This is a genomic window from Rhodoblastus sphagnicola, assembly GCF_002937075.1.
GTDB classification, from domain to species: Bacteria; Pseudomonadota; Alphaproteobacteria; order Rhizobiales; family Beijerinckiaceae; genus Rhodoblastus; species Rhodoblastus sphagnicola.
In genome coordinates this window covers 1-52,498 of record NZ_NHSJ01000065.1, presented here as the reverse complement: position 1 = coordinate 52,498, position 52,498 = coordinate 1, and the positions used below count along the sequence as shown (strand labels likewise).

56 protein-coding genes, 1 other RNA gene and 3 riboswitches are annotated in these 52,498 nt (G+C 65.9%); of the genes, 37 read left to right on the top strand and 20 right to left on the bottom strand.

Going from position 1 to position 52,498, the window contains the following annotated elements:
* Positions 1-1,033, top strand: a 1,033-nt coding sequence (locus CCR94_RS10470) for an SGNH/GDSL hydrolase family protein (protein WP_146089947.1), incomplete at its 5' end; no start/stop codon positions are given.
* On the opposite strand, the gene CCR94_RS10465 is transcribed toward CCR94_RS10470, so the two are convergent.
* Positions 1,034-2,014, bottom strand: a complete 981-nt coding sequence (locus CCR94_RS10465) for a MaoC/PaaZ C-terminal domain-containing protein (protein ID WP_104507805.1) — start codon at positions 2,012-2,014, stop codon at positions 1,034-1,036. It abuts the gene before it with no gap.
* A gap of 205 nt (positions 2,015-2,219) precedes the next feature.
* Here CCR94_RS10465 and CCR94_RS10460 point away from each other — a divergent pair, with 205 nt between their 5' ends.
* The 3 genes from CCR94_RS10460 to CCR94_RS10450 are packed head-to-tail and all read left to right on the top strand — an operon-like array spanning position 2,220 to position 4,814.
* The gene (locus tag CCR94_RS10460) at positions 2,220-3,257 is read left to right on the top strand and encodes a glycosyltransferase family 4 protein (protein WP_104507804.1); all 1,038 of its coding nucleotides are present in this window, start codon (positions 2,220-2,222) and stop codon (positions 3,255-3,257) included.
* A gap of 18 nt (positions 3,258-3,275) precedes the next feature.
* Positions 3,276-4,229 (top strand): glutathione S-transferase family protein, encoded by a 954-nt coding sequence (locus CCR94_RS10455; protein ID WP_104507803.1) that lies wholly within the window; start codon positions 3,276-3,278, stop codon positions 4,227-4,229.
* A complete protein-coding gene (locus CCR94_RS10450; protein WP_104507802.1) occupies positions 4,230-4,814 on the top strand; it encodes an alpha/beta hydrolase in 585 nt (194 codons plus the stop codon).
* Positions 4,815-4,908: 94 nt separating this feature from the next.
* On the opposite strand, the gene CCR94_RS10445 is transcribed toward CCR94_RS10450, so the two are convergent.
* Positions 4,909-5,787: a transporter substrate-binding domain-containing protein gene (locus CCR94_RS10445; RefSeq protein WP_244594025.1), complete on the bottom strand. Its 879-nt coding sequence runs from the start codon at positions 5,785-5,787 to the stop codon at positions 4,909-4,911.
* 47 nt (positions 5,788-5,834) lie between these two features.
* Between CCR94_RS10445 and CCR94_RS10440 the strand changes: the two genes are divergently transcribed.
* The 3 genes from CCR94_RS10440 to CCR94_RS10430 all read left to right on the top strand — a co-directional run bounded on the left by CCR94_RS10440 (position 5,835) and on the right by CCR94_RS10430 (position 9,500).
* On the top strand, positions 5,835-7,736 hold the full coding sequence (locus tag CCR94_RS10440; RefSeq protein WP_158254704.1) for a glycosyltransferase family 2 protein: 1,902 nt from the start codon (positions 5,835-5,837) through the stop codon (positions 7,734-7,736).
* Between the two features lie 145 nt (positions 7,737-7,881).
* On the top strand, positions 7,882-8,808 hold the full coding sequence (locus CCR94_RS10435) for a polyprenyl synthetase family protein (RefSeq protein ID WP_104507800.1): 927 nt from the start codon (positions 7,882-7,884) through the stop codon (positions 8,806-8,808).
* Entirely contained in the window at positions 8,805-9,500 is a 696-nt protein-coding gene (locus CCR94_RS10430) for a DUF1345 domain-containing protein (protein ID WP_244594024.1), read from the top strand. The genes CCR94_RS10435 and CCR94_RS10430 overlap by 4 nt, the downstream gene beginning before the upstream one ends.
* A 121-nt stretch (positions 9,501-9,621) precedes the next feature.
* On the opposite strand, the gene ispG is transcribed toward CCR94_RS10430, so the two are convergent.
* Positions 9,622-10,920, bottom strand: coding sequence for a flavodoxin-dependent (E)-4-hydroxy-3-methylbut-2-enyl-diphosphate synthase (gene ispG / locus CCR94_RS10425; RefSeq protein ID WP_104507799.1), 1,299 nt, complete (start codon positions 10,918-10,920; stop codon positions 9,622-9,624).
* Between the two features lie 203 nt (positions 10,921-11,123).
* On the opposite strand from ispG, the gene CCR94_RS10420 reads away from it, so the two are divergent.
* Together CCR94_RS10420 and CCR94_RS10415 are read left to right on the top strand one after the other, a co-directional pair.
* Positions 11,124-11,909: a 3-hydroxybutyrate dehydrogenase gene (locus tag CCR94_RS10420; RefSeq protein WP_104507798.1), complete on the top strand. Its 786-nt coding sequence runs from the start codon at positions 11,124-11,126 to the stop codon at positions 11,907-11,909.
* The gene (locus tag CCR94_RS10415; protein ID WP_104507797.1) at positions 11,906-12,925 is read left to right on the top strand and encodes a patatin-like phospholipase family protein; all 1,020 of its coding nucleotides are present in this window, start codon (positions 11,906-11,908) and stop codon (positions 12,923-12,925) included. The genes CCR94_RS10420 and CCR94_RS10415 overlap by 4 nt, the downstream gene beginning before the upstream one ends.
* Before the next feature lie 75 nt (positions 12,926-13,000).
* On the opposite strand, the gene CCR94_RS25050 is transcribed toward CCR94_RS10415, so the two are convergent.
* Entirely contained in the window at positions 13,001-13,156 is a 156-nt protein-coding gene (locus CCR94_RS25050) for a hypothetical protein (RefSeq protein ID WP_158254703.1), read from the bottom strand.
* Positions 13,157-13,312: 156 nt separating this feature from the next.
* Between CCR94_RS25050 and CCR94_RS10410 the strand changes: the two genes are divergently transcribed.
* Entirely contained in the window at positions 13,313-14,065 is a 753-nt protein-coding gene (locus CCR94_RS10410) for a 3-deoxy-manno-octulosonate cytidylyltransferase (RefSeq protein WP_104507796.1), read from the top strand.
* Positions 14,062-14,904, top strand: a complete 843-nt coding sequence (locus tag CCR94_RS10405) for a prephenate dehydratase (RefSeq protein WP_104507795.1) — start codon at positions 14,062-14,064, stop codon at positions 14,902-14,904. Before CCR94_RS10410 ends, CCR94_RS10405 begins: the two co-directional genes overlap by 4 nt.
* 148 nt (positions 14,905-15,052) lie before the next feature.
* Here the strand turns inward: CCR94_RS10405 and queC are convergent, their stop codons facing one another.
* Complete coding sequence (gene queC / locus CCR94_RS10400) at positions 15,053-15,745, bottom strand: 7-cyano-7-deazaguanine synthase QueC (protein WP_104507794.1); 693 nt, start codon at positions 15,743-15,745, stop codon at positions 15,053-15,055.
* An 87-nt stretch (positions 15,746-15,832) separates the two neighbouring features.
* On the opposite strand from queC, the gene CCR94_RS10395 reads away from it, so the two are divergent.
* The gene (locus CCR94_RS10395; protein ID WP_104507793.1) at positions 15,833-16,960 is read left to right on the top strand and encodes an aminodeoxychorismate synthase component I; all 1,128 of its coding nucleotides are present in this window, start codon (positions 15,833-15,835) and stop codon (positions 16,958-16,960) included.
* Entirely contained in the window at positions 16,921-17,568 is a 648-nt protein-coding gene (locus tag CCR94_RS10390; protein WP_104507792.1) for an aminotransferase class IV, read from the top strand. Before CCR94_RS10395 ends, CCR94_RS10390 begins: the two co-directional genes overlap by 40 nt.
* A gap of 6 nt (positions 17,569-17,574) precedes the next feature.
* Here CCR94_RS10390 and nudC read toward each other — a convergent pair whose 3' ends face one another.
* Entirely contained in the window at positions 17,575-18,534 is a 960-nt protein-coding gene (gene nudC, locus CCR94_RS10385; RefSeq protein ID WP_244594023.1) for an NAD(+) diphosphatase, read from the bottom strand.
* Positions 18,531-18,941: an HIT domain-containing protein gene (locus CCR94_RS10380; protein ID WP_206605814.1), complete on the bottom strand. Its 411-nt coding sequence runs from the start codon at positions 18,939-18,941 to the stop codon at positions 18,531-18,533. Before CCR94_RS10380 ends, nudC begins: the two co-directional genes overlap by 4 nt.
* 94 nt (positions 18,942-19,035) lie before the next feature.
* On the opposite strand from CCR94_RS10380, the gene ffs reads away from it, so the two are divergent.
* From ffs to recR, 4 genes are all read left to right on the top strand, one after another.
* An RNA gene (gene ffs / locus CCR94_RS10375) (signal recognition particle sRNA small type) lies at positions 19,036-19,132 on the top strand.
* Positions 19,133-19,185: 53 nt separating this feature from the next.
* Complete coding sequence (locus tag CCR94_RS10370) at positions 19,186-21,036, top strand: DNA polymerase III subunit gamma/tau (protein WP_104507790.1); 1,851 nt, start codon at positions 19,186-19,188, stop codon at positions 21,034-21,036.
* On the top strand, positions 21,033-21,356 hold the full coding sequence (locus CCR94_RS10365) for a YbaB/EbfC family nucleoid-associated protein (RefSeq protein ID WP_104507789.1): 324 nt from the start codon (positions 21,033-21,035) through the stop codon (positions 21,354-21,356). The genes CCR94_RS10370 and CCR94_RS10365 overlap by 4 nt, the downstream gene beginning before the upstream one ends.
* A 166-nt stretch (positions 21,357-21,522) precedes the next feature.
* Positions 21,523-22,125, top strand: coding sequence for a recombination mediator RecR (gene recR / locus CCR94_RS10360; protein ID WP_104507788.1), 603 nt, complete (start codon positions 21,523-21,525; stop codon positions 22,123-22,125).
* 11 nt (positions 22,126-22,136) lie between these two features.
* Here recR and CCR94_RS10355 read toward each other — a convergent pair whose 3' ends face one another.
* Positions 22,137-23,243, bottom strand: coding sequence for a DNA recombination protein RmuC (locus CCR94_RS10355; RefSeq protein WP_104507787.1), 1,107 nt, complete (start codon positions 23,241-23,243; stop codon positions 22,137-22,139).
* A gap of 119 nt (positions 23,244-23,362) precedes the next feature.
* On the opposite strand from CCR94_RS10355, the gene def reads away from it, so the two are divergent.
* From def to dnaQ, 4 genes are read left to right on the top strand one after another with little or no spacing between them, the layout of a single operon-like run.
* Complete coding sequence (gene def / locus CCR94_RS10350; protein ID WP_104507786.1) at positions 23,363-23,914, top strand: peptide deformylase; 552 nt, start codon at positions 23,363-23,365, stop codon at positions 23,912-23,914.
* A gap of 6 nt (positions 23,915-23,920) precedes the next feature.
* Positions 23,921-24,850 carry a methionyl-tRNA formyltransferase gene (gene fmt / locus CCR94_RS10345; RefSeq protein ID WP_104507785.1) on the top strand — a complete coding sequence of 310 codons (930 nt, stop codon included), beginning with the start codon at positions 23,921-23,923 and terminating at the stop codon, positions 24,848-24,850.
* Positions 24,850-25,587, top strand: a complete 738-nt coding sequence (truA, locus tag CCR94_RS10340) for a tRNA pseudouridine(38-40) synthase TruA (protein WP_104507784.1) — start codon at positions 24,850-24,852, stop codon at positions 25,585-25,587. The genes fmt and truA overlap by 1 nt, the downstream gene beginning before the upstream one ends.
* A gap of 51 nt (positions 25,588-25,638) precedes the next feature.
* Complete coding sequence (gene dnaQ / locus CCR94_RS10335; RefSeq protein ID WP_104507783.1) at positions 25,639-26,322, top strand: DNA polymerase III subunit epsilon; 684 nt, start codon at positions 25,639-25,641, stop codon at positions 26,320-26,322.
* Between the two features lie 49 nt (positions 26,323-26,371).
* Here the strand turns inward: dnaQ and CCR94_RS10330 are convergent, their stop codons facing one another.
* Positions 26,372-26,758 (bottom strand): hypothetical protein, encoded by a 387-nt coding sequence (locus CCR94_RS10330; RefSeq protein WP_104507782.1) that lies wholly within the window; start codon positions 26,756-26,758, stop codon positions 26,372-26,374.
* A gap of 17 nt (positions 26,759-26,775) precedes the next feature.
* Here CCR94_RS10330 and CCR94_RS10325 point away from each other — a divergent pair, with 17 nt between their 5' ends.
* From CCR94_RS10325 to tcuB, 3 genes are read left to right on the top strand one after another with little or no spacing between them, the layout of a single operon-like run.
* Entirely contained in the window at positions 26,776-26,985 is a 210-nt protein-coding gene (locus CCR94_RS10325) for a hypothetical protein (protein WP_104507781.1), read from the top strand.
* 27 nt (positions 26,986-27,012) lie between these two features.
* The gene (gene tcuA / locus CCR94_RS10320; protein WP_210302282.1) at positions 27,013-28,305 is read left to right on the top strand and encodes an FAD-dependent tricarballylate dehydrogenase TcuA; all 1,293 of its coding nucleotides are present in this window, start codon (positions 27,013-27,015) and stop codon (positions 28,303-28,305) included.
* Positions 28,292-29,380, top strand: coding sequence for a tricarballylate utilization 4Fe-4S protein TcuB (gene tcuB, locus CCR94_RS10315; RefSeq protein ID WP_104507779.1), 1,089 nt, complete (start codon positions 28,292-28,294; stop codon positions 29,378-29,380). Before tcuA ends, tcuB begins: the two co-directional genes overlap by 14 nt.
* A gap of 72 nt (positions 29,381-29,452) precedes the next feature.
* Here the strand turns inward: tcuB and cobO are convergent, their stop codons facing one another.
* Complete coding sequence (gene cobO, locus CCR94_RS10310; protein ID WP_104507778.1) at positions 29,453-30,064, bottom strand: cob(I)yrinic acid a,c-diamide adenosyltransferase; 612 nt, start codon at positions 30,062-30,064, stop codon at positions 29,453-29,455.
* Between the two features lie 37 nt (positions 30,065-30,101).
* Positions 30,102-30,285, top strand: a riboswitch (cobalamin riboswitch).
* 77 nt (positions 30,286-30,362) lie between these two features.
* On the opposite strand from cobO, the gene cobW reads away from it, so the two are divergent.
* From cobW to cobJ, 5 genes are read left to right on the top strand one after another with little or no spacing between them, the layout of a single operon-like run.
* Positions 30,363-31,385 (top strand): cobalamin biosynthesis protein CobW, encoded by a 1,023-nt coding sequence (gene cobW / locus CCR94_RS10305; protein ID WP_104507777.1) that lies wholly within the window; start codon positions 30,363-30,365, stop codon positions 31,383-31,385.
* Positions 31,386-31,387: 2 nt separating this feature from the next.
* Entirely contained in the window at positions 31,388-34,783 is a 3,396-nt protein-coding gene (gene cobN / locus CCR94_RS10300; RefSeq protein ID WP_104507776.1) for a cobaltochelatase subunit CobN, read from the top strand.
* Entirely contained in the window at positions 34,773-35,402 is a 630-nt protein-coding gene (locus tag CCR94_RS10295; protein WP_104507775.1) for a precorrin-8X methylmutase, read from the top strand. Before cobN ends, CCR94_RS10295 begins: the two co-directional genes overlap by 11 nt.
* Positions 35,403-35,404: 2 nt before the next feature.
* Entirely contained in the window at positions 35,405-36,130 is a 726-nt protein-coding gene (locus tag CCR94_RS10290; protein ID WP_244594022.1) for a precorrin-2 C(20)-methyltransferase, read from the top strand.
* Positions 36,127-36,888, top strand: coding sequence for a precorrin-3B C(17)-methyltransferase (gene cobJ / locus CCR94_RS10285; RefSeq protein WP_104507773.1), 762 nt, complete (start codon positions 36,127-36,129; stop codon positions 36,886-36,888). The genes CCR94_RS10290 and cobJ overlap by 4 nt, the downstream gene beginning before the upstream one ends.
* On the opposite strand, the gene CCR94_RS10280 is transcribed toward cobJ, so the two are convergent.
* The gene (locus tag CCR94_RS10280; protein ID WP_104507772.1) at positions 36,870-37,616 is read right to left on the bottom strand and encodes a cobalt-precorrin-6A reductase; all 747 of its coding nucleotides are present in this window, start codon (positions 37,614-37,616) and stop codon (positions 36,870-36,872) included. The genes cobJ and CCR94_RS10280 overlap by 19 nt on opposite strands.
* A 26-nt stretch (positions 37,617-37,642) precedes the next feature.
* Here CCR94_RS10280 and cbiE point away from each other — a divergent pair, with 26 nt between their 5' ends.
* Genes cbiE through CCR94_RS10250 form a run of 6 tightly spaced genes read left to right on the top strand, consistent with a single transcriptional unit; the run spans position 37,643 to position 43,196 of the window.
* Complete coding sequence (gene cbiE / locus CCR94_RS10275; RefSeq protein ID WP_104507808.1) at positions 37,643-38,848, top strand: precorrin-6y C5,15-methyltransferase (decarboxylating) subunit CbiE; 1,206 nt, start codon at positions 37,643-37,645, stop codon at positions 38,846-38,848.
* On the top strand, positions 38,845-39,222 hold the full coding sequence (locus tag CCR94_RS10270; protein WP_104507771.1) for a cobalamin biosynthesis protein: 378 nt from the start codon (positions 38,845-38,847) through the stop codon (positions 39,220-39,222). The genes cbiE and CCR94_RS10270 overlap by 4 nt, the downstream gene beginning before the upstream one ends.
* Positions 39,222-39,992 carry a precorrin-4 C(11)-methyltransferase gene (gene cobM, locus CCR94_RS10265; protein ID WP_104507770.1) on the top strand — a complete coding sequence of 257 codons (771 nt, stop codon included), beginning with the start codon at positions 39,222-39,224 and terminating at the stop codon, positions 39,990-39,992. The genes CCR94_RS10270 and cobM overlap by 1 nt, the downstream gene beginning before the upstream one ends.
* The gene (gene cobA, locus CCR94_RS10260; RefSeq protein WP_104507769.1) at positions 39,989-40,798 is read left to right on the top strand and encodes a uroporphyrinogen-III C-methyltransferase; all 810 of its coding nucleotides are present in this window, start codon (positions 39,989-39,991) and stop codon (positions 40,796-40,798) included. The genes cobM and cobA overlap by 4 nt, the downstream gene beginning before the upstream one ends.
* Complete coding sequence (locus CCR94_RS10255) at positions 40,795-42,111, top strand: cobyrinic acid a,c-diamide synthase CobB (RefSeq protein ID WP_104507768.1); 1,317 nt, start codon at positions 40,795-40,797, stop codon at positions 42,109-42,111. The genes cobA and CCR94_RS10255 overlap by 4 nt, the downstream gene beginning before the upstream one ends.
* 8 nt (positions 42,112-42,119) lie before the next feature.
* Positions 42,120-43,196, top strand: coding sequence for a cobalt-precorrin-5B (C(1))-methyltransferase (locus tag CCR94_RS10250; RefSeq protein WP_104507767.1), 1,077 nt, complete (start codon positions 42,120-42,122; stop codon positions 43,194-43,196).
* Here the strand turns inward: CCR94_RS10250 and CCR94_RS10245 are convergent.
* The 5 genes from CCR94_RS10245 to bluB all read right to left on the bottom strand — a co-directional run bounded on the left by CCR94_RS10245 (position 43,183) and on the right by bluB (position 46,753).
* A complete protein-coding gene (locus CCR94_RS10245; protein ID WP_104507766.1) occupies positions 43,183-44,016 on the bottom strand; it encodes an energy-coupling factor ABC transporter ATP-binding protein in 834 nt (277 codons plus the stop codon). The genes CCR94_RS10250 and CCR94_RS10245 overlap by 14 nt on opposite strands.
* On the bottom strand, positions 44,013-44,741 hold the full coding sequence (gene cbiQ / locus CCR94_RS10240) for a cobalt ECF transporter T component CbiQ (protein WP_104507765.1): 729 nt from the start codon (positions 44,739-44,741) through the stop codon (positions 44,013-44,015). Before cbiQ ends, CCR94_RS10245 begins: the two co-directional genes overlap by 4 nt.
* Positions 44,725-45,015 (bottom strand): energy-coupling factor ABC transporter substrate-binding protein, encoded by a 291-nt coding sequence (locus tag CCR94_RS10235; RefSeq protein ID WP_104507764.1) that lies wholly within the window; start codon positions 45,013-45,015, stop codon positions 44,725-44,727. The genes cbiQ and CCR94_RS10235 overlap by 17 nt, the downstream gene beginning before the upstream one ends.
* Positions 45,015-45,683 carry an energy-coupling factor ABC transporter permease gene (locus CCR94_RS10230; RefSeq protein WP_104507763.1) on the bottom strand — a complete coding sequence of 223 codons (669 nt, stop codon included), beginning with the start codon at positions 45,681-45,683 and terminating at the stop codon, positions 45,015-45,017. The genes CCR94_RS10235 and CCR94_RS10230 overlap by 1 nt, the downstream gene beginning before the upstream one ends.
* 44 nt (positions 45,684-45,727) lie before the next feature.
* Positions 45,728-45,955: riboswitch (cobalamin riboswitch) on the bottom strand.
* A 51-nt stretch (positions 45,956-46,006) separates the two neighbouring features.
* Positions 46,007-46,753: a 5,6-dimethylbenzimidazole synthase gene (bluB, locus tag CCR94_RS10225; protein ID WP_104507807.1), complete on the bottom strand. Its 747-nt coding sequence runs from the start codon at positions 46,751-46,753 to the stop codon at positions 46,007-46,009.
* A 44-nt stretch (positions 46,754-46,797) separates the two neighbouring features.
* Positions 46,798-46,997: riboswitch (cobalamin riboswitch) on the bottom strand.
* A gap of 504 nt (positions 46,998-47,501) precedes the next feature.
* Here bluB and CCR94_RS10220 point away from each other — a divergent pair.
* Positions 47,502-47,876 (top strand): response regulator, encoded by a 375-nt coding sequence (locus CCR94_RS10220; protein ID WP_104507762.1) that lies wholly within the window; start codon positions 47,502-47,504, stop codon positions 47,874-47,876.
* A 2-nt stretch (positions 47,877-47,878) separates the two neighbouring features.
* Positions 47,879-49,165: a methyl-accepting chemotaxis protein gene (locus CCR94_RS10215; protein WP_104507761.1), complete on the top strand. Its 1,287-nt coding sequence runs from the start codon at positions 47,879-47,881 to the stop codon at positions 49,163-49,165.
* 15 nt (positions 49,166-49,180) lie between these two features.
* Here CCR94_RS10215 and CCR94_RS10210 read toward each other — a convergent pair whose 3' ends face one another.
* From CCR94_RS10210 to CCR94_RS10195, 4 genes are all read right to left on the bottom strand, one after another.
* Positions 49,181-50,377: a methyl-accepting chemotaxis protein gene (locus tag CCR94_RS10210; RefSeq protein WP_104507760.1), complete on the bottom strand. Its 1,197-nt coding sequence runs from the start codon at positions 50,375-50,377 to the stop codon at positions 49,181-49,183.
* A gap of 2 nt (positions 50,378-50,379) precedes the next feature.
* Positions 50,380-50,754 (bottom strand): response regulator, encoded by a 375-nt coding sequence (locus tag CCR94_RS10205; RefSeq protein ID WP_104507759.1) that lies wholly within the window; start codon positions 50,752-50,754, stop codon positions 50,380-50,382.
* A 166-nt stretch (positions 50,755-50,920) separates the two neighbouring features.
* Positions 50,921-51,175, bottom strand: a complete 255-nt coding sequence (locus tag CCR94_RS10200; RefSeq protein WP_104507758.1) for a hypothetical protein — start codon at positions 51,173-51,175, stop codon at positions 50,921-50,923.
* Positions 51,175-52,498, bottom strand: a 1,324-nt coding sequence (locus CCR94_RS10195; RefSeq protein WP_146089946.1) for a chemotaxis protein CheA, incomplete at its 5' end; no start/stop codon positions are given. The genes CCR94_RS10200 and CCR94_RS10195, both read right to left, overlap by 1 nt.

Sequence of the window (52,498 nt, the reverse complement as noted above, 5' to 3'; positions counted from 1 at the left end):
GCCTAGGATCAAGCCGGTCCCGCGCGTGCGCGTCCAGTCTGCCGCGCCGAAACGCGAAGCGCGGCCGGCGCGCGAGCGGCGCGACGCCAAAGCGGTCGCGCATCCGGCGCAGCCGACGCCCGCGGCGGAAGCGGCGCCGCCCAGTTTCCTCATCGCGGTCATCGGCGATTCCGAAGCCACGCGTCTCGCGGAAGGTCTCGACGACGCCTTCGCCGACGATCCGCGCGTCGGCATCGTCGATAAGAGCAAGGAAGACAGCGGCCTGGTGCGCGACGACTTCTACGATTGGCGCAAGCAGGTGAAAGCAATTCTCGACGGTCCCGAGCATTTCGACCTTGTGGTGATGCAGATCGGCGTCAACGACAACCAGAAACTGCGTCAGGATCCGGACCATCAACTCGATCCGCTGTCGAAGCCGTTCAACGAGGCCTATGCCCAACGCGTGGACGAGATCGCCGCCGCTTTCCGCGACAAGAACGTGCCGCTGGTCTGGGTCGGCCTGCCGATCATGCGCAGCCCCGGCCTCTCCAGCGCGGCGCTCGTCTTCAACGACATCGCCAGGCAGCATGCGACGGCCGCCGGGGCGCGCTATGTCGATTTGTGGGAGGCGTTTTCTGACGTCAATTCGGCCTACAAGGCCTCCGGTCCCGACATCAACGGCGCCATCGTGAGGCTGCGCGGCCCCGACGGGGTGCATTTCAATCTCGCGGGCGCGCGCAAGGCCGCGCATTTCGTCGAGCCGGAAGTCAAGAAGGTGCTGGAGGCCAAGTTGCAACCCCCGGAAGCGGCGCCGCCGCAGCCGGAAAACCCGGCCTCCGTTCAGCCGCCGGCCGCGCCCGAATCGGAAGCCCCCGCGCCACGCCCGGAAAAACCGCTGGCGGGCAAGGTCACGCCGCTCAACGATCCCGTCCTTTCGCCCGGCGGCGCGCTGGCCGAGGCGCCGAGGGCGGCGGCGATCAAGCCCGATGTCGCGCCCCAGCCGGGACGCGCGGACGATTTCTCCTGGCCGAAACAGGCCGCCGCGCCCAAATGATCAGGAGGCGAGCGGCGTGATCACCACGCCGGTGAACGCCATCACCAGTTCGCCGCGCTGGTTGACGGCGCGATTGAGGTTTTGCACCAGCCCCAGGCCCGGCTTGGAGGTCGGGCGTTTGGCGATGATCTGGGTGGAGAAGCGGATGCGGTCTCCGACCAGCACGGGCTTGCGCCAGACCATGTCGGCAAATCCCGGCGAAGCCCGGCTCGGCACTTCTCCGCCCGCCGCCTCCCGGCGCAGGCCGATGAAGTGCCGCATCCAGCAGCAGGCGGTTTGGAGGCCCGCCGCCGACATGGCGCCGAGCACATGTTTCTTGCCTTCGGCCTCGTCGAGATGGAAGGGAAACGGATCGAAGTCCTGCGCATAGGCGCGGATATAGCTGGCCGAGAACAGCCGCTCGCCGAGATCGGCATAGGCGCCGATTTTCGCGCGGCCGTAATGGTCCGGCAGGGCGGCGAAACGATCGTCCACGCGGATCGGCGGCTCCGGCGTCGCCGGGCGCGGCGGCGCGGCGGCGGGCGGCTTTGTCAGCGGCTCGCGGCGCGAAAACAGGGTGGAGCTGGTCTGCCGCATCACCTCGACGCCGTCCTGGTTGCGCAGGATCGTCTCGAACTTGACGATTCCGGCGTCCAGCCGCGAGCGCAGGTCGGTTTTTTCGAGCGTCCGGGTTTGCGCGTGCAGCGCGTCGCCGGGCCGCACGGGGGCGAGCCAGCGGTTGTCCTCGATGCCGATCCCGGCGAGGCAGGCGCTGGCGCCCAGCCAGTCGTCCGCCATCATCCGCATCAGGGCGGAGCAGGTGTGCCAGCCCGAGGCCGCGAGACCGCCGAGCAGGGTGTGCCTGGCCAGTTCGGCGTCCATGTGGAAGGTCTGGGCGTCATATTCCGCGGCGAAGGCGATGATGGCCTCCTCCGAAAAACCGTAGGCGCCATAGGTTCGGGTTTCGCCGGGCGTGAAATCCTCGAAATGGATCAGGCTCATTCAGGCTTCCTTCCGCAAGCGCGCATCCTGCACGGGCGAATCGGGATTGACAATGGCGCGGCCGCAAACGGAGGTTGCGGCAATTTGACCTTCCCATAGCAGTTCGAAAGCGTTTTATTATTTCGGTCACATGCCCCTGTTATGGCGCTGTCATGAACCGCCGCCTTCGCCTCCTGAGACGCCCGTTCGCGCGGGCCATGGTCACATGAAAATTTGCATCGTCAGCGACGCCTGGAAACCTCAAGTCAATGGCGTGGCCATCACCCTCGCCAATCTGATCGCCGCCGGAGAGAAACTCGGCGTCGAATTCGCCGTGATCGGCCCCGATCGCTTCTCGACCATAGCCGCGCCCTCCTATCCGGAAATCCGGCTGGCGCTGGCCGGTCCGGGCGCCGTGGGCGAACATATTCGCGCGGAGCGGCCGGACCATATCCACATCGCCACCGAGGGGCCGCTCGGCGTCGCCGCCGCCTATTGGTGCCCGCGCAATGGGGAAATTTTCACAACCTCCTACCACACCCGCTTTCCCGAATATGTCGAGGCGCGCTGGCCGATTCCGGCCTCGTGGTCCTATGCGGCGCTGCGAAAATTCCATTCCGGCGGCGCCGGCCTGATGGTGGCGACGCAAACCCTTTCGGACGAACTGGTGTCGCGCGGTTTTTCGCGCCCGATGCTCTGGCCGCGCGGGGTGGATGAAACCCTGTTCTCCCCCAAGACCGAGCTTCCCGTGGAATTGGCCGGCCTGCCGCGCCCGTTTTTCCTTTATTGCGGGCGCCTCGCGCCGGAAAAGAACATTGAGGCGTTTCTCGGACTCGATCTTCCCGGTTCGAAAATCGTGGTCGGCGACGGGCCGTCGCGCGCGGATCTCGAAGCCAAGTTCCCACGGGCCGTGTTCGTGGGCGTCAAGACGCGCGGGGAGTTGGCTCCCTATTATTCGGCCGCCGACGTGTTCGTCTTCCCCAGCCGCACCGACACATTCGGCAATGTCATGCTGGAGGCGCTGGCCTGCGGCGCGCCGGTGGCGGCCTTTCCCGTCACCGGTCCCGTCGATATTGTCACCGACCCGAAAATCGGCGTGCTCGACGAGGATTTGCGCGCGGCCTGTCTGGCGGCGCTCAAACTGTCGCGCGCGGATTGCCGCGCCCACGCCTTGCGCTACACTTGGCCCGAAAGCGCCAAAATGTTTCTCGACAATGTTGCGCGCGCGAGGGCGTCCGCGATATCGCGTAAGGTGCCCGCCTGAAGGCGCGGGAGAGCGTTCATGCTCGTCGATGGCAAATGGTCGGAAAATTGGCGGCCGGCGCAGGCCACCGACGCCAAGGGCGGTTTTCTGCGTCAAACCTCGGCGTTCCGCGCCTGGGTGACGCCCGACGGCGCGCCCGGTCCGACCGGCGAGGGCGGTTTTCGGGCCGAGGCGGGGCGCTACCATCTTTATGCGGCGCTGGTCTGCCCCTGGGCCTCGCGCGCCCTGATCGCGCGAAAACTTAAAGGCCTCGAAGCGGCCGTCAGCCTGTCGATCGTCGAGCCCGCCCTGACCGACCAGGGCTGGCGTTTCGGCGATTATCCCGGCGCCACCGACGACCCGGTCAATGGCGCGATCTGGCTGCATGAGATTTACACCAAGGCCGATCCGCATTTCACCGGACGCGCCACCGTGCCGGTTCTCTGGGACAAGCAGCGTCAGACCATCGTCAATAATGAATCGGCCGATATTCTCCGAATGTTCAATTCCGGCTTCGGCGCTCTCGCCGACGACGCGCTGGACCTCTATCCCGAAGATTTGCGTGAAAAGATCGACGCGCTGAACGACGACATCTATCCGCGTCTCAACAATGGCGTCTATCGCGCCGGCTTCGCCACCACCCAGGAAGCCTATCAAGAGGCCTTCCAGCAGGTTTTCGCGACGCTCGACGCGCTGGAGTTGCGCCTTGAAGGCCCGTTTCTGTTCGGCGCGCGGCTGGTGGAGACCGACATCCGCCTGTTCGTCACCCTGATTCGTTTCGACGCGGCCTATCACGGCCTGTTCAAATGCAACCGGCGCCGCCTCGCCGACTACCCCCGCCTGAGCGGTTGGCTGAATCGGGTGCTGGATGTGCCCGGCGTGCGAAAAACCGTCAGTATCGACCATATCAAGCGCGGCTATTATTCGATCAAGGCGCTCAATCCCAACGGGATCGTTCCGCTCGGTCCCGATCTGTCCGCTCTGGGGTTTTAAATGGCGCGCCCGCTGATCATCCTGCTGCATGGCGTCCACGCCGACGGCGCCAACCTGCTCCCGTTAAAAGATTTCCTGCTGGCGGAACTGGCCGGCGTCGATGTGGTCGCGCCCGACGCGCCCTTCCCGACGCCGCTGGGTTTTCAGTGGTTCAGCCTCGATGGCGTCACCCCGGAAAACCGGCCGGGCCGGATCGTCGCGGCGCGCGCGGCGTTCGACGCTCTGCTGAAACCCCTGATCGCCGGGCGTAAAACCGCCCTGTTCGGATTCTCGCAGGGCGGGATGATGGCGCTCGACCTGCTCGTCACCGGACGCTGGCCGGTCGCGGCCGTCGCCGGATTTTCCACGCGGCTGGCTTCGCCGCCGCCGTTCACGCCCGTCCGGGCGCCGGCGCTGCTGGTTCATGGCGACGATGATTCGGTGATCCCGGCGTCGGAGGGGGTCGAAGCGGGGGCGGCGCTGCGCGCGCTCGGTCTGAGCGTGGAAACCCACGTCCTGCCTGGCGTCGATCATTGCATCACGCCGGAGGGCATGCGGCTGGCGGCGGAATTTTTCAGGGCGAACCTGCCCGCGCCGCTCGCCTAGAGTATCCCCGCTTCACTTGAAGCGGGGATACTCTAGATTCTTTTTAAAACGCATATCCTTTTCGCAAAACCGGCGTCCACTTTTGCGGGATATGCTAATAAATCCCGACCGGAAAATATTTCAGATAGAATTCCGTGAGTTTCCCGGATTCGTCCAGCTTTTGCAGCGCCCAGTTGAGCCGGCGTCGCGTCTCCCGGTCGTCGGGCCGCACGCCGATGCCGACGCCTTCGCCGAAATAGGCCGGCTCCAGCCAATCGCCGCCGACAAAGGCGCAGCCCGGCGTCTCGTTCATCCACAGGCTGAGCGAAATGGCGTCGCCAAAACCGGCGTCCACCTGTTTTTCCAACACCGCGCGCATCATTTTCTCGCGGGAGTCGAAGGGGACCACAACCGCGCGCGGGAAAAACTTGCGCAAAAACGCCTCATGCGCGCCGCCCGCCTCGACGCCGATCTTCTTGTCGGCGAGGCCTTCGGGTCGCGCGTCGAGCGAATCCCCCGCCGGGGCGGCGAAGCGCGCCGGGGTGAAATAATAGGGCTCGGTGAAGATCGCCCGGTTTCCGGCGGCGGCCGGCTTGATCGAGGCGATCAGGGCGTCGCCCTCTTTTGCCGCCAGCGCGTCGAGCAGATTGTCCCAGCGGCGCGGCTGAATGGTGCAGGTGGCCTGCAATTGCTCGCAGATCGCCTTGGCGACCTCGATGTTGAAGCCGGCGAGCGCGCCCTGGGGATCGACGAATTCGAATGGCGGGTAGTCGTCGCTGGTGAGAAAACGCAGGTTTTGCTTGTCCTGCGCGGGCGGCGCCTGGACGCGGCGATGCGGGTCGGAAAAGGCCGGCAGGAACACATCCTGCGCGCGCGCGGATCCGAAAATACAACCTGACGCTAGAAAAACATTAAATATCAGCGCGATGGCCGTCATGAGCTTGGCGCGGCGCTGCAACTTCTGGATAAATGCGTCTTCGGACTGAATCGCCATCTCGGCCTCGGAGATTCGGATCCCCCTCATATAACAGGCACAGGCCCTTGCAGGCGCCCGCAACGACAAAAAATGCGCTGCCCGCCGAGATCGCCTTTCTCGCCGAGGCTGGCGTGGATCAGGGGGTATTGATATGGGCGGCGCGGCGGGCGCGCTGCCAGGGCGTCGGCGCCGATGAACTCTTGATCGCCGAAGGCCTGATCGAGGAGGACGCCTATTACCGCGCCTTGGCGCGGCGGCTGAACTGCCCCTGCCTGGAAGGCGCGGCGGCGCTCGCGCCCGGTTTCGACTATCGCGCCGCGCTGCGCGCCAGCGTCGCGCGCGCCGACCCGGACCGCGAAAGCTTCGACTGGATCCTGTCGCCGCGTGGAAAACAGGTGCGCGACCTGCTGGCGCTGTCTGGCGGGGCGCCCCGCCGCATCGCGGTCTGCGCGCCGAAGACTTTCTCCGCGCTGGTGCGCGCGGCCGGCCGGCGCGCGCTCGCCGACGACGCCGCCTTCGCCCTGTCGCGCGCGGCGCCGCGCCTGTCGGCCTGCGCGCCGCAATTGCGCTGGAGCAATTTCGTGTTCATTCTCGCCAGTCTCGGCCTGCTCGCGGGCGTGATGGCCGCCTGGCGGGACGTCTTCGACATCGCCACGCTGATCCTGGCGTCGCTGTTCTATGGCGGCATCTACGTGCGGCTCTGCGCCACCGCCGCCTCAATGCCGACCGACGCGGCGCCCGCGCCGCGCCTGAGCGACGCCGACTTGCCCACCTATACGATCATCGCGCCGTTGCACCGCGAGGCCGCTGTCGCCGCGCAATGCGTCAACGCCTTGCGCGCGCTGGATTATCCCGCCGCCAAGCTCGACATCAAGCTGGTGGTCGAGGAGGACGATTCCGAAACCTATATCGCCCTGAGTCGCGCCGGGCTCGCCCCGTACATGGAGGTGGTGGTCGCGCCAGGCGGGCAGCCAAGAACAAAGCCGCGGGCGCTGAATGTCGCGCTGCCGCTGGCGCGTGGCGAACTCCTGGCCATTTTCGACGCCGAGGACCGGCCCGAGCCCCTGCAATTGCGGATCGCGGCGGAACGATTCGCGGTTTCGCCGGCGAATGTCGCGTGCCTGCAAGCGCGCATCGCCATCGACAACGGCCATGAGAACTGGCTCGCCTATTTTTTCGCCATTTCCTACGCGGCCCTGTTCGATGTCATCAATCCCGGCCTGGGCGAACTCGGTCTGCCCATGCCGCTCGGGGGCACGTCAAACCATTTCCGCACCGCGCTGTTGCGGCGGATGGTGGGTTGGGACGCCTGGAACGTCACCGAGGACGCCGATCTCGGCCTGCGGTTCGCCCGCTTCGGCTACGAGGTTCACGCCATCGACGCCGCGACCTACGAGGACGCGCCGGTGACCTTGTCGGCCTGGCTCGGGCAGAGGTCGCGCTGGATGAAGGGCTGGATGCAGACGCTTGCCGTCTTCCTGCGCACGCCGCGCGCGCAGATTCGCAAGATGGGTTCGTTCCAGGCCTTCGCGGCGATCTGCGCCATGGCGAGCCTGCTCGCGGGGCCGTTGTTCGGGCCGTTTTACGGTCTGCGTCTCGGCCATGACCTATGGTTCGGCGATCTGCTCGATCCAAAGGACTGGCGCGCCGTGATCGTTTCGGGCTTCAGCCTGTCGGTGGTGTTTTTCGGCTTGCTGGCCTTCGTGCTGCCCAATGTCATGGGCATGCGGCGGCGGGGACTGAAAGCCTCGGCGCTTCTGATCCTGTCGCCGGTCTACATGCTCCTCGTGTCCCTCGCCGCCTGGAGGGCGCTGTGGGAGTGGACGCGCCAGCCGTTCGTCTGGACCAAGACGGAGCATGCGCCGCGTCCGGGCGCCGCGCGATCCCATTTTTCCGTCAACCGCCCCCAGGCGCCGCAAACCGCGCAGCCATATTCGGCCTTCGCGGGTCTTGCGGATAGCGAATGAGGACTGGCCTTTTTCGCGGCTCGTCGCGCAAGCTCGGTCGCGCGCACAAAATCGCTCTGGATTAACGACGCCTCCTTTCCATGCTTGACCCGACCAAAACCTTGGGGCAAGCCAAGGCATTGGATAGGACAAGGTTGGAACGGTCATGTCGGGAGAGGTTTTGCGCGACGAATTTTCAACGCGGCTGGTCGCGGTCGCCGAAGCTGCGGAAAAGATGCTCGACCGCCTGCTGTCGCCGCACCTGCTGCCCGGCGAGAAGGACCGTCCGCCCCGGCTGCTGGAGGCGGTTCGTTACGGCGCGCTCGGCGGCGGCAAGAGGTTGCGCCCGTTCCTGCTGGTCGAGACCGCGCGCATGCTGGGCGTCGAGGGCGACGGCGTTTTGCGCGCGGCTTGCGCGCTTGAGATGATTCATTGTTATTCGCTGGTGCATGACGACCTTCCGGCCATGGACAATGACGATTTGCGCCGGGGCCGCCCCACGGTTCACAAGGCGTTTGACGAAGCCTGCGCCATTCTCGCCGGCGACGCCCTGCTGACCTATGCCTTCGACGTGATCGCCGACGCCCCGACCCATCCCGACCCGGCGGTGCGCGCCGATCTCACGCTGATGCTGGCCCGCGCGGCGGGCCTTGGCGGCATGGTCGGCGGGCAGGCGCTCGATCTGGAGGCGGAATCGCGCAAAACGCCGCACAGCCGCGAATTCGTGATGCTGATGCAATCGATGAAAACCGGCGCGTTGCTGCTCAACGCGGTTGAGGCCGGCGCGCGCATCGGCGGCGCCAATCCCGCGCAGACGGCGGCGCTCAGCCATTACGGCGCCTTGTTGGGCGCGGCCTTCCAGGTCGCCGACGACATTCTGGACGCCGAGGGCGACACGGCGGCTCTGGGCAAGCGCGCGGGAAAAGACGCCGACCGCAACAAGGCCACGCTCGTCGCCGTGCTCGGTCTCGACGGGGCGCGCCAGCGCCGCGACGCCCTTGCGCGCGAGGCGATCGACGCTCTGAGCGGCTTTGGCGACAGAGCGACGATTTTGGCCGAGGCTGCGCGCTTCACCGCCTTGAGAAAGTCGTGACCGCCGAGGCTGTTCGCCGCTGGCCCAAGCCGCTGCGCGTCCTGCGCGCGCGTCCGCGTCTGTTTTCCTGCGGCCTGATCGGCGCCGCCGTCGGGCTTTTCATGCCGGAGGAATGGCGCGCGATCACGCGCGGCCTGATCGGCTGGAATGTCGCGGTCTGGTCCTATCTGGTCGCCGCCGGTCTGATGATCTTCAAATCCGAGCACAAGGACATTCACCGCCGCGCCACCTTCGAGGATGACGGGCGCTATATGGTGCTGACCCTGGCTGCGGTCGCGGCCACCGCGTCGTTCGGCGCGATTTTCGCGCAACTCGGCTCGCTCAAGGATGTGACCTATCCCGTCAAGGGCTTGCACATCGGCTTGGCGCTCGCGACCATCGTCGGGTCCTGGCTGTTCGTTCATCTGACCTTCGCGCTGCATTACGCGCACGAGTTTTTCCGCACCGGCAAGCCCGACGAGGCCGGCAAATGGACCGGCGGCGTCGCTTTCCCCGGCGTGGACCGGCCGGACTACCCGGATTTTCTCTATTTTTCCTATGTGATCGGCGTGGCCTGCGCCACGGCGGATGTGAACATCACCGGCCGGCCCATGCGACGGCTGGCGACCGTCCACTGTATACTGTCGTTTTTCTACAACAATGCGGTGCTGGCGATGAGCATCAACATCGGGGCAGGGTTTATTGGGGGGTGAGATCGCCCAGCAACAACCGACGCCATACCCCGGCGGCGGATGAACCACCATAATCTCGCCGCATCGGTCCCATCGGTCAAGGCGATGAGTATCTGGACATGACTTCGTTCCGGCGCGGGGTTTACTGCGCCGCGGCTTCCGAGACCTTGCCGCCGAACCGCTGCGCGACGTAATCGGTGACGAGCTTTTCAAACTCCCGCGCGATGCCTTCGCCGCGCAGCGTCTTCACCTTCTTGCCGTCGATGAACACCGGGGCGGCCGGGGTCTCGCCCGTGCCCGGCAGGGAAATGCCGATGTCGGCGTGCTTGGATTCGCCGGGGCCGTTGACGATGCAGCCCATCACCGCGACGTTCAAGGTCTCCACGCCCGGATAGACTTTTTTCCATTCCGGCATGCGTTCGCGGATCATGGTCTGGATGTCGCGCGCCAGTTCCTGGAACACGGTTGACGTCGTGCGGCCGCAACCGGGGCAGGCGGCGACCAGCGGCACGAAGGTTCTAAAACCCATGGTCTGCAAGATTTCCTGCGCCACCTGCACTTCCAGCGTGCGGTCGCCGCCGGGCTGCGGCGTCAGCGAGACGCGGATGGTGTCGCCGATGCCCTGTTGCAGCAAAATCCCCAGCGCGGCGGAGGAGGCGACAATGCCCTTGGAGCCCATGCCGGCCTCGGTCAGGCCGAGATGCAGGGCGTAATCGGAGCGCGCGGCCACCATGCGATAGACCGAAACCAGATCCTGCACGTTCGAAACTTTTGCCGACAGGATGATGCGGTCGCGCTTCAGGCCGATTTCCTCGGCGCGCGCGGCCGACAGCAGCGCGGAGCGGGTCATGGCCTCGCGCATCACCGCGCGGGCGTCCACCGGTTTGGCGGCCTTGGAATTCTCGTCCATCAACTCGGTGAGCATGTCCTGGTCGAGCGAACCCCAATTGGCGCCGATGCGGACGGCCTTGTCGTGCTTGATCGCCAGTTCGACGATCGAGGCGAACTGCGTGTCCTTCTTTTCCTTAAAACCGACATTGCCGGGATTGATGCGATATTTGGCCAAAGCCTCGGCGCAGGCGGGATAGTCGGTGAGCAGCTTGTGGCCGATATAGTGGAAGTCCCCGACCAGCGGGACGTTGACGCCCATCTTTTCCAGCTTTTCGCGGATTTTTGGGACGGCCGCCGCCGCTTCGTCGCGATCGACCGTGATGCGGACCAGTTCGGAGCCGGCCTGGGCCAGCGCCGCGACCTGCTGCACCGTCGAGTCGACATCGGCGGTGTCGGTGTTGGTCATGCTCTGCACGACAACGGGCGCGCCGCCGCCGACCGTCACGGCGCCGGCGCCCTCGCCGACGCGCACGGCCACGCTGGCGCGGCGGGGTGTCGGCTCGGCGGCGATTTCGGTTTCGCAAAGCGGCGGAAAACGATGTTCGGTCATATCGGCGCGGTCCTGTCGGCGGTGTCGGCGCTTCTATAACAGACGTTGGTCAATCAAGGGAATAGAACAGTGAACCGGAAGGTTCCCGTTGGACATCGAAAACGCGCGCTGGCGCCGGCGCAAGCCGCTTAGCCCAAGGACTGGGCTGAAATGTGCGGCGCACAAACTATATTGTGCCAGTCGAATTCAAAAGGGAGAGTCTCATGTCGCTCGCAGGCAAGACCGCCGTCGTCACCGGCTCCACTTCGGGCATTGGCCTCGCCATCGCCCGCGCCTTCGCCAAGGAAGGCTGCAATGTCGTGATCAACGGTTTTGGCGACGCCGCCGCGATCGAGACCGAGCGGACCAAGATCGAAAAGGAATTCAAGGTCAAGGCGGCTTACGAGGGCGCCGACATGTCCAAGCCGGCGGAAATCGCCGCGCTGATCCACAATGCCGAAAAGACGTTTGGCTCCGTCGATATTCTCGTCAACAACGCCGGCATCCAGTTCGTGTCCCCCGTCGAGGATTTTCCCACCGAGAAATGGGACCAGATCATCGCCATCAACCTGTCCTCGGCCTTCCACACCATCCACGCCGCCGTGCCCGGCATGAAGGCGCGCAAATGGGGCCGCATCATCAACACGGCCTCCGCCCATTCGCTGATCGCCTCGCCGTTCAAGTCGGCCTATGTCTCGGCCAAGCACGGCATCGCCGGCCTGACCAAAACCGTGGCGCTGGAGCTGGCCACCTTTGGCGTGACGGTGAACTGCATTTCGCCGGGCTATGTCTGGACGCCGCTGGTGGAAAAGCAGATTCCCGACACGATGAAGGCGCGCAATCTCACCAAGGAGCAGGTGATCAACGACGTCCTGCTGACGGCGCAGCCGACCAAGCAATTCGTCACCGTCGATCAGGTCGCGGCGCTCGCCGTCTTTCTCGCCTCCGACTCGGCGTCGCAGATCACCGGCGCCAACATTTCCATGGACGGCGGCTGGACCGCGGCGTGACGGCGACCGGCGCCCGCAAAACCATCAATCTGGCGCTGCAGGGCGGCGGCGCCCATGGCGCCTTCACCTGGGGCGTGCTCGACGCCCTGCTCGACGATGGCCGCTTCGACGTCTGCGCGCTCAGCGGAACCAGCGCCGGGGCGATGAGCGCCGTTAATTTCGCCGAAGGGTTGCGCAAAGGCGGCGCCGAGGGCGCGCGAAAACAACTGGCCGATTTCTGGAAAGCGGTCAGCCTGGACGGCGCGCTGCCCGAAGCCGGGCGGATGGTGTTCGACGGCATGATGGCGTTCTGGTCGGCGACGCCGGCCGCCGTCATGTTCCAGAGGGCGGCCAGTCTGTTCGCGCCGGCGGAACTCAATCCGATGGACATCAATCCGCTGCGCCACGTGGTGAAGAACGCGGTGAACTTCGAGGATTTGCGGGCCAGCGCCGGCCCAAGGCTGTTCATCGCCGCCACCTGTGTCGAAACCGGCAAGGTCAGGGTGTTTCATCGCGAGGAGTTGACGCTTGACATGGTGATGGCCTCGGCCTGCCTGCCCACCGTGTTTCGCGCCGTGGAGATCGAGGGCAAGCCATACTGGGACGGCGGCTATATGGGCAATCCCGTGCTGTTCCCCTTTTTCACGGAGACCGCGTGCGCCGATATCGTGCTGGTGCAGCTCAATCCGATCATGCGCAAGGGAACGCCCGACACCGCCGCCGAAATCATGAACCGCATTGATGAGGTCACCTTCAATGCGCCGCTGTTGCAGGAAATGCGCGCCATCGATTTCGTCCGGCGCCTGATCGCGCAGGGCCGGCTCGTCGGAACCCATTACAAGGCGATCCGCCTCCATGTGATCGAGGCGCAGGACGAACTCAACGCCTTCGGCGCCGCCAGCAAAATGTCGGCCGATTACGATTTCTTCTTGAAATTGCACGACATCGGCGTGAGGGCGGCGAAAAGATTCGTCGCCTCGCATTTCGACGACATCGGCGTCAGGCCGACGGTCGATATTCAGGAAGCGCTTGGCTGAAAAAGCAGAAACCGCGCCGGTGGGGCGCGGTCCAGGTCTGCGTGCAGGGGCGGCCCCCCGTGCGTCAATCTCGAATTATTTTTGCGCGGGCGTGGCGACGGCGACGACGTAGCCGCCGACTTTCGGCTTGGTCGGGGAGAACATCAGATCTCCGCCAAGGTTGATGGTCATTTCCAGCACAAACGCGCAAGCCAGAGCAAATCCGGCCTTCACCAGATTATGATAAGTCATGTGACCTCCCTAGCGGGCGCCTTATGGCGCCCCTTATTTTATTAAGGTTCCTTTCATACCACGACAGCGCCATTTGAGCCAAGATGGCGCCCGCGATTTTGGCGCCGGCGATTTCCAGCCTTTACAAGCGGCCGAAAATCCGCTGAAACGGGAGAAATGTCCTACGACGCCTTGCAAAAAACCCTGGTTGTCATTCCCGCGCGACTGGCCTCGACCCGCCTTCCCAACAAGCCGCTCGCGGATGTTTGTGGCGAGCCGATGATTGTTCAGGTCTTCCGCCGCGCGCTGGAGGCGGGCGTGGGGCCGGTGCTGGTCGCGACCGATGGCGAGGAAATCGCCGGCGCCGTGCGCGCCGCCGGGGGCGAGGCCGTGATCACCGATCCCGACCTGCCCTCCGGCTCCGACCGGATCGCCGCCGCCTTGCGGCTTTACGATCCAGCGAAACGTTTCGACATCATCGTCAATCTTCAGGGCGATCTTCCGACCATCGACCCGGCCAGCGTGCGCGCGTCGCTCGCGCCTCTGGCCGATCCAGGCGTGGACATCGCCACGCTGGCGGCGCGGATTTTTCGCGTGGAGGAGCGGACCGACTCCAATGTCGTGAAGGTTGTCGGTTCGCCCTTGAGCGCCACGCGTCAGCGCGCGCTTTACTTCACCCGCGCCACCGCGCCCTGGGGCGAGGGCGACCTCTACCACCACATCGGCCTCTACGCCTACCGCCGCGCCGCGCTCGAAAAATTCGTGGCGCTGGCGCCCTCCGCGTTGGAAAAGCGCGAAAAACTGGAACAATTGCGCGCGTTGGAGGCGGGCATGCGGATCGACGTGGAGATCGTCGAAACCGTGCCGCTCGGCGTCGATTCCCCGCACGATCTGGAGCGGGCGCGCGCGATCCTCAAGGATTTATCGTGAGCAACAAGATCATCGCCTATCAGGGCGAACCCGGCGCCAATTCCCACATGGCCTGCGCCGATGTCTATCCTGGCTGGGAAACCCTGCCTTGCGCCAGTTTCGAGGATGCGTTGGCCGCCATCGGCGAGGGCCGCGCCGAACTCGGCATGATCCCGATCGAGAACTCGCTGGCGGGCCGGGTGGCGGACATCCACCATTTCCTGCCGGGATCGGGCCTGCACATCATCGGCGAATATTTCCTGCCGATCCATTTTGACCTGCTCGGGGTCAAAGGCGCCAAGATCGAGGATTTGCGCAGCGTTTACAGCCATATCCACGCGCTCGGCCAGTGCCGCAAGATCATCAGGAAATATAATCTCAAGGCGGTCACCACCGGCGATACCGCCGGTTCGGCGCGTGAAGTGGCGGAATGGGGCGACAAGAGCCGCGCCTCGCTGGCGCCGCAGATGGCGGCCGAAATTTACGGGCTGGACGTGCTGGCGCGTCTGGTCGAGGACGAGGCCCACAACACCACGCGCTTCGTCATCCTGTCGCGCGAGCCGCATCGGCCGCCGGTGGGCGCGGGGCCGACGCTGACCACCTTCGTGTTCCGGGTGAGAAACGTCCCGGCGGCGCTCTACAAGGCGCTCGGCGCCTTCGCCACCAACACCATCAACATGACCAAGCTGGAAAGCTACATGGTCAACGGCGAATTCGCCGCCACCCAGTTTCTGGTCGATGTCGAAGGCCATCCCGAGGACGAGAATCTGGCGCGCGCCCTGGAGGAATTGCAGTTCTTCAGCGAAGAGGTGCGGATTCTCGGGGCCTATCTCGCGCATCCGTTCCGCCAGAGGGACTGACCGTTGGCGCCGGGAAGAGCTCCAGCGAATTCGCCTGTAGCAAATCGAAAGTCGGCTGGGCGTTGAAGCGAGGCGACATGACCGTTCTTCCTGGTTTGGGAACGTTCATTCACGTCTCAAGCTTCATCAGGACTTTAATCCAGTTTCGCTAAAATGCGCCGGATTTCCATTTTTCATAGCCCTGCGCCCGCAACACGCAGGCTGGGCAATGCCCGCAGCCATGGCCCCAAGGATGTTTCTCGCCGCGTTCGCCGAGATAGCAGGTGTGGCTGTCATCGATCAGCGTTCTGACAAGAGCATCTCCGCCGAGCGTTTGCGCCAGCGCCCATGTCCGCGCCTTGTCGATCCACATCAGCGGCGTGTCCAGCACGAACCGGCTCTCCATGCCGATGTTCAGCGCGACCTGCATGGCCTTGACGGCGTCGTCGCGGCAGTCGGGATAGCCGGAAAAATCGGTTTCGCACATGCCCGCGACGATATGGGTCAGACCGCGCCGATAGGCGAGCGCCGCCGCGAAGGCGAGAAAAATCAGGTTGCGGCCCGGCACAAACGTATTGGGCAGGTTTTTCTCGGTGAGTTCGATTTCCTTGTCGCTGGTCAGCGCCGTGTCGGAAATGGCGCCGAGCGCGCGCAGGTCGAGAATATGATCCGGACCCAGTCGCTCGGCCCAAAGCGGTTTGATCGCAATCAAGGCGTCGCGCACGACGTGGCGCTGCTCCAACTCGATGCGGTGGCGCTGGCCATAGTCGAAGGCGATGGTTTCCACGCGTTCGAAACGCTCCAGCGCCCAGGCCAGGCAGGTGGTGGAATCCTGTCCGCCGGAAAACAGCACGAGGGCCATGACATTTCTCCTTCGTCCTTGGCTACACCCGCGCCGCGCCGTTTCGCCAGACTTTTTTTGCGAGGGTTTACGGGTTAAGGCATCGGCATGGCCAACGCGCGCGAACAGTTCTGCCTGATCGATGACCGCTCTCACGGCAGTCTCTATTTCGTCGCGCCGCGCCGGATCGTCGCGGCCTTCGCGGCGGAAGAGGTCGCGCCTGCGCTTGCCGCTTTGCAGCAGGCCTCGCGCGAAAATCTTTGGGCGGCGGGCTATGTCGCTTATGAATGCGGCGCGGCGCTGGAGCCGCGCCTGAAACCGCTGCTGGGCGCGGCGAAAACGCCGCTGCTGAAATTCGGCCTGTTCGACGCGCCCTCGGCGCCGCCCGCCGCCCCGGTTGCGCCGCAAGCGCCGGCGATCGCGGACTTGCGCCCGCTCTGGTCTTTTGAGGATTATCGCCGGCGTTTTGAGGCCTGCCGCGACTATATCGCCGCCGGCGACGTCTATCAGGTCAATCTCGCCTTTCCGCTCGCGGGACGTTTCGCCGGCGACCCCGTAAAACTCTACGAATCGCTGCGGCGGCGCCAGCCGGTCGAGATCGGCGGCATTGTCGCGCTCGGCGGCGAAACCATTCTGTCGCTGTCGCCGGAAAAGTTCTTTTCCATCGCGGGACGGCGCATTGTCACCCGGCCGATGAAGGGTACGGCGCCGCGCGGCAAAACCCCGGACGACGACCGCATCCTGGCGGCGCAACTGGCCGTCGATGAAAAAAACCGCGCGGAAAACCTGATGATCGTCGATCTCCTGCGCAATGATCTCAGCAGGCTGTCAGAGGTCGGCTCCGTCACCGTCACCGATCTGTTTTCGGTCGAGGCTTTTCCGACGTTGCACCAGATGACCTCCGGCGTCGAGGCGCTGTTGCGGCCAGGTCTGAGCTTTGGCGAGATTTTCACCGGCCTGTTTCCCTGCGGTTCGGTGACGGGCGCGCCCAAAATCCGCGCCATGGAGATCATCGCCGAACAGGAGGGTTTGTGCCGGGGCGTCTATTGCGGCGCCGTCGGCGTGATCGCGCCGGGCGGCGACATGCGCTTCAATGTCGCGATACGCACGCTGACGCTGGGCGAGGACGGCGGTCTGATCTGCCCGGTCGGTTCGGCCATTGTCGCGGATTCGCGCGCGCGGGAGGAATATGACGAATGTCTGCTGAAAGCCCGCTTCCTGACGACTTCGGCCTGATCGAGACGTTGTTGTGGACCCGCGCTGGCGGGTATTGGCTCGGCGAAGGCCATCGCGCCCGCATGGAGGCTTCCGCCCGCGATCTCGGCTTCGGCTTCTCGCCTGAAACTTACGAGCAGGCTTTGGCCAAGGCCTGCGCCGCCCCAGCGGCCGAACGCCTGCGCGTGCGCCTCGAACTGCGCCGCGACGGCCGGATCGGCGTCGTCGCCGCGCCATTCCCGGAGCCTGACACAAAAATCTGGCGCGTGGCGGTGGCGGAAACGCGGCTCGATTCGGGCGACGCGCTGCTGCGGCACAAGACGACGCGGCGCGCGATCTACGAGAACGCGCTGAAAACCGCGCAGGCCGCCGACGCCAGCATCGATGAAGTGATCTTCCTCAACGAACGCGACGAGGTCTGCGAGGGCGCCCGCACCAACCTGTTCCTGCCGCGCGAGGACGTCCTGCTCACGCCGCCGCTGTCCTGCGGGCTGCTGGCCGGCGTTTTGCGCGCCGATTTTTTGGCGCGCGGCGCCGCGTGCGAAAAAATCCTGCGTCTCGACGATCTCGGCGCCGGCTTCCTGCTCGGCAACGCCCTGCGCGGTCTGTTGCGCGCAAGTCTGCGTTGACGCGGTTCAGCCTTCCGCGAGCCAGTGGTCCAGCAACCGGCGGGCGATGGCGATGGGATGAGGCGCGTGAAAATTCTCGCCGTGATCGCCCGCGATCATGGCGCGCGCCTCCTCGCGCGAAAACCACCGGCAATCCTCCAGCTCCTGGGCATCCATGACGATGTCGCGCGAAAGCGCCTCGGCGCGGCAGCCGATCATCAGCGTGCTGGGGAAGGGCCAAGGCTGCGAGGCGAGGATCTTTACAGCGCCGAGGCGCACGCCGGATTCCTCAAGAATCTCGCGTCGCGCCGCCTCCTCGATGGTTTCGCCCGCCTCGACGAAACCGGCGAGGCAGGAATACATGCCGGGCGGAAATTGTTTCTGTCGGCCCATCAGGCAGGATTCGCCATGGGTCGCCAGCACGATCGCCACCGGGTCCGTGCGGGGAAAGTTTTGCGCGCCGCAGTTGGGACAGTCGCGGCGCCAACCGGCCTGCGCGACATGGGTTTTCGCGCCGCAACGCGGGCAGAAGCGATGGCTCGCATGCCAGTGCAGCACGGCCTTGGCCTGGGCGAGAATGGCGATCTCGTCTTTCGGCAGCGCGCTGTCGACGGCGAGCGCGCGCAAGTCGCGGATGTGAAGATCCGGTCGGCCCGCGATCTTCGGCTGGCTCTGATCGATGAAGCCATCGGCCGCCGTCGCCTCAACCACGAGAACGGAGTCCGGCAGTTGCGCCGCATAGATCGGCCCGGTCTCGTCGCGACCGAGCAAAACCTCTTCGACCGCGGCCAGGGTCTTGACGTCGTCAAGCGTATGCAGCGCCTCAAACCCCTCGCCCCGCGGGCGCAACACGGGCATGGCGCCGACGAAAGCCACGGCGCGCCCGCCCAACTCACCGAGCGCCGCCAGCGCGGACGGGTCGTCGCGCTTCTCGGACAGTCGGTCGAGCGGATTGCCGGCGAAGCCGATTTGATCGAACGGGTTCACGAAACGTCCGGCGTCAGGGCGCGGCGAAATCTGTCGAGCATGGGCTGCGGGTCGTCATAGGGTTTTGCGACGCCCGCGCCCCAGACCGGACCGGGCCAGGCGGCGTCGGTCTCAAACCGCGCGACCACATGAAAATGCAATTGCGACACGATATTGCCGAGCGCGCCAAGATTGATTTTTTTCGCGCCCGTCAGATGTTTCAAGCGATCCACCGCCAGCGCCGCCTCCTCGAACAGGGCGCGGCGCTCGAAAGGCGTCAGATCGGTGATCTCGACCAGTCCGGCGCGGCGTGGGACGAGAACGAGCCAGGGAAACCGGCTGTCGTTCATGAGCAGGACACGGCTCAGCGCCATATCGCCGAGCGGGATCGTATCTGCTTCCAGACGCGGGTCGATGGCGAAGGTCATGGCGATTCCTCTGATTGCGACAGCTTGCCGCCTTGGACGGCGCGATGCAAGCGCCCCCCTTGCGCAAAGCGCGTTCATGGTCCAAATAGGCGGCGGGAGGTTGGCGGTGGACGTTCCACTCGCCAACCGGGTCAGGTCCGGAAGGAAGCAGCCCTAACGAGACCGGGCGGGTCTCTGTCCAGCCTCCCACTTCTTCTTTTGCGCGCCTGAACAACCGCTGGCGCCGTACATCGGCGGTTTGGAGATGGACGAGTCCGCGCAAGACCCAGAAAACGAGATCGGCCTGTTTCCGGCGCCGCCGGAAAGGCAGCCGGCGGGCGCCTATCGTGTGCTCGCGCGAAAATATCGCCCGTCGCGTTTCGAGGACCTCATCGGCCAGGAGCCGATGGTGCGCACGCTCAAAAACGCCTTCGATCTCGACCGCATCCATCAGGCCTACATGCTCACCGGCGTGCGCGGCGTCGGCAAGACGACGACCGCCCGCATTCTCGCCCGCGCCTTCAACTACCAGCTTCCTGCGCGCGACGGGCGCCCGGCGGTGGATCGGCCGACCATCCACATGAATGAGCTTGGCGTCCATTGCCAGGCGATCATGGACTCCCGCCATGTCGATGTGATCGAGATGGACGCGGCCTCGCACACGTCGATCGACGACATCCGCGAAATCGTGGACAGTTCGCGCTATCAGCCGGCGATGGCGCGCTACAAGGTCTATATCATCGACGAAGTGCACATGCTGTCGAAGAGCGCCTTCAACGGTTTGCTCAAGACGCTCGAAGAACCCCCGCCGCACGTAAAATTCCTGTTCGCGACCACGGAAATCGACAAGGTGCCGGTGACCGTGCGCTCGCGCTGCATGCGGTTCGACCTGCGCCGCGTGGAAACCGAGGTGATGCTGCGACACCTTGACGCGATCTGCGGCAAGGAAAAGGTCGAGATCAATCAGGACGCCCTGCTGCTGATTTCACGCGCGTCGGAGGGTTCGGTGCGCGACGCTTTGTCGCTGCTGGATCAGGCCATCGCCCATGGCGCCGGCGCCCCGATCGAGGCGGAAACGCTGCGGGCCATGCTCGGCCTCGCCGACCGCAGCCGCACCATCGCTCTGTTCGAGTCGCTCATGCGCGGCGACATCGCCGATGCGCTCGACAATCTGAAGGACCAATACGATCTCGGCGCCGATCCCGCGAAAATCCTGACCGATCTGGCGGAATTCATCCATTTCGTCACCTGCATGAAGATTTCCGCCAAGACCGCGCAAATCGCCTCCGGCCAGTTCGAGCGCGAGAAGGGCGCGGAACTCGCCCAAAAGCTGGCCATGTCCGTGCTGTCGCGCTCCTGGCAGATCCTGCTCAAGGGCATCGAGGAGGTGAAGGATTCGCCGCGTCCGCTCGCGGCGGCCGACATGGTGCTGGTGCGCCTCGCCTATGCCGCCGACCTGCCTTCGCCCGAGGACGTATTGAGGCGACTGGCTTCCTCCGACCCGGCCCCGAACGGCGGGCCGACGCGCGCGCCATCCGGTCCGTCGGGCGGGGCGACGGCCCTTCGGCAAAACGCGCCTCGGCTGGCGTCCGCGCAAGCCGCGCCGGCGCCCCGAGTTGCGCCGCAATCTTCGACCGTGGCTCAAGCGGCGCCGGCCGTCGTGCTGCAAAATTTTCTCGAACTTGTTGCGCTCGCGAGCGAAAAACGCGACATCCAGACCAAGACGGCGCTGGAGCGCGACGTGCGACTGGTGCGGTTCGAGCAGGGCCGGCTGGAATTCGCGCTCGCGTCCGGCGCTTCCCCCGCCCTGACGGCGCAGCTTTCCCGCAAATTGCAGGACTGGACCGGGCAGCGCTGGCTTGTCGCGCTGTCTAGCGCGCAGGGCGCGCCGACCTTGAAAGAGCAGGCCGATGCGCGCGAGAACGAAAAGCGCATCGGGGTGCAGGCGCATCCGCTGGTGCGCGCCACGCTGGACACCTTCCCCGGCGCGGTGATCGTTGCGGTGCGCGGCGCCGACGACGAGGAAACAAGCCCGGCGCAGCCGCTCTACGACGGCGCGGAAGCGCGCGGCGATGACATTACCTATGCCGATGAGGCGCAAGAAGAGGACCTGTGATGGACATTATGGGAATGATGAAGAAGGCCGGCGCCATGCAGGCCAAAATGGCTGAAATGCAGGCCGAGCTTGAGAACGTCACGGTCGACGGCGCCGCTGGCGGCGGCATGGTTTCGGTGGTGATCACCGCCAAGGGCGTGCTGAAGAGCGTGACCATCGACCCGTCGCTGCTCAAGGCCGACGAAAAGGAAATTCTGGAAGACCTGATCGTCGCCGCCCATGCGGAAGCGCGCGGCAAGGCCGAGTCCCTGTTGGAAGACAAGATGAAGTCCGTGACCGCCGGCATCGGCTTGCCCCCCGGATTCAAGCTGCCGTTCTGAGCGCGGGATCTCGCCAATTCGTGGACAGCCCTCGTGCCTGGAGACGCGACCCACGGTCGCTCCTCGGCATGAGGGCTAATTTCAAATAGTGAACGCCCTCATGGTGAGGCCGCCCCGAAGGGGCCGTCTTGAACCATGGCCATGAGAACGTGACAAAGGCAGGCCAATGGCCGGAATCGCCGGGCCGGAGATCGAACGGCTCATCCAGTTGCTGGCCCGGCTGCCCGGACTGGGGCCGCGCTCGGCGCGGCGCGCCGCGCTGCATCTCATCCGCAAGCGCGAGGAGCTTTTGGGTCCGCTCGCCGACGCCATGCGCGTGGCGCGTGAGCGAATCGTGACGTGCTCCGTCTGCGGCAATATCGACACCAAAAATCCCTGTTCGCTTTGCTCCGACCCCCGCCGCGACGATTCGACGCTGGTGGTGGTCGAAACCGTCGGCGACCTCTGGGCTTTGGAGCGCGCGAGCGTGTTGAACGCGCGTTATCATGTGCTCGGCGGCGCTTTGTCGCCGCTCGATGGCGTCGGGCCGGATGATCTCAACATCGCCGCCCTGATCGGGCGCGTGGCGGCGGGCGGGGTCAAGGAGGTGATTCTGGCGGTCAACGCCACCGTCGATGGCCAGACCACCGCCCATTACATCACCGAGCTTTTGTCGCCCTATGGCGCGAAATGCACCCGCCTCGCCCATGGCGTGCCGGTCGGCGGCGAGTTGGATTATCTTGATGAGGGCACGCTGGCGGCCGCTATGAAGAGCCGCACGGATTTGTAGAGGCTGACGCCTTACTGCGCCGCCTCCATCCTCCCGCTCTCACGAAACTCCATGCGGTCGATGCGCTCGCCGCTGCGCGCGATCTTTTCCGATGAGGTGAGGATGGCCGCGATGTCTTCCTGAGCCTGCCGAAAATGGCCGTCGAGTTTTTCCACCCGCGTCCGCAATCTCAAGACGTCCTCGACCAGCCTGCGGGTTTCCGCCTGAATCACATGGGCCTGGTCGCGCACCAGCGCGTCACGCACCAGCGATTGCAGCACTTGCACCGCCATCAGCAGCAGCGAGGGCGAAACGATCAGGACGCGCGCGCGATGGGCTTTCTGGATCACGTCGTCCAAAAGTTCGTGCATGTCGGCGAACAGGGATTCCGAGGGCACGAACAGGATCGCCACGTCCTGGGTCTCGCCCGGCAGCAGATAGCGGTCCGCTATATCCTTGATGTGCTTTAAAACATCGCCGCGCGCCCGCGCCAGCGCTTCTTTCCGGCCGCGCTCGTCGCGCGCCTCCTTCAAGGCCGTGAACGCCTCCAGCGGAAATTTCGCATCCACCGCCAGAATCTTGTCGTCTCCTGGAAGTTTCAGCGCGCAATCGGGCCGGGCGCCGGTCGAGAGTGTGAATTGAAAAGCATAGGCGTTCGGCGGCAGGGCGTCGCGGACGATCGCCTCCATCCGCCCCTGCCCAAAAGCGCCGCGCAACTGCTTGTTGGACAGAACCTCGCGAAAACCGGCGATTTCCTCGGTGAGATGGCTCATGCGCGCCTGCGCGGCGTCGATCACGGCAAGGCGCTCATTGAGCGCGCCGAGGTTGCCCAGGGTGGCGCGGGCGGAAAGCTCCAGCCTTTCATTGACGCGATGGGCCGATCTATCGAGCTTTTCGCCCACGACGCGGGCGAAATCCATCTGTCGGCCGCCGAGAATCTCGGCGAGGGTCTGCATGCGTCCGGACATTTCGGCATGGGAATGGGCCAGCGCGGTCATTTGCGCGTCGAGATCGCGCCGGCCTCCGCCGCCGGCGATCATCGCCAGCAGGACGAGCAGCGCCAGCACGCCTGCCGCCGCCGCCAGTTCCACCGGCGTGACGGGATAGGACAGCAGCATGAAGAGAGGCGGATCGCTCATGGACGCAATCGCAGTGTGAAAACCCGAACAAAGCTAGAACATATATTCAGGTTATTGTAAACGCATTTGACGGCTTGCGCTGGCTCTCTTATCTGAAGGGTGAGCTTGAAAGGTTGACCATGGCGCTCCGTCAAATTCTCTGTTTGCCCGATCCCCGTCTCCGCGCGACCAGCCAGCACGTCGGCGTTGTCGACGATGAGGTGCGGGCGCTGATGGACGACATGCTGGACACCATGTATGCCGCGCCCGGCATCGGCCTCGCCGCGATTCAGATCGGGGTGGCCAAGCGGGTGCTGGTGATCGATCTGGCGAAGAAGGGTGAATTGCCGACCCCGCTGTTCGTCGCCGATCCCGAGATTGTCGAAACTTCGGCGGAGCTTTTCACCTATGAGGAAGGCTGCCTGTCGCTTCCCGAATATTACGAGGACGTGGAGCGCCCCGCGAAAGTCCGCGTCCGTTTCCTCGACCGCAACAACGAGCGCCAGGAAATCGAGGCGACCGGCCTGCTAGCCACCTGTTTGCAGCACGAGATCGACCATCTCGAAGGAAAATTGTTCATCGACCATATCTCGCGGCTGAAGCGCGAGCGCGCCATCAAGAAATTCACCAAGGCCGCCAAGCTCAATGAGCCCTTCGCGCCGCGCGGGCCGGAAATCCGCGAGAAGGTCTAAGCCCGCATGCGCGTCGTCTTCATGGGCACGCCGGAGTTTTCCCTGGCGCCGCTCGCGGAAATTTTTGCTCGCGGCCACGACATCGCCGCGGTTTACACCCGCGCGCCAAAACCGGCGGGACGGCGCGGGCTGGAACTCACCCCCTCGCCGGTCCATGCGGCGGCGGAGAAACTCGGCGTCGAGGTTCGCACGCCGAAAAACTTCCGCGAGCCCGAGACGGTGGAGGCGTTCCGCGCCTTGCACGCCGACGTCGCCGTGGTGGTGGCCTATGGGCTGATCCTGCCCAAGGCGATCCTGGACGCGCCAAAATTTGGCTGTCTCAACCTCCACGGCTCGCTGTTGCCGCGCTGGCGCGGCGCGGCGCCGATCCAGCGCGCCATCATGGCGGGCGACGCCGAAACCGGCGTCGAGGTGATGCGGATGGAGGAAGGCCTGGACACCGGCCCGGTCGGCATGGTCGAAAGGCTCGCTGTAACCCCCGATATGACCGCCGGCGAAGCCCATGACAAGCTGTCGGCCCTCGCCGGCGCCCTGATCGGCCGCGCGCTGGCGGCGCTGGAACAGGGAACCCTGACCTTCACGCCCCAGACGGAAGACGGCCTGCTCTACGCCAAAAAGATCGACAAGGCGGAAGCGCGGATCGATTTCTCCAGGCCGGCGGCGGAGTTGCACAATCTCATTCGCGGCCTCTCGCCCTTTCCCGGCGCCTTTTTCGAGGCCGATTTCGGCAAGGGGCCGGAGCGCGTCAAAATCCTGCGCGCCACGCTCGCGCAAGCCTCGGGCGCGCCGGGCGAAATTCTCGACGCCGCGCCAACCGTCGCCTGCGGACACGGCGCGCTCAAGCTGATCGAGGTCCAGCGCGCCGGTCGAGGCGTGGTCAGCGGCGTCGAGTTCGCGCGCGGCGCCCATGTCGCGCCGGGCGCGCGTCTCACCTGATGCCGCGCTTCAAGCTCATCATCGAATATGACGGAACCGCTTACGTGGGCTGGCAGCGGCAGACCAACGGCCTGTCGGTGCAGGAGGTGATCGAGACCGGCCTGAAGCAGATCGATCCGGCTCCGTGCGACCTGCGCGGCGCCGGACGCACCGATTCCGGCGTCCACGCCAGCGCCCAGGTCGGTCATGTCGATCTCGCGAAGGACTGGCGCGGCGACAAGCTGCGCGAGGCGCTGAACGCGCGGATGCGGCCGGAAAGGGTCGCCATTCTGCTCGCCGAACAGGTTCCGGACGATTTCGACGCCCGCTTTTCCGCGACCAAGCGGCATTACCTCTATCGCATTGTCAACCGCCGCGCGCCGCTCACCTATGATTTCGGCCGCGCCTGGCTGGTCAAGCGCCGGCTCGACGCCGACGCCATGCACGATGCGGCGCAAGTTCTGGTCGGCAATCACGATTTCTCCACCTTCCGCGATTCGGAATGCCAGGCGGAAAACCCGGTGCGCACGCTCGACCGACTGGACGTGTCCCGCGTCGGCGACGAAATCCACATCTATTCCAGCGCCCGCGCCTTCCTGCACCGGCAGGTGCGCTCCATGGTCGGCTCGCTGGAGCATGTCGGCTCCGGCAAATGGAGCGCGCGCGACCTCGAGGCGGCGCTGAAGTCTTGCGACCGCGCGCGCTGCGGGCAGGTGGCGCCGGCGGCGGGCCTCTATCTGATCGGCGTGGATTATTGACGCGCAGCCCAAGCTCGGCTTGAGTCGCGGAAACAGAGGCGATTCGGGCAGATGAAAGAAATTGTTTTCGACACCGAAACCACCGGCCTCAGCCCGGAGAACGGCGACCGCGTCATCGAAATCGCGGCGGTCGAGATCGACGACTTCAGGCTCACGCAGCGGTCTTTCCACGCCTACATCAATCCCGAGCGCGAGATCCCGGCCGGCGCGATCGACGTCCACGGCATCACCAATGATTTCATCGCCGACAAGCCCCTGTTCGCGGCGGTGGTCGACGATTTCCTCGCCTTTATCGGCGACGCGCCGCTGGTGGCGCATAACGCCGAATTCGACTTCCGCTTTCTCAACGCCGAACTCAAGCGCCTCGGCCGGCCGCCGCTCGACCCCGCGCGCATGGTCGATACGCTGGCCATCGCCCGCAGCCGCCACCCCGGCGCCGCCAATTCGCTCGACGCGCTGTGCAAGCGTTATGGCATCGATCTCAGCCGCCGCACCAAGCACGGCGCGCTGATCGACTCGGAAATCCTCGCCGAGCTTTACATCGAGCTGAAATGCAAGCGGCAGAGCTCGCTCAGCCTGCAGGTGGTCAGCGCGGCGAAACAGCGGGTCCAGCGCGCCGCGCCCATCGCCGTGCGCAAGGAGGACATCCGTCTGGTCACGTCGGACGAGATCGAGCGGCACCAGAGCTATTTTGACAAGGCCTGGGCCGAGGGGGGGTGGGCGAAATATCTTTGACGGCGCCTGCCTTCTCCCAGGCAAGCGGCGGCCGGCGCGACCCCGACGCTCAAAGGATCGCCGAGACGATCCGTTCGCCGATGATCGCCAGCTCTCGGGCGTCATTGGCGTCCACGGCCCGCTCCGCGGCCGCGCCGACATAGATTCCGTTGGTGCGGTCCTGCTTTCGGGCAATGCTGTAACCGCGCGCTGTCAACTGCGCATCGGGCATATATCCGTTGGCGTTCACCTCTCCCGATATGATCTCGTTCTGGTAAAGCCATAGAATTGTGCCCCGGCACAAGGCCGCCATCGTCTCGATTTCTTCCTGGCTGCCCTCAAGCACGCCGCCATGAGCCACGGAGATCTTTATGTTTGTCGTGGCCGGGTGCGCTCTGTGCAGCGCCGCGAAAATGCGCGTCACCTGCTGATTGAACGTCGAATGGTTGTCGCCCATGGCGATCGCCTCATGAAATGCGAACGGCGGAACTGTCGGATTCGCGCATTTTTAGCGTGTCGCGCCGCGAACACAACCTGGAATGGCAGCGCAAGCCCGTCAGCCGGGCGGGGGCGCGCAACAAGCGAAACTCCACGACCGGCGTTTTTTCATCTAGAACGAATCGGCTGAAGCTTTTGGGAGCCGGGGATGCCTTGTTCGGGCGCGATGCCGATTTTCTGTCGTGATCATATCGTCCGCAAGGGCCAAAGCCGCTGACCGCGCGTGAAAACGCCGGCATTGTGGTGATCGGCGGGGGGATCGCCGGACTCTGCGCCGCCATCGCCGCAAGGCGGCTCGGGGCCTCCGTCCTTTTGACCGAAAGCGCGCCAATGGCGCTGCGCGGCGGCAATGCGCGCCACGCCCGCAATTTTCGCATCGCCCATGACGCCCCCCTCTGGCACACGCCGGGCGCCTATCCCGCCGCCGAATTTTCGGCCGAACTGGCGAAAATCAGCGGCGACCGCCCGGAGGAAACCCTGGCCGGCGCTCTGATCGAGGAGTCCGCGCAGGTCGCGTCCTGGCTGATGGGCTGCGGCGTCCGCCTGCAAGCGCCGGATCGGGGCGTCCTGCCCTATTCCCGGCGCACCGCCTTTCTGCTCGGCGGCGGCAAGGCGATGATCAACGCGCTTTATGCAACCGCCGCGCGGATTGGCGTCGCCATCGCTTACGACAGCGAAGTCCTCGCCCTGACGCCGACGCGGGACGGAGGCTGGGAAGCCGAAATCGCAACAGGCGGCGCCACACGGCGGCTAAATGCGCGCGCGGTCGTGCTCGCCTCAGGCGGCCCCGGCGCCGATCCCGCATGGCGCAGGGCGCATTTCGGCGGGAACGCCGACGACATATTGATCAGGGGCTCGTCCTATTCTAACGGTCGGCTGATGCAAAGGCTGGTTGAAAGCGGCGCCCAAACGGTCGGCGATCCCTCTTCGTGTCACATGGTCGCCGTGGACGCGCGCGGCCCGGCCGTCGACGGCGGCATCGTGACCCGGATCACCGCCATTCCGCAAGGACTGGTGGTGGATCGCCACGCCGGAACAGTCGAAATCGCCGGCGCCGCTCCGGGCAAATCCCACTATGCCCAATGGGGGCCAAGGATCGCCCAATGCGACGGCGGCCTCGCCTTCCTCATCCTCGACGCCGACGGCGTGTCGCGAAGCCTGCCCACCGCGCTGGCGCCGATCGCGGCGCCGACGCTGGAAACCCTCGCCGATGCGCTTGCGCTTGACGGCGCCGCGCTGGCGAGTTCCGTGGCGGCCTTCAACCAGGGGGCGCGCGCCATTGTCAGGCCGCCGTTTTCGGCCTTTCCCATGCGCGCCGGCCTCACCTTCGTGCATTTCGGCCTGGCCGTGGACGCCGACATGCGCGTGGCGGAAAACCTGTTCGCCGCCGGCATGATCGCGACGCCGAATTTTTTCACGCGCTTCTATCTGGCCGGTCTGGGACTGACGCTCTCGGCCGTCACCGGACGGCGCGCGGGGGAGGCGGCGGCCCGTGCCCTCGCCTGACGCCGCCGGCGAAGCCGAGCGCATCGTGAAAATCTGCGCGGCCTGCATGTATTGCGACGGCCTGTGCCCGGTGTTCCCGGCGCTGACGGGCCGGAACGACGACATCGCCCAGCTCGCCAACCTCTGCCACAATTGCCGCGCCTGCTGGTACGCCTGCCAATACGCCCCGCCGCACCCCCTGGCCGTCAACGCCCCCGCCACATTTTCGCGCGCGCGCATGGAGACCTATGCGGATCATGTCTGGCCGCGCGCCCTGCGCCACGTTTTTGTCAGACCGGCGCTTGGAGCGGGCCTGATGCTCGCAGCCACGCTCTTGACCTTCGCCTTGCTGACCGCGATGGCGGGCGCGCCGCGCTCAGGCCCCGGCGCCTTTTACGCCTTGATCCCCTGGGGCGCGATGGCCACACTCGCAACCGCCGCGCTGGCCTGGGCGACCCTGAGCCTTACGGTCTCAACCCGGCGCTACTGGCGCACGATTTCGGCCGGACTCAGCCCCAGCCCCTTGAAACCCGCGCTGCGCCGCGCCCTTTCTGACATCATCACGCTTCGCCATCTCGACGGCGGCGGCCCCGGCTGTCACGACTCCGGCTTGCCATTTTCGCGGCGCCGAAAAATCTTCCATCACCTGATGGCGGGCAGCATGGTCCTGGCCGTCGCCGCGACGCTCGCGGCGGCGGTTTTCGAGCATTTTCTTGGCGCAAAACCGCCGTTCCCATTGACAAGCCTGCCCGTCCTGCTCGGCCTCGCCGGCGGCGTCGGGATTGTCGTCGGCGCCGCCGGCCTGCTCGCGGTCGAAGCGCGGATGGACCGAGACCCCTCCGACCCCGGGGAAACCCGGCTCAATGTCAGCTTCCTGATCGCGCTCGAACTCGTGACCCTGAGCGGCCTCGCGCTTCTTGTCTTCCGCGAAACCCCCGCGATGTCCCCGCTGCTCCTCGCCCATCTCAGCCTCGTCATCGGCTTTTTCGTCGGCCTGCCCGCGAGCAAGGCGATTCACGCGCCGTTCCGCGCCGCCGCGCTGCTGCGCGCGGCGCTAGAGCGTGATGTGTTTCCACGGAAACGCATCACGCTCTAAACTCTTTGTTTTCGCATGATCTTTTCCAAAAACCGGCGCCCACTTTTTGGGATCATGCTCTAAGCGGAAAACCTAAAACTCGATCCCTGCCTGAGCTTTGACGCCGGCGGAAAAATGGTGCTTCACCGCGCCCATTTCCGTCACCAGATCGGCGGCGGCGATCAGTTCGGCCTTGGCGTTGCGCCCGGTGACGACGACATGCAGGTCGTCCCGCCGGGCCTGCAAATCCGCCAATACCTCATCCAGCGGCAGATAATCATAGCGCAGCGCCACATTCAGTTCGTCGAGCACGAGCAGCCGAATCTCGGGAGCCGCCATCATCGCCAAAGCCGCTTCCCAAGCCGCGCGGGCCGCCGCGACATCGCGCGCGCGGTCCTGCGTCTCCCAGGTAAAGCCCTCGCCCATGGTCCGCCACACCACGCGATCGCCAAAATTTTCGAAAACCCGCCGCTCTCCGGTCGCCCGCGCGCCCTTGATGAACTGCACGACGCCGATCTTCCACCCCTGCCCAAGCGCGCGCAAGGCGAGGCCGAAAGCGGCGGTGGACTTGCCCTTGCCCGGCCCGGTGTTGACCATCAGCAGAGCTTTTTCCGCCACGGTCTTGGAAGCGACCTCGGCGTCCTGCACCGCCTTGCGCTTGATCATCTTGTCCCGATGCCGGGCCTGCTCCGCCTCAGATTCCATAAGATTCCGCCCAGATTGACAAAAGGAGAGGTATAAGCCTACTAGCTATAGAGACGGTCCTCGCGCAAGCGAGGCTAAAAGGGAATACGGATTAAGCCGGAGCTGCCCCCGCAACTGTGATCGGGAAGTCCACGCCGAAAGCCACTGGAGCGATCCGGGAAGGCGGGGTGGGCGCAAAAAGACCCGAGAGCCAGGAGACCTGCCGTCAATGAACTGAAACCTGAACGGGCGGGGCGTCTCGTTCGGGGCGAACGGTTTCCGTGCGCCTTCCACGCCCCGACTGCGGGCGAGGTCGAGCGTGTTCCAGAAAATCCCGGTCACCATCATCACGGGCTTCCTCGGCGCCGGCAAGACGACGCTGATCCGCAACCTCATTGAAAACGCCGGCAAGCGCCGCATCGCGCTGGTGATCAACGAATTCGGCGATATCGGCGTCGATGGCGAGGTGCTGAAATCCTGCGGCGTGGACTCCTGCCGCGAGGAGGACATTGTCGAACTCGCCAACGGCTGCCTGTGCTGCACGGTGGCCGACGACTTCTTGCCCGCCATCGAAGCCCTGCTCAAGCGCGCCCCCGCGCTCGACCACATCATCATCGAGACCTCTGGCCTCGCTTTGCCCAAACCGCTGTTAAAGGCCTTCGACTGGCCGCAGGTGCGCGCCCGCATCACGGTGGACGGCGTGATCGCGGTGGTGGACGCGGCGGCGGTGGCCGACGGCCGCTTCGTCGACGACGCCGAGGCGCAAGCCGCCGAACGCGCGGCCGACCCGTCGGTGGCGCACGACAATCCGCTCGAAGAGGTCTACGAGGACCAACTCCTCTGCGCGGATCTGGTCATCCTCAACAAGACCGACCTGCTGCAAGCCGCCGAAATCGCCCGCGTGACCGGCGTCATTGAGGCCACCAACGCCCGCGTAAAAATCATCGCGACCTCGGAAGGCCGCGTGGACGCCGACATAGCGCTGGGCCTCGAAGCCGGCGCCGAAAACGACATCGCCTCCCGCCCCTCGCACCACGACACGGAAGAAGGCCACGACCACGACGATTTCGACTCATTCGTGCTCGACATCCCCCCTCTGACCGATCCCGAAACCTACCTCCGCCGCCTCGGCGACATCGCCGGCCGCCACGACGTGTTGCGCATGAAGGGGTTTCTGGACGTGACCGGCAAGCCGATGCGCCTGCTGGTGCAGGGTGTCGGCGCCCGCTTCCGCCAGCACTACGACCGCGCCTGGGCGAAAGACGAAGCGCGAAAGGGCCGCCTCGTGGTCATCGGCCAAAAAGGCATTGATCGCGCGGCCATCGAAGCGGCGCTCGGCTAAACATGCACATTCTGCGCGCCGAACTGCGATCCCTAGATGAAACGGCTGTCGCCGTCGATCTCGACCAGTCGCGCGCCGAGATCGTCGCTTTGTCCTTTACCGACAGCGATCTGAACGTGCTCGCCAAGGCGTGGGAAACCCTCGCCGCCGACCCCGAAACGGCGAGCGCCACGAAAAACCTGTCGCTCAGGCTCGCCAGCCTCGCCGACCTGCGCCACCCCTATTCGGTCGATCTCTACGTCGAAAAAGTCTTGTCCCACGCCCGCTTCGTGATCGTGCGCCTGCTCGGCGGCCTCGATTACTGGCGCTACGGCGTGGATGAGCTTTCCCGCCTCGCCAAGGCGAATGGCGCCCGCCTCATCGTCGTCCCCGGCGATCCCCGCGAAGACCCGCGCCTCGCCGACGTCTCGACAGCCGACACCAAAGACCTGCGCCGCGTCTGGGACTGGTTCCAGGCCGGCGGCGTCGAGAACGCCGCGCAAATCCTGCGCTATGCCCTGACCGACCTCGGCCACCCCTGCCAAATCGCCGCCCCCCGCGAAGAAGCCCGCCTCGGCGTTTTCGCGGGCGCCAGCCGACCGGCCAGCGCTGAAGCGCCGCGTGCAAAAATCCTGTTCTACCGCTCGGCTTTCCTCGCCGGCGACACCGCGCCTTACGAAGCCCTCGCGGATGCGCTGCACGCCCAAGGGTTTCAGGTCGAAGCCCTGTTCGCCACCAGTCTGAAAGACCCTGACGTGGTCGCGTCCCTGCGCCGCGCCTTGAGCGCCGACCCGCCCGACGTCATCCTCAATGCGACCGCCTTTTCCGCCCGCCTCGACGACGGGTCTTCCGTGTTCGACGCCTGCGACGCGCCGGTGTTCCAGGTCGCGGTCAGCCTCGCCAACGAGGCGCAATGGCAAGACTCCTCGCGCGGCCTCGCCCCCTCGGATCTCGCGATGAATGTCGCGCTGCCGGAGGTGGATGGCCGCCTGTTCGCGGGCGCGATCTCGTTCAAATCCCCCGAACCGCAAATCGGCGGGCTCGAATATGCGCCGCAACTCAGCCGCCCCAACGCCGAAAACATCACCCACGCCGCCCGCCTCGCCAGCGCCTGGGCGCAACTCCGCGCCACGCCGCCGCAGGCCAAAAAACTCGCCTTCATCCTGTCGGATTATCCCGGCAAGGGCGGCCGCGCCGGCTACGCGGTCGGCCTCGACACTTTTGCTTCAGTCCAAAACATCGCCCAACGCCTGACCATCGAAGGCTACCAATTCGGCGAAATCCCCACCGGCGCGGACATAGCCAAACACCTCACCGCCCCCGCCACCGAATTTTTCGACGTCGCGCGCTACCGCAAACTTCTTGCAAACGCCCCAAAAACCTTCGCAGCGTCGATCACCGCCCAATGGGGCGACCCGGAAGCCGACCCTGCCTGCCAAAACGGCTGTTTCGGCTTCGCGGCGCTCAAACTCGGAAACAGCGTGGTCGCCCTGCAACCTGACCGAGGCCAGCGCGCGGCGCGTAAAAACGAATACCACGACACCGCGCTCCCGCCGCGCCACGCCTATGTCGCCTTCTACCTCTGGCTGCGTGAAAACCTCGGCGTCCACGCCCTCGTCCATGTCGGCGCGCATGGCACGCTGGAATGGCTGCCGGGCAAGGCGGTGGCGCTGTCGCAAAATTGCGCGCCGCGCGCCACGCTTGGCGCCCTCCCGGTCATCTATCCCTTCATCGTCAACAATCCCGGCGAGGCCGCGCAGGCCAAGCGGCGCACTTCAGCCATCGCGCTCAGCCACCTGACCCCGCCGCTGGTCGCCGCCGGCGCCCACGGCGCCATGCAGGAAATCGAAGCCCTCATGGACGAATTCGCCGAGGCGCAGTCGCTCGACGCCCGACGCGCCCGCCGCCTCGCCGAACTGATCATCGAGCGCGCCCACGACACCGGCTTGGCGCAAGAAGCCGGCCTCGACCGCAACCTCAGCGAAGAGGACGCCCTGACCCGCCTCGACGCCTGGCTATGCGACGTCAAGGAAATGCGCGTCGGCGACGGCCTGCACATTTTCGGCGCCAGCGCCGACCCGGAAAAACTCGCTGAACTCGCCGCCCTCTCCGGCGATACCACGCAAGCGCTGGAGCGCCTGAAGCAAAGCCCAAAAGCCGAAATGGACGCCCTCATCGCGGCGCTGTCCGGCCGCCGCGTCGCGCCCGGCCCCGGCGGCGCCCCGGCGCGCGGCCGCATCGACGTGCTGCCCACCGGCCGCAACCTCTACGCCGTCGATCCCCGCTCCGTCCCCACCCGCACCGCCTGGGAACTGGGCGTGCGGGCGGGCGACGCCTTTCTCGCCCGCTACGTGCAAGATCACGGCGAATGGCCGGAAAATGTGGTGTTCGATCTGTGGGGCAGCGCGGCGGTGCGCACCGGCGGCGAAGACCTCGCGCAAGCCCTCGCTCTGATGGGTGCGCGCCCGCTGTGGGACCACAGCTCCAACCGCGTCTCCGGTTTCGAAATCCTGGAAATCGCCACGCTCGGCCGCCCGCGCGTCGATGTCACCGTTCGCATCTCCGGCCTGTTTCGCGACATTTTCCCGGATCAGATCGCGCTCTACGACGCCGCCGCCAAAGCCATTTCCGCGCGCGACGACGAAGGCGACGACAACCCGCTGGCCAAGGCGGCCAAGCGCGAAGGCACGCGCTCGCGCGTGTTTGGCGCCGCCCCCGGCGTTTACGGAACCGGCGTCGCCCGCCGGGCGCTCTCAGAAAATTTCGAAACGCGCGAGAACCTCGGCGCGGCCTATCTGGCGGCGACCGGCTACGCCTATGAAGGCGCGACCTCCCGCCAAACCGACGAATTCCGCGCCCGCGTGAAAACGTCAAACGCCTTCGTCCACGTGCAGGACATGCCGGGCCAGGACGTGCTGGACTCCGACGCCTTCGCCGATCACGAAGGCGGTTTCGCCGCCGCCGCCGAAAGCGCGGGCGCGACGCCCGCCCTCTATCACCTCGACGCCACCAACCCGCAAAACCCCAAGGCGCGCACGCTGACGGAAGAACTCGCCCGGACGCTGCGCGCCCGCGCCGCCAATCCGCGCTGGCTCGAAGGCCAAATGCGCCACGGTTTTCGCGGCGCGGCGGAAATCGCCGAAAGCGTGGACAATCTGTTCGCCTTCGCCGCCACCACCCATGCGGTCGCCGACCGCCATTTCGACCTGCTGTTCGACGCCACCTGCGGCGACGAAAAGGTGCGGGACTTTTTAGTCGAAGCCAATCCGCAAGCCGCCAACGCCATAGCCGAGCGATTCCAAAGCGCCTTGACACGCGAACTCTGGCGCACCCGCCGCAACAGCGTCGCGCCCTGGCTCAGCGAACTCAAAACCCTGGCGGCGGCCCGCCTGAATAAAAGTGAGCCTCATGAGCTATGACTACATCCGCGAAGGCGACGCGATCTACCATCGCTCCTTCGCCATCATCCGCGCCGAAGCGGATCTAAGCCGCTTCAGCCCCGGCGTGGAAGAACGCCTGGCGGTGCGCATCATCCACGCCTGCGGCATGACCGAAATCGCGGAAGCGCTGGCCTTCGCGCCGGGCGCGGCGGAAGCCGGCGCGGCGGCTCTCGCCGCTGGCGCGCCCATTTTCTGCGACGCGCAAATGGTGGCCCATGGCGTCACCCGCGCCCGCCTGCCCGCCAATAATGAAGTCATCTGTACCCTGTCAGACCCCAGCGTCCCCGAACAAGCGCGCGCGCGCGGCCTCACCCGGTCGGCCGTCGCCGCAGATTTGTGGCGCGAAAAACTCGGCGGCTCGGTGGTGGCCATCGGCAATGCGCCGACCACCCTGTTCCGCCTGCTGGAAATGCTGAATGAAGGCGCGGACATGCCGGCCTGCATTATCGGGATGCCCGTCGGCTTCGTCGGCGCCGCCGAATCCAAGGAGGCGCTGATCGCCTACCCGAAAACCCCGCATCTGGTGGTGCGCGGACGGCGCGGCGGCAGCGCGATGGCGGCGGCGGCGATCAATGCGCTCGCGAGCGCGAAGGAATGAAGATGGCCGGACGTCTCTATGGCATAGGCCTGGGTCCAGGCGACCCCGAACTCCTCACCGTCAAGGCTGCGCGGCTGCTGGGCGCCTGTCCGGTGGTGGCCTATTTCTGCAAGTCGGGCCGGCGCGGCAACGCCCGCGTCATCGCCGACCGCTGGATTCCCGAATCTTGCGAGGAACTGCCGCTCGGCTATCCCCTGACGACGGAAATCCCGTTCGATCACCCCGATTATGTCAAAGCCCTGTCAGCCTTCTACGAGGAAGCCCGCGAAAAGCTTAGAGAACGCCTGCTGCGCGGCCAGGATGTCGCGCTGATCGCGGAAGGCGACCCGCTGTTCTACGGCTCGTTCATGCACCTGTTCATCCGCCTCAAGGACGAGTTCGACACCGAAATCGTGCCGGGCGTGACGGGCATGGCGGGCTGCGCGGCGGCGGCCGGCGCGCCGCTGACCTGGGGCGACGACATTTTACGCGTCCTGCCGGGCACCCTGCCTTACGAAGCTCTGGCCGATCATCTCAAGCAAGCCGACGCCGCCGTGGTGATGAAGCTCGGCCAAAATTTCGCAAAAGTGCGCCGCGCCTTCGCCGCAACCGGCAAGCTGGAGCGCGCCATTTATGTCGAACGCGGCGCCATGCCCGAGCAAAAGGTGATCCCCCTCGCCGACAAGCAGGGCGACGACGCGCCCTATTTCTCGATGATTCTCCTGCCGGGACAGGGGCGCCGGCCATGACCGGCAAAGTCTTCATCATCGGCCTCGGCCCCGGCCCCTCCCACTGGCTGACCCCGCAAGCCAGCGCGGCGCTGGATGGCGTCACCGACCTGATCGGCTATTTCACTTACGTCGATCGCATCCCGCCGCGCCCCGGCCTGAAAATCCACGGCAGCGACAACCGCGTCGAACTCGACCGCTCCCGCCACGCGCTGGAACTGGCCTGCGAAGGCAAAATCGTCGGCGTGGTCTCCGGCGGCGATCCCGGCGTATTCGCCATGGCGGCGGCGGTGCTGGAGGCGGTCGAAAACGGCCCGGAAAACTGGCGCGCGCTCGACATCGAAGTGCTGCCCGGCGTCAGCGCGATGCAGGCGGCGGCGGCGCGCCTCGGCGCCCCGCTCGGCGGCGATTTCTGCGCGATCTCGCTGTCCGACAACCTCAAACCCTGGTCCCTGATCGAGCGCCGGCTCAAAGCGGCCTCGGAGGGCGATTTCGTGCTGGCCCTCTACAATCCGGCCTCAAAAGCCCGTCCCCAGCAAATCCACGACGCCTTCGCACTGCTGCGAACCCTGCGTCCGGCCAAAACCCCGGTGGCCTTCGCCCGCGCCATCGGCCGCCCCGACGAACGCATCGTGCTGACCACATTGGCCGAAGCAGACCCAAGCGTGGCCGACATGAGCACGCTGGTCATGATCGGCGCCACGACAACCCATCTGATCGAGCGGCCGGAAGGCCGGCCATTCGTGCTCACCCCCCGCAGCTACGAGGCCGAGCGGTGAGCCTCGATCCAGCCAAGCGCATCCTCGATTTTGACAAAGACCGGCCGCTCCGGCGCCTGCGGTCGCCGGATCATCACGACGGGCAACCCCAGTTCGCGCGCCGCCGAGATCTTGGCCCCCGTGGCCGCGCCGCCGGCATTCTTGCTGACCACAATGTCGATGCGTTTCTCCCGCATCAAGGCGATCTCGTCGGCGACGGTAAACGGCCCGCGCGCCAGCACAAGATCGATCGAGCCGGGCAGGGCGGCGGCGTCCGGCGCATCAATCGAGCGCAACACGAAATGATGCGGGCTCGGCCCGGCGAAGGCGCCGGCCTGCAAGCGTCCGGTGGTGAGGAAAACCCGCTTGGGCGCGTCGCCCAGCGCGCGCGCCGCCGCCGCCGCGTCATCCACCTCGATCCAGTTGTCGCCCTCGCCCGCGACCCAGGGCGCGCGCGTAAAAGCGCACAGCGGAACTCCCGTCGCAGCGCAAGCCTCCGCCGCATGGCGCTTCATCTGGGCGGCGAAGGGATGAGTCGCATCAATCACAGCCTCGACGCCCTCGGCCTTCAAATAAGCAACGAGTCCTTCCACCCCGCCGAAGCCGCCGACGCGCGTCGGCAAGGGCAGGGCGGCCGGAGTTTTTGTGCGCCCGGCGAGCGACAATGTCGCGGCCACATCGGCGCGATCAGACAAAGCCCGCGCGAGCAAACTCGCCTCGCTGGAGCCGCCGAGAACAAGAATGCGCATGATCAGCCTTTCCCGAGGTTTTGTTCATGAGCGCGTCCCCCTGGCTCACCATAGTCGGGCTCGGCGAAGACGGGCTTGAAGGTCTCTCACTAGCCGCGCGAGCGCGGATCGCGCAAGCGCGTCTCGTCGTCGGGGGCGCGAGGCACCTGAACCTGATCGGCGCAACGCGCGCCGAGCGCCTCGCCTGGCCCTCGCCCCTGCAAGAAGCTTTTCCAAAAATCCTCAGCATGCGCGGTGCAGACGTCGTGGTGCTGGCCTCCGGCGATCCGTTCTTCTACGGCGTCGGCTCGCTGCTGGCCCAAATCGTCCCACCGTCGGAAATCCTCTGCCTGCCGCAACCGTCGGCCTTCAGCCTCGCCGCCAGCCGCCTCGGCTGGCCGCTGCAAGATTGCGCGCTGGTGACGCTGCACGGCCGCGCGCTGGAAAAGATCATCCCGCATCTGCAACCGGGCGCCCGCATCCTCGCGCTGTCCTGGGACGGCGACACCCCCAAAAAACTCGCAACCCTCCTCACCGAACGCGGCTTAAGCGCCTCGCGCCTCACCCTCTGCGAAGCCATGGGCGGCCCCCGCGAGCTTTTGCGCACGACATTGGCGGAAAACTTCAACATCGAGGGCATAGACCCGCTCAACACTATCGCCCTCGAAGTTTTGGGCGAAGGCGCCCGCATTCCGCCGAAAACCCCCGGCCTGCCCGACGACTGGTTCGAGCACGACGGTCAGATCACCAAGCGCGAAATGCGCGCCCTCACCCTCGCCCACCTCGCCCCCCGCCCGCGCGACCTGCTGTGGGACGTCGGCGCTGGCTCCGGCTCGATCTCGATCGAATGGCTGCTCGCCGACCCGTCCACGCGCGCGCTCGCCATCGAGAAGAACCCGGAACGTTGCGCCCGCATCAGCCGCAACGCATCAACTCTCGGCGTCCCCCATCTCAAGCTCATCGAGGGCGAGGCGCCCAAAGCCCTGACAGACCTCGAACAGCCGAACGCCATCTTCATCGGCGGCGGCTTTACCGCGCCCGGCCTGATCGACCTGTGCTGGTCGGCGCTCGCCCCCCACGGCCGCCTCGTCGTCAACGCCGTCACACTGGAAAGCCAAAGCGACCTGTTCGCGGCCCATCGCCGCTTCGGCGGCGAACTGGTGCAAACCCAATTCGCCCACGCCGACAATATCGGCCGCTTTCGCGGCTTCCGCCCGGCCATGCCGAGCGTGCAGTGGAGCGTGACCAAATGAGCGCGGCGGTGGGCCTCGGCTTCAGTTCGACAGCGACGGCGGAAGCCATCGCCCGCGTGGTCCGCCTCGCGCTGGACCGCGCCCAAAAAACCGAAGCCACCCTGCACACCAGCGTCCGCAAACGCGACAGCGAAACCCTGAAAAACGCGGCCCAAAACCTGCAAATGCGCCTCACCTTCCACGAAGACTCAAAGTTGCAAGACCGCGCCGCCGAAGTGGTCTCGCACTCCCCCCGCATAGAAGCGCTCGCAGGCGTCGGCAGCCTCGCGGAAGCCGCCGCGCTCGCCGGCGCGGGCGAAAACGCGCGCCTCATCGTGGAAAAATTCAGCCTCGACGGCGTCTCCTGCGCCGTCGCTCTTGCTTCGGAGTCGTGATGACCATCCATTTCATCGGCGCCGGCCCCGGCGCCGCCGACCTGATCACCCTGCGCGGCCGCGACCTGATCGCCAGTTCGCCGGTCTGCCTCTACGCCGGCTCCCTGGTGCCGAAAGCCCTGTTAAAACATTGCCCGGACAACGCCCGCATCATCGACACGGCGCCGCTGAGTCTCGACCAGATCGAGGCTGAATTTTTGCGCGCGCACGAGGCCGGCGAGGATGTGGCGCGGCTGCATTCCGGCGACCTCTCGATCTGGAGCGCGCTGGCGGAACAAACCCGCCGCCTCGACCGTCTCGGCATCCCCTATGACGTCACGCCGGGCGTACCGGCCTTCGCCGCAAGCGCGGCGGCGCTCATGTGCGAACTCACCGTGCCCGAAGTCGCGCAATCCCTGGTCCTGACCCGCACCAGCGGCCGCGCCTCGGCTATGCCCGAAAGCGAAAGCCTCGCCGCCTTCGCCCGCACCGGCGCCACGCTCGCCATCCACCTCTCGATCCACGTCCTCGACAAACTGGTGGCGGAGCTAACCCCCATCCTCGGCGCGGATTGCCCGGTCGCCATCGTCTTCCGCGCTTCCTGGCCCGACGAAAAAATCGTGCGGGGCACGCTTGCCGACATAGAAGCGCGCTTTGCCGAATCCCCGGTCGAGCGCACGGCGCTGGTCCTGGTCGGCAAGGCGCTCGGGGCGGAAAATTTCCGCGAAAGCGCGCTCTACGATCCCGAATATCTGCGCCGTTTCCGCCCCCAACGCGGCCAATCCGAATGAACGCGCGCCCCTCGCTTCCTCTTGCGTCAAACCTGCCCACTTTCGAGCCGGGACAAGTCTGGCTGGTCGGCGCCGGCGCCGGCGATCCCGGCCTGCTCACCCTGCTGGCGCTGCACGCGCTGCAACACGCCGACGTCATCGTCCACGACGCCCTCGTCAGCGACGAAATCCTCGCCCTCGCGCGTCCGCAAGCGCGCCGCGAATTCGCCGGCAAGCGCGGCGGCCACCCCTCCGCGCATCAGGACGACATCACCGAAAGCCTGATCGACCTCGCCCGCCAGAACCTTCGCGTCGTCCGGCTCAAAGGCGGCGACCCCTTCGTGTTCGGACGCGGCGGCGAGGAAGCCGCGCAACTGGCCGCCGCCGGCATCAACTTCCGCATCGTCCCGGGCGTGACCTCGGGCCTCGCGGGCCTCGCCTATGCCGGCATCCCCGCCACCACGCGCGGCGCCAATCGCGGCGTGATCCTGGCGACCGGCCATTCCTGCGCCAAAGACGAAGAAAGCCTGGACTGGCGCCAACTTGCGCAAACCGGCCTGCCGATCATCCTCTACATGGCGATCAAGCGCCTCGACGTGATCGTCGGAGAACTTTTGGATGGCGGCGCGGACCCCCAAACCCCCGTCGCCATCGTCGAAGAGGCGACCACGCCGCGCCAGCGCACGCTGGTGACGACGCTCGAAAATTGCACGCGCGACGCCAAAACCCACGGCTGCGCCGCGCCCGCCATCATCGCGATCGGCGCCATCGTCAATCTGCGCGAACACCTGCAAGACTTCCTGCTCAACGCCGGAACCCAGGCATGAACGCGCGCGGCCTGCTGATCGCCGCGCCGCGCTCGGGCGGCGGCAAGACGACGGTCGCGCTCGGCCTGATGCGCGCGCTGCGCGACCAAGGCCTGCGCGTCGGCGCGGTCAAGTCCGGCCCGGACTATATCGACAGCGCGTTTCACACCGCCGCCACCGGCCGCCCCAGTTTGAATCTCGACACCTGGGCGATGGACAAACCGCTCATCGCCGGCCTCGCCGGCAAGGCGGCCGAAGACGCCGACCTGCTGATCGCGGAAGCCTCGATGGGCCTGTTCGACGGCGCCCCCGGCGCCAGCGAAAGCAACGGCTCCTCCGCCGCGCTCGCCCGCCAACTCAAACTTCCGGTGGCGCTGGTGCTCGACGTTTCCGGCCACGCGCAGACGGCGGCCGCAATAGCCAAAGGTTTCGTCGCCTACGACGCCAGCGTAAAAATCGCCGGCGTGATCCTCAACAAGGTCGGCAGCGCCCGCCACATCCTCTTGACAAAAACCGCGATTGAAGAGCTGGGCCTGCCCGTGTTCGGCGCCCTGCCGTGCGATCCAAACGTGACTCTGCCCGAGCGCCATCTCGGCCTCGTCCAGGCGGCCGACACCTCCGATCTCGAAGCCAAACTCAAAACCCTCGCCGCCTTCGTCGCCGCCCACGTCGATCTCGACGCAATTCAAGCGGCGGCGCAGCCTCTCGCCGCCACGCCGACGCGAACCAACGCGCTAAAACCGCCTGGCCAGAAAATCGCGCTCGCGCGCGACGCCGCCTTTTCCTTCATCTATCCCCATTTGCTGCTGGGCTGGCGCCGCGCCGGCGCGGAAATCGCCTTCTTCTCGCCTTTGCAGGACGAGGCCCCGCCAGAAGACGCCGACGCCTGCTGGCTGCCCGGCGGCTATCCGGAACTGCATGCCGGCCGCCTGTCGAACGCCAGAAATTTCATCGACGGCCTGAGACATTTCGCCGCAACAAAACCGGTGCACGGCGAGTGCGGCGGCTATATGGTTTTGGGTCAAACCCTTGTCGACGCTGAAGGCGTGCGCCATCCCATGACCGGTCTGCTCTCGGTCTCCACCAGTTTCGCCAAGCGCAAGATGACGCTCGGCTACCGCCGCGCCACGCTGTCGGAGGGTTGCGCGCTCGGGACTCGTGGGCAAATCCTGCTGGGCCACGAGTTCCATTATGCGACGGTCGAATCCCAGGGCGGCGATCCCGCCTTCGCCCTGGCTGGCGACGCCTACGGCAGCGAAGCCAAGCCGGTAGGCTCGCGCCAAAACCTCGTCACCGGCTCGTTTTTCCATGTGATCGCCGCGGAGCCAGGATAGCAAGAGCCATGGAAGCAACGCCGCATTTGCGCAAAGGCTGGACGACCGGCGCCTGCGCGACCGCCGCCGCCCGCGCGGCTTTCGCGGCCTTGTGCGACCAGGATTTTCCAGACCCCGTCACAATCACGCTCCCCGGCGGCCAAACCCCGGCCTTCGCCCTCGCCCTCACCGAGCGCGAAAAAGATTTCGCCCGCGCCGGCGTGGTCAAGGACGCCGGCGACGATCCCGATGTCACCCATGGCGCGACCCTGATCGCCACGCTGCGCTGGACCGCGCCGGGAACGGGCGTCACTTTTGCCGCCGGCGAAGGCGTGGGCACCGTCACGCGGCCGGGCCTGCCGCTGCCGCCGGGCGAACCCGCCATCAATCCCATGCCCCGCGAAATGATCCGCGCCAACCTGCAAGCGGAAGCCGCTTTGCAAAACCGCACAGCCGACGTCAACGTCGAAATCTCCATCCCCAGCGGCGAAAAGATCGCGGCGCGCACGCTCAACGCCCGTCTCGGCATTCTGGGCGGCCTGTCGATCCTCGGCACGACAGGCATTGTCACGCCGTTTTCCTGCTCCGCCTGGATCGCCAGCATCCATCGCGGCATAGACGTGGCGCGCGCCATGGGCCTCACAACCCTCGCCGGCGCCACGGGATCGACCAGCGAGGCTGCGGTAAAACAACTGCTGGGACTGCCGGAAGAGGCCCTGATCGACATGGGCGATTTCGTCGGCGGCATGCTGAAATATCTGCACAAGAACCCGGTCCCGCGCGTGGCGGTGGCCGGCGGCATGGCGAAAATGACCAAGCTCGCGCAAGGTCTGCTCGACCTGCATTCCAAGCGCGGCCAAGTCGATCTCGATTTTTTGGCGGGTTTTGGCGGCGGCGCCGCGTCGGACATTCGCAACGCCAATTCCGCCAAACACGCCTTCGAAATCGCTGATGCCGCCGGCATTGATCTGGCGGGTCCGGTCGCCGAAGCCGCGTGGCATACCGCCGCCAAATCCCTGCGCACAAATTGCGCGCTGAACCTGATCGTGTTCGACCGCGACGGTCGCCTGCTGGCGCAGACCGGCTTCCGCGCTATCCCCGATTGATCAATGCCAACAGCGCGTCTTCCTGGCGCGGCAGGCCGGCATCCCGGTCCAGCAACCCCTTGTCGCGCAGCGCCAAACCTAAACGCGCCAGCAGCGGCGGCTGCAACTGCGCCCGCGCCAAAACCGCGCCATCGACCAGCACCTCGGCCACGTCGCCCTGAGCCACCACCCGCCCGTCGCAAAACAGCGCGGCTTCATCGGCGAAGGCCCAGGCCAAATCGACGTCATGCGTGGTAAAAACCAAGGTCGTTCCCGCCTCCGAAAGCCGCTTCAACGCGTCAAGCAGCAAGGCGGCGCCGGCCCGGTCGAGACCGGCCGTCGGCTCGTCGAGCAGCAAAATCTCCGGCCGCATGGCGAGCGCCCCGGCGATGGCCGCGCGTTTTTTCTGGCCAAACGACAGCATGTGCGTCGGACGCTCCGCCAGATCGGCGATTTTTAGCGCCGCCAGCGCCTCGGCCACGCGCCGCCGCGTTTCCTCGTCGCTCAGGCCCAGATTGAGCGGCCCGAACGAAACATCCTCCGCCACGCTCGCGGCGAAAAGCTGGTCGTCGGCGTCCTGAAGCACAAGCCCGACGCGGCGCCGCCAGCCAATCAAGGCGTCGCGTTCATACCCGACAGCCGCGCCATCCAGCCGGATGTCGCCGGAAGAAGGCCGCAGCGTGCCGTTGAGATGCAGCAGCAGCGTGGTCTTGCCGGCGCCATTGGGGCCGAGAATGGCCAGTTTCCGGCCGCGCCCCACCGAGATGTCCAACGCCGCCAAGGCGGAAACCCCGCCGGGATAGCTATAGGAAAGGCCCCGCGCCTCCAGCAGCGCGCTCATGGCAAAACCCCGACCAGCGCCGTGGCGCCGAGAACGGCGCAAACCAGCGCCATCCCCCGCGCGCTCGGGCCGGGCCGATCCGACAGCACGCGCATCTCGCCACGCCAACCTCGCGCGAAAAGGCCGACCTCCATGCGCCGCGCCCGGTCGAGCGCGCGCGGCAGCAGATTGGCGGCGAGCAGGCCAAGCGACCGCAGCCGCCGCCTTTTGGTGGCATGGCCGAGCCGCGCCGCCTGCGCCGCATCCATCGCCACGGCGGCATCGGCGAGAATGAACAGAAAGCGATACATCAGCAAAGCCAGTTCGGTGATTTCCGAGGGAACGCCGATCCGCCGCGCGCCGGCAAGCAGATCGCTGGTCGGCGTGGTCAAGGCGAGAAACAGCAAACAGGTCACGCCGGCGAACGATTTTACCGCGAGGTCGCCGGCGGCCTCAAAACCGCCGGGCGCCAACCCGACGCCGTGGCCATCGATGCGCAGCGCCAGCGACACCGCGCCGACGGCCAGAAAGCCGACCGGCGCGGCGGCGCAGGCGCCCCACACTTTCAACGAAACCCGCGCGCCCAAAAGCGCGGCGCCCGTCATGGCGACGGCGACGACAGCCGCCCCCGGCCAAGGCTTCAAAACCAGCGCCAAAACCATCATGCCCAAGGCGAGCAGCAATTTTTCGGCGAGCGGTTTTCCGCGCCAGCGGTTGAGATGCGCTTCCCTATCGATCGGCGACATTTTTGCGCGCCGAGCGGCGGCCGATCACATAGCCGAGGAAGCCGGCGCCCAGCGCCGCCTGCAAGGAAAACAGCAGGCTTTCGACCTCGTCCGAAGGCGGCGTCCACAGCGACTTGAACCAGGGCTTGTAGCCCGGCGCCAGTTCGGAAATGGCTTCCGTCCCCTTGTCGTCGGACCCCTTGAAATCGCCGCCGAGACCGGGAACGACCAGTGGCGCTGCGATCAGGACGACGGTGGCGGCGAGCAGCAGGGTTGTGCGGAGCTTGTTCGACATCAGCGCGCCTCCCCCGACAGAACGGCGATTTCATCGACCTTGCCGGCGCGGCCGGACAGAGCGTTCATCACCACCACGGTCAAGAAACCCTCGGCGACAGCGAGCGGAATCTGCGTGACGGCGAAAATGGAGCCGAACTTGACCAGCGAGCCGAAAAAGCCGGTCTCGGCGTCGGGATAGGCCAGCGAAAGCTGCACGGCGGTGGTGGCGTAAGTTGCGAGATCGCCAAGCGCGGCGGCGAAAAACACCGCGATCGCAATGGAAACCCCAAAACCGCGCAAACCCTTCCAAATGGCGTAACTCACCCAGGGACCGACAATGGCCATGGAAAACACATTGGCGCCGAGCGTGGTCAGGCCGCCATGGGCCAGCAGCAGCGCCTGAAACAGCAGGATGATGGTCCCGAGCACCGCCATGACGGCAGGCCCGAACACCACGGCGCCCAGGCCGACGCCGGTCGGATGCGAGCACGAACCGGTGACGCTGGGCATTTTCAGCGCCGACAGCACGAAGGCATAGGCCCCGGCGGCGGCGAGGTTCAGCCGCGCCTCCGGCCGCTCGCGCAAAATACGGCGCAGGGAAACGCCGCCGGCGACGACGAAGGGCGCCGAAGCCACGAACCATCCGACCGCATGGCCGACCGGCAGAAAACCTTCCATGATATGCATAGGACCGCCTCCAAAACCGCGCCCCGGACCGCCCCGTCCGGGTGTGTTGCGCTGATGCGACGGCAGGTCTCCTGGCTCGCGGGTCCAATCTCGGCAAACCTTCCCGGCGCAGGCCCCCGGAGGTTGGGGACAAACGCCAGTGGCGGATCGCGTGGGCGATCCAGAGCCGATTTCTCGCCGCTCACAGTTGCGGGGACAGCCACGGATTTCAACCGTGTTCCCTTTTCACCGGCGGGTTTTGCCCGCGCGGAACCGTCATCTGTCCATAAACCGGGACGGCGGTTCCGACAAGCGTTGCTTTCGCTGGAGGGGGCGGCCCGACCTCAGAAAAGATCTCCGCCCGCGCGCGCCTTGCCTTCGAGATCGCGCAAGGCGCCCAACAGGCCGGGCTCGGCGTCCTGGCGGCCCCAATGGTCGAAATGCACCAACTGTTCCAGCGGCAGGCGCTCGCGCCATCCGGCGGCCTCCAGCTCCGGCTTGGGATGATAGAATTTCACCTTGCCGACGCAGAGATAGGCGACGGGAACGATGCGCTCGGGAATGTCCAAGGCGCGCCGCACCACCTCATTGTCGAAGATGCTGACCCAGCCGACGCCCAAACCTTCCGCGCGCGCCGCGAGCCAGAGATTCTGCACGGCGCAGACCGAGCTGAACAGGTCCATGGCCGGAATATGCGTGCGCCCGATCACCACCGGACCGGCGCGGTCGCGGTCGCAGGTGATGCAAATGTTGATCGGCGCCTCCATGATCCCTTCGAGTTTCAGCGACCGATAGGTGTCGCGCTTGGCCTCGGGAAACATCAGCGCGGCCTCGGCATGCGCCTTCAGGAAGGCGTCATGCACGCGCTGCTTGGTCTCCTGGCCGCGAATGACGACAAAACTCCAGGGCTGCATGAAACCGACCGAAGGCGCGTGATGCGCGGCGACCAGCAAGCGGCCGAGCGTCTCGTCGGACACGGGATCGGGCAGGAATTCGCCGCGCGTGTCGCGACGGGTCATGATGGCGCGGTAAACCCCGGCGCGTTCGGCGTCGGGCAGCGGCAGGGCGGGCAGTTTCACAGACTCATCCATCGTCATTCCCCTTGATGGCGCTTTCGCCGCGTCGTCCATGCGCGCCGAAATAATTCCCACCGGCCGGTCTTCTGACTCGGGCTCACCCCGACGAAACGCCTTCCCAGCCCCCTGAAGCACAGGAATGGGCCAGTGGCGCGATGTTTCGTCAGTCCCCCATACAGCGCTGGGCGCGTCGCGGCCTGTCACCGCGTTCCCGATTCTCCCGCGTTTTCACGCGGGCGCCGGCGGGAGGCGCTTCCCTAGCAAGATTTTTGGCGGCCGCCAATGCGCGGCGAGTCATTCGCGATGACCATGCCGCCAAACGTCCTCCCTGGCCACCAGCCGATCGCGAACCCGCCACGCGGCGCGCCGAGGCTCCTGGACGCGCGTCGCGCCGCCCGGAAATCACCGAAATTGGCGCGGGCGGAACAAGTCGAGCTTGCGAACGCAATCCAGGGTAGCAATGCGCCGGGCGACGGCCTTGCAAATCCGCGTCAAGAGCGCGTCAAGAGTTAGATCATCTACCTGTTATGCCTTTGTTCTTCCAAGAATCCGTATCAGCCGCATCCTGTTGAGAAGTTCTTCATCCTTGAGGACTACAACCAGGAATTGTTCATACGGGCGTCACGAAAAGGACGCCGACGTCCGGAGAACGATCGAGGACAACAAGAGCCGGCGCCAGCAAGCCTGAGGCAAAGTTGGGCTGGCGCAAGCGCCGCGACGGAATTCCCATGTGTCTGCCCCATAAAGGCCAACGGAGCTTGCCATGTCCGCCATCGCCCTGATCGTCGACGATTCTCCCACCATGCTGATGAGCATAGGCGGCATGCTGACCAAGATGGGCCTCAAGGTCGAGCAGGCGGCCAGCGGCGAGGAAGCCCTCGGCAAGCTGCGCTCCGGACTCAAGCCGCGCCTGATGATCACCGATCTCAACATGGGCAAGATGAACGGCATCGAACTGATCCGCGAGGCGCGCAAGGCGCCGGGCATGACGTTCATCCCGATCCTGATGCTGACGACGGAATCCGAACAGGCGAAGCGTCAGGAAGCCCGTTTGGCCGGCGCCACCGGCTGGCTGGTCAAGCCGGTCAACCCCGCGAGCCTGACAAAACTCGTCGATCAATTCATTCCGGATCGGTGAACATGCCCATTTCCATCGAGTCGGGAGCTTCCTGGCTCAAACCGTTCGCCTTCGTCGTCGCGCCCTCGCTCGGCGCGGCCAGCGCGGCGGCCCTGGGCGCTTCCCCGGCCGTCGTCGCCCTCACGGCGCTGGAAGTCTTGGGCGGCATGGGCCTCGCCGCCTTTCTAGGCGCGCGGCGCGCGGCCGCGCTTCCCTCCGGCCCCCTTCTTCCGTCGGCGCATCGACCGGTCCAGGCCGCGCAATTGGCGGCCGAACCGCCGTGCGGGGAATATAATTGCGCCCGCGCGGCGCAGTGCGCGACCAGGCCGCTGCATTCCGGTCCCTGCCCGCAACTGATGGAGGGATCCTGCCCGCAACTGATCGATCATCTCGAAACCTACGAGCGCATGCTGCTGCGCGCCACCAGCGACAATCTCGCGGTGATCGACGAGACCGAAAAGGCCGCCGGCGTCATCATTTCCCGGCTCGGCGACATCGACGCCTCGTTGTCGGAACTGCTGGGCGCTCTCGCCGGCGACACCGCCGGGCGCGGCAACGAGATCGAGGCGCTGGTGGAAAACGCGCGCGTGCACATCGGCGCCAATGTCCAGATGATCGCCGAAGTGGTCCAGAAGCACGACGGCGAGATCCAGCAGGGCTTCGACCGTCTGGCCGAAATCGAAACCATCAGTCAGCAATTGCATACCAATATTTCCGGCCTGCGCGGCATCGCCCGCCAGACCAACCTGCTCGCGCTCAACGCCTCGATCGAGGCGGCCCGCGCCGGTTCCGCCGGCGCCGGCTTCGCCGTGGTCGCGGCGGAGGTCAAGCGCCTGGCGCAAGGGTCGGACCGCATGGCCGCGCAGGTCGGCCAGAACATCGAGGAATTGCGCACCGCCATTCGCCAGAGCATGGACGGAATGGTCGGGCAGCGCGCCGAGGCCGATCGCGTCGATCTCGTCAAGATTGGCGACGAGGTTCGCAATGTCACCGAGGACATGGGCGGCATTCTCGCGGCGCAGCAACAAACGTTGACGCGGGTCGCGGCCGAGAACGTGCGCGTCTCCAACAATCTGGTCAATCTGATCGGCGCCGTGCAGTTCCAGGATGTCGCCAAGCAGCGCCTCACCCATCTCGACAAGATTTTCAACGAAGCGCGCGAAACCCTCAGCGTCCTGGCCAATGAATTGAAAAATTCGCGCAACCCGAAAATTCCCAACGCCGAACACCTGATGCAATCCGTCGCGGAAGAAGGCCCGTCCGGCCGCGACGCGGTCGCGCGCGGCGATCTGGAAATCGAATTGTTCTGATCCCGCCGGCTTTTCTCAGTCGAACAGTTCAATCGCGAGCCCGCCTTCGATCTGGGCGCGCGGGCAGGACGGCCCGTCCTCGGCGACGCGCGCGAGCAGCGCATCGACGTCCGGCACATGCTTGATTTCACGGTCGCCGGCCTGCGCGCGCATGCGCTCGATATCGAGATGGGCGAGCTCGAACATGCCGTCGAGATGGCTGAGGCGCTGCTTGGCGACGTCCTGGAACTGCACGGCGGCGATCACGGCGACGAGACTTTCCGAAATGGCGGCGTTGCGCTCGCCGACCATGCGCAGGGTGGTCTGCTGCGACGACAGGATCGCCTGCGTGGTGTCGTTGAGACGCCGGATTTCCTGGCCGATGGCTTCGAGGTCCGCGCGTTCGGCCTCGTCCTGCGCGCCGGCGATGCGCTTGAGATTGGTCCGCACCGTCGCGCGGAATTCGCCGATCTGGTTTTCGACCTGGACCGCCAGCCCGTCGCAGGCGCGCGCCTGTCCCTTCACCTCCGCCGCGACCACCGCGAAGCCCGCGCCCGCCTCGCCGGCGCGCGCCGCTTCAATGGTGGCGTTGAGCGCGAGCATATTGGTCTGGCGGGCGATGCCGCGCACCCCCGCTATGCTGGCCGCAAGCTGCTGGGCGACCTCCTCGATTCGCGCGAATTCGGCATAACCTTTCTTCAGGTCGCGGCTGCGGCGCGCGGCGAAATCGGCGATGTGCTGCGCGCTGGCCTCGATCTGCTCATCCGCTTCGCGGGCTATGGTCTCGATGTCATGGCCGGACCCCTCTTCGACGCAGGACACCAGGGACGACATGGCGCCATCGAGATCGTGCAACCGGCCGATGATGGTCATGGCCGCTTGCTCGGTTTCCTCGGCCACGGAAGCGCCGTCGCGCGAGGCGCGCTCGAGCAGGCGCTGGATGCCTTCGAGATAATCGAACAGCTCGCGCGGCGCCAACACCACGTCAGGATTGGGGGCGTCGGGATTTTCGGCCAGAGCGGATTCGGGTTTGGCGTCCGGGACCGGCGCCGGCGCGGCCAATCCTTCCTGCGCGCGACGGGGCAGCCAGGCGCCGCTGGCGAGACCGGCGAGACCGGTGAGCACCGAGAACGCCTCGCCCTCCCAGGACAGACCGAGCGCATGGCCGGCGCCGGCGCCGACGACCGCGACTCCGGCGGCGAGTTGCGATTTCAACGACGGGCGACCCAGCATGCTCAACTCTCCGGCGCCAGTTGCGCGACCAATTGCAACAATTTCAGACCGTCCACCGGCTTGACCAGCCAGCCCGTTCCGCCCGCATCCTTGGCTTCCTGCCGCTCGGCCCGATGCGATTCTGTCGTCAGCATCAGAATGGGAATGAATTGCAGGCCGGGAATTTTGCGGGTCTGGCGGATCAGTTCGACGCCATCCATCGGACCCATGTGCAGATCCGTGATCAGAATGTGCGGGCGCAACCCCGCCTGCATGAGCGACAGCGCCTCCTCGGCGCTGCTGGCGGTCTGCGCGTCCAGATGCGTCTTCGAGAGAATTGTGGAAATGCTGAACCGGATCGAAGGCGAATCGTCAACGATCAAAACAGTGTCCGTCATGCTGTCCTCGTAGGTCTTTCGAGACGCAAGAGACGCCTCAATCCCTACAAGCCAGTGAATTCGATTGTAAAATAAAAACCGAAAAATTTATGAACGCCAAGAATATTTATTCTATGCGCGCGATGAATATCTATAGTAATGACGTTACGTAAATCTCACGCGGCGTTCACGCTTCCGCCTCGTGATCGGCGCCGAGCGCCTTGCGCAGCAGATCCGCGAGATGGCCGTGTTCCGGCCAGGCCAAAATCTTCGGCCGCGCGGCCACGATCAATTGAAACAGGGCCGAATGCATGCCGCCGCATTCGCTCAAGTCCAGGTCGGGCATCGGTTCGACCGAGAGTTTCTCCGCCAGCTCCACCGCCTCCTCGACGGCGCAATGATCGTGAAAGCGGACAACCCCGTCTTCGTAGAGAACAGGCATCACAGCAGCTCCTTGAGATCGAGCACCAGCAGCACGCGGCCGTCGCCGAGCAAAGTGGTGCCGGAAAAGCCGCGCGAACTCGCGACAATGCCTTCCAGCGGCTTCAACACCACGTCCATGCCAATGCGGAAATCGTCGATCACCACACCAACCAGCCGGCCGTCGATCCGGCACACCAGCACGGCCTCCGGCGCGTCATAGTCCTTGTCCAGCGCCGGCTCGCCGAGCAGGTCGGCCAGCCGCGTCAGCGGGACCAACTGCTCGCGCAAAATGAAGGTCTCGCTTTGCTTGACGCGATGGATGCGCGACTTGTCGATGCGCACGGTTTCGACGATCATGTCCATGGGCACGCCATATTGGCCGCCGGCGCCCTCGATGATCATGATCCGCGTCACCGCCATGCTCAGGGGCAGGGTCAGGCGCGTCAGCGCGCCCTTGCCCGGCGTGGAGGAGACCTGGACGCGCCCGCCAAACCCCTCGATGGTGGTGCGCACCACATCCATGCCGACGCCGCGCCCGGACAGGTCGGAGACCTGGCTGACGGTGGAAAAGCCCGGCGCGAAGATCAGATTGACGCATTCGACGTCGGTCATCGCGGTGCCGCGCTCGGCGGTGATCACGCCCTTTTCGATCGCGGCGGCGCGGATGCGCGCCGGGTCGATGCCGCGGCCGTCGTCCTGGACCTCGATGACGACGCTGTCGGCTTCCTGATAGGCGCGCATGGTCAGTTCCGAGACCGGCGGCTTGCCCGCCGCGCGGCGCTCCTCGGCGGATTCGACGCCATGATCGAGCGAATTGCGCACGATATGCAGCAGCGGATCGCCCAGGGCCTCGATGATGGTCTTGTCGGCGGCGGTGTCGCCGCCCGAGACGGTCAGCTCGACCTCCTTGCCGAGCCGGCGCGCGACATCGCGCACCAGACGGGGAAAGCGGTCGAACACATCGCTGACCGGCAACATGCGCACGGCCATGATCGCCGATTGCATCTCCTGCGCGAGACGGTCGATCACCGCATACTGGTCCTTGATCTCGCGCGACATCTCGCGGGAGCCATGGACCTCCTCCGCGCGCTTGGCGAGGAAGGGCAGGCTGTTCTTCGACACCACCAGTTCGCCGATGAGATTCATCAACAGGTCGATCTTGGCCTGATCGACGCGCAGCGTTTTCTTGGCCTCGTGTTTGCCATGGTCGCGCTTGTCGGCGGGCGCTTCCCCGGCGGCGGTTTTCGCGGGCGGCGGCTCGGGATGGGCGGCGGCGGGGGGCGGCGCGAGAACGACGGGCGCGGGCGCCGTCGCCGCCTCGTCGCGTGCGAAAACCTCCAGG

Excerpts from the sequence above, each read along its gene's own strand:
- cobJ (WP_104507773.1), top strand. The coding sequence starts at position 36,127 with ATGACCGGCAAAGTCTTCATCATCGGCCTCGGCCCCGGCCCCTCCCAC.
- queC (WP_104507794.1), bottom strand. The coding sequence starts at position 15,745 with ATGGCCCTCGTGCTGTTTTCCGGCGGACAGGATTCCACCACCTGCCTG.
- def (WP_104507786.1), top strand. The coding sequence starts at position 23,363 with ATGGCGCTCCGTCAAATTCTCTGTTTGCCCGATCCCCGTCTCCGCGCG.
- CCR94_RS10245 (WP_104507766.1), bottom strand. The coding sequence starts at position 44,016 with ATGAGCGCGCTGCTGGAGGCGCGGGGCCTTTCCTATAGCTATCCCGGC.
- CCR94_RS10235 (WP_104507764.1), bottom strand. The coding sequence starts at position 45,015 with ATGTCGAACAAGCTCCGCACAACCCTGCTGCTCGCCGCCACCGTCGTC.
- CCR94_RS10460 (WP_104507804.1), top strand. The coding sequence starts at position 2,220 with ATGAAAATTTGCATCGTCAGCGACGCCTGGAAACCTCAAGTCAATGGC.
- CCR94_RS25050 (WP_158254703.1), bottom strand. The coding sequence starts at position 13,156 with ATGACTTATCATAATCTGGTGAAGGCCGGATTTGCTCTGGCTTGCGCG.
- CCR94_RS10290 (WP_244594022.1), top strand. The coding sequence starts at position 35,405 with ATGGCCGGACGTCTCTATGGCATAGGCCTGGGTCCAGGCGACCCCGAA.
- dnaQ (WP_104507783.1), top strand. The coding sequence starts at position 25,639 with ATGAAAGAAATTGTTTTCGACACCGAAACCACCGGCCTCAGCCCGGAG.
- CCR94_RS10465 (WP_104507805.1), bottom strand. The coding sequence starts at position 2,014 with ATGAGCCTGATCCATTTCGAGGATTTCACGCCCGGCGAAACCCGAACC.
- CCR94_RS10210 (WP_104507760.1), bottom strand. The coding sequence starts at position 50,377 with ATGCTGGGTCGCCCGTCGTTGAAATCGCAACTCGCCGCCGGAGTCGCG.
- bluB (WP_104507807.1), bottom strand. The coding sequence starts at position 46,753 with ATGGATGAGTCTGTGAAACTGCCCGCCCTGCCGCTGCCCGACGCCGAA.
- CCR94_RS10200 (WP_104507758.1), bottom strand. The coding sequence starts at position 51,175 with ATGCCTGTTCTCTACGAAGACGGGGTTGTCCGCTTTCACGATCATTGC.
- CCR94_RS10255 (WP_104507768.1), top strand. The coding sequence starts at position 40,795 with ATGAACGCGCGCGGCCTGCTGATCGCCGCGCCGCGCTCGGGCGGCGGC.
- CCR94_RS10410 (WP_104507796.1), top strand. The coding sequence starts at position 13,313 with ATGTCCTACGACGCCTTGCAAAAAACCCTGGTTGTCATTCCCGCGCGA.
- CCR94_RS10370 (WP_104507790.1), top strand. The coding sequence starts at position 19,186 with ATGGACGAGTCCGCGCAAGACCCAGAAAACGAGATCGGCCTGTTTCCG.
- CCR94_RS10435 (WP_104507800.1), top strand. The coding sequence starts at position 7,882 with ATGTCGGGAGAGGTTTTGCGCGACGAATTTTCAACGCGGCTGGTCGCG.
- CCR94_RS10280 (WP_104507772.1), bottom strand. The coding sequence starts at position 37,616 with ATGCGCATTCTTGTTCTCGGCGGCTCCAGCGAGGCGAGTTTGCTCGCG.
- ispG (WP_104507799.1), bottom strand. The coding sequence starts at position 10,920 with ATGACCGAACATCGTTTTCCGCCGCTTTGCGAAACCGAAATCGCCGCC.
- truA (WP_104507784.1), top strand. The coding sequence starts at position 24,850 with ATGCCGCGCTTCAAGCTCATCATCGAATATGACGGAACCGCTTACGTG.
- CCR94_RS10250 (WP_104507767.1), top strand. The coding sequence starts at position 42,120 with ATGGAAGCAACGCCGCATTTGCGCAAAGGCTGGACGACCGGCGCCTGC.
- CCR94_RS10445 (WP_244594025.1), bottom strand. The coding sequence starts at position 5,787 with ATGGCGATTCAGTCCGAAGACGCATTTATCCAGAAGTTGCAGCGCCGC.
- CCR94_RS10455 (WP_104507803.1), top strand. The coding sequence starts at position 3,276 with ATGCTCGTCGATGGCAAATGGTCGGAAAATTGGCGGCCGGCGCAGGCC.
- CCR94_RS10390 (WP_104507792.1), top strand. The coding sequence starts at position 16,921 with ATGTCTGCTGAAAGCCCGCTTCCTGACGACTTCGGCCTGATCGAGACG.
- CCR94_RS10295 (WP_104507775.1), top strand. The coding sequence starts at position 34,773 with ATGAGCTATGACTACATCCGCGAAGGCGACGCGATCTACCATCGCTCC.
- fmt (WP_104507785.1), top strand. The coding sequence starts at position 23,921 with ATGCGCGTCGTCTTCATGGGCACGCCGGAGTTTTCCCTGGCGCCGCTC.
- cobO (WP_104507778.1), bottom strand. The coding sequence starts at position 30,064 with ATGGAATCTGAGGCGGAGCAGGCCCGGCATCGGGACAAGATGATCAAG.
- CCR94_RS10230 (WP_104507763.1), bottom strand. The coding sequence starts at position 45,683 with ATGCATATCATGGAAGGTTTTCTGCCGGTCGGCCATGCGGTCGGATGG.
- CCR94_RS10450 (WP_104507802.1), top strand. The coding sequence starts at position 4,230 with ATGGCGCGCCCGCTGATCATCCTGCTGCATGGCGTCCACGCCGACGGC.
- CCR94_RS10380 (WP_206605814.1), bottom strand. The coding sequence starts at position 18,941 with ATGACCTTCGCCATCGACCCGCGTCTGGAAGCAGATACGATCCCGCTC.
- cobA (WP_104507769.1), top strand. The coding sequence starts at position 39,989 with ATGAACGCGCGCCCCTCGCTTCCTCTTGCGTCAAACCTGCCCACTTTC.
- cbiQ (WP_104507765.1), bottom strand. The coding sequence starts at position 44,741 with ATGTCGCCGATCGATAGGGAAGCGCATCTCAACCGCTGGCGCGGAAAA.
- CCR94_RS10355 (WP_104507787.1), bottom strand. The coding sequence starts at position 23,243 with ATGAGCGATCCGCCTCTCTTCATGCTGCTGTCCTATCCCGTCACGCCG.
- CCR94_RS10205 (WP_104507759.1), bottom strand. The coding sequence starts at position 50,754 with ATGACGGACACTGTTTTGATCGTTGACGATTCGCCTTCGATCCGGTTC.
- CCR94_RS10220 (WP_104507762.1), top strand. The coding sequence starts at position 47,502 with ATGTCCGCCATCGCCCTGATCGTCGACGATTCTCCCACCATGCTGATG.
- CCR94_RS10215 (WP_104507761.1), top strand. The coding sequence starts at position 47,879 with ATGCCCATTTCCATCGAGTCGGGAGCTTCCTGGCTCAAACCGTTCGCC.
- cbiE (WP_104507808.1), top strand. The coding sequence starts at position 37,643 with ATGAGCGCGTCCCCCTGGCTCACCATAGTCGGGCTCGGCGAAGACGGG.
- recR (WP_104507788.1), top strand. The coding sequence starts at position 21,523 with ATGGCCGGAATCGCCGGGCCGGAGATCGAACGGCTCATCCAGTTGCTG.
- CCR94_RS10330 (WP_104507782.1), bottom strand. The coding sequence starts at position 26,758 with ATGGGCGACAACCATTCGACGTTCAATCAGCAGGTGACGCGCATTTTC.
- cobM (WP_104507770.1), top strand. The coding sequence starts at position 39,222 with ATGACCATCCATTTCATCGGCGCCGGCCCCGGCGCCGCCGACCTGATC.
- CCR94_RS10270 (WP_104507771.1), top strand. The coding sequence starts at position 38,845 with ATGAGCGCGGCGGTGGGCCTCGGCTTCAGTTCGACAGCGACGGCGGAA.
- CCR94_RS10325 (WP_104507781.1), top strand. The coding sequence starts at position 26,776 with ATGCGAACGGCGGAACTGTCGGATTCGCGCATTTTTAGCGTGTCGCGC.
- cobN (WP_104507776.1), top strand. The coding sequence starts at position 31,388 with ATGCACATTCTGCGCGCCGAACTGCGATCCCTAGATGAAACGGCTGTC.
- CCR94_RS10420 (WP_104507798.1), top strand. The coding sequence starts at position 11,124 with ATGTCGCTCGCAGGCAAGACCGCCGTCGTCACCGGCTCCACTTCGGGC.
- CCR94_RS10395 (WP_104507793.1), top strand. The coding sequence starts at position 15,833 with ATGGCCAACGCGCGCGAACAGTTCTGCCTGATCGATGACCGCTCTCAC.